The organism is Shewanella litorisediminis (genome assembly GCF_016834455.1).
GTDB lineage: Bacteria > Pseudomonadota > Gammaproteobacteria > Enterobacterales > Shewanellaceae > Shewanella > Shewanella litorisediminis.
Map to the genome: position 1 here is coordinate 255,001 of NZ_CP069213.1, position 57,671 is coordinate 312,671.

At 54.4% G+C, this 57,671-nt stretch carries 38 protein-coding genes and 2 rRNA genes (1 of these 40 running past the window's edge); 20 read left to right on the plus strand and 20 right to left on the minus strand.

Annotation, left to right across the window (positions count from 1 at the left end; all coding sequences use genetic code 11):
- From JQC75_RS01250 to JQC75_RS01260, 3 genes are all read left to right on the plus strand, one after another.
- Positions 1 to 2,814: ribosomal RNA gene (locus tag JQC75_RS01250) — 23S ribosomal RNA — on the plus strand; it begins 80 nt to the left of the window's first position.
- A 145-nt stretch (positions 2,815 to 2,959) separates the two neighbouring features.
- Positions 2,960 to 3,075: ribosomal RNA gene (gene rrf, locus JQC75_RS01255) — 5S ribosomal RNA — on the plus strand.
- A gap of 194 nt (positions 3,076 to 3,269) precedes the next feature.
- Positions 3,270 to 4,544 carry a CinA family nicotinamide mononucleotide deamidase-related protein gene (locus tag JQC75_RS01260; protein ID WP_203325720.1) on the plus strand — a complete coding sequence of 425 codons (1,275 nt, stop codon included), beginning with the start codon at positions 3,270 to 3,272 and terminating at the stop codon, positions 4,542 to 4,544.
- A gap of 61 nt (positions 4,545 to 4,605) precedes the next feature.
- Here the strand turns inward: JQC75_RS01260 and JQC75_RS01265 are convergent, their stop codons facing one another.
- The 3 genes from JQC75_RS01265 to argE all read right to left on the minus strand — a co-directional run bounded on the left by JQC75_RS01265 (position 4,606) and on the right by argE (position 9,095).
- Positions 4,606 to 5,142, minus strand: a complete 537-nt coding sequence (locus tag JQC75_RS01265) for a YceB family lipoprotein (protein WP_203325721.1) — start codon at positions 5,140 to 5,142, stop codon at positions 4,606 to 4,608.
- A complete protein-coding gene (gene ppc / locus JQC75_RS01270; protein WP_203325722.1) occupies positions 5,139 to 7,802 on the minus strand; it encodes a phosphoenolpyruvate carboxylase in 2,664 nt (887 codons plus the stop codon). Before ppc ends, JQC75_RS01265 begins: the two co-directional genes overlap by 4 nt.
- Positions 7,803 to 7,943: 141 nt before the next feature.
- Complete coding sequence (argE, locus tag JQC75_RS01275; RefSeq protein WP_203325723.1) at positions 7,944 to 9,095, minus strand: acetylornithine deacetylase; 1,152 nt, start codon at positions 9,093 to 9,095, stop codon at positions 7,944 to 7,946.
- Between the two features lie 271 nt (positions 9,096 to 9,366).
- On the opposite strand from argE, the gene argC reads away from it, so the two are divergent.
- The 5 genes from argC (at position 9,367) to argH (ending at position 14,786) form a co-directional block, all read left to right on the plus strand.
- Complete coding sequence (gene argC / locus JQC75_RS01280) at positions 9,367 to 10,347, plus strand: N-acetyl-gamma-glutamyl-phosphate reductase (protein WP_203325724.1); 981 nt, start codon at positions 9,367 to 9,369, stop codon at positions 10,345 to 10,347.
- A 15-nt stretch (positions 10,348 to 10,362) separates the two neighbouring features.
- Entirely contained in the window at positions 10,363 to 11,151 is a 789-nt protein-coding gene (gene argB, locus JQC75_RS01285; RefSeq protein ID WP_203325725.1) for an acetylglutamate kinase, read from the plus strand.
- A gap of 3 nt (positions 11,152 to 11,154) precedes the next feature.
- A complete protein-coding gene (locus JQC75_RS01290; protein WP_203325726.1) occupies positions 11,155 to 12,060 on the plus strand; it encodes an ornithine carbamoyltransferase in 906 nt (301 codons plus the stop codon).
- 50 nt (positions 12,061 to 12,110) lie between these two features.
- A complete protein-coding gene (locus tag JQC75_RS01295; protein ID WP_203325727.1) occupies positions 12,111 to 13,334 on the plus strand; it encodes an argininosuccinate synthase in 1,224 nt (407 codons plus the stop codon).
- An 81-nt stretch (positions 13,335 to 13,415) separates the two neighbouring features.
- Positions 13,416 to 14,786, plus strand: a complete 1,371-nt coding sequence (argH, locus tag JQC75_RS01300; RefSeq protein WP_203325728.1) for an argininosuccinate lyase — start codon at positions 13,416 to 13,418, stop codon at positions 14,784 to 14,786.
- Between the two features lie 63 nt (positions 14,787 to 14,849).
- Here argH and JQC75_RS01305 read toward each other — a convergent pair whose 3' ends face one another.
- The 6 genes from JQC75_RS01305 to gmk all read right to left on the minus strand — a co-directional run bounded on the left by JQC75_RS01305 (position 14,850) and on the right by gmk (position 21,280).
- Complete coding sequence (locus JQC75_RS01305; protein ID WP_203325729.1) at positions 14,850 to 16,505, minus strand: AMP-binding protein; 1,656 nt, start codon at positions 16,503 to 16,505, stop codon at positions 14,850 to 14,852.
- Positions 16,506 to 16,973: 468 nt separating this feature from the next.
- Positions 16,974 to 17,699: a tRNA (guanosine(18)-2'-O)-methyltransferase TrmH gene (gene trmH / locus JQC75_RS01310; protein WP_203325730.1), complete on the minus strand. Its 726-nt coding sequence runs from the start codon at positions 17,697 to 17,699 to the stop codon at positions 16,974 to 16,976.
- A gap of 68 nt (positions 17,700 to 17,767) precedes the next feature.
- Positions 17,768 to 18,151 carry a RidA family protein gene (locus tag JQC75_RS01315; protein WP_203325731.1) on the minus strand — a complete coding sequence of 128 codons (384 nt, stop codon included), beginning with the start codon at positions 18,149 to 18,151 and terminating at the stop codon, positions 17,768 to 17,770.
- Between the two features lie 25 nt (positions 18,152 to 18,176).
- Positions 18,177 to 20,276 carry a bifunctional GTP diphosphokinase/guanosine-3',5'-bis pyrophosphate 3'-pyrophosphohydrolase gene (gene spoT / locus JQC75_RS01320; RefSeq protein WP_203325732.1) on the minus strand — a complete coding sequence of 700 codons (2,100 nt, stop codon included), beginning with the start codon at positions 20,274 to 20,276 and terminating at the stop codon, positions 18,177 to 18,179.
- Positions 20,277 to 20,300: 24 nt separating this feature from the next.
- Positions 20,301 to 20,579, minus strand: coding sequence for a DNA-directed RNA polymerase subunit omega (rpoZ, locus tag JQC75_RS01325; RefSeq protein ID WP_011758386.1), 279 nt, complete (start codon positions 20,577 to 20,579; stop codon positions 20,301 to 20,303).
- 77 nt (positions 20,580 to 20,656) lie between these two features.
- Complete coding sequence (gene gmk / locus JQC75_RS01330; RefSeq protein ID WP_203325733.1) at positions 20,657 to 21,280, minus strand: guanylate kinase; 624 nt, start codon at positions 21,278 to 21,280, stop codon at positions 20,657 to 20,659.
- 187 nt (positions 21,281 to 21,467) lie between these two features.
- On the opposite strand from gmk, the gene JQC75_RS01335 reads away from it, so the two are divergent.
- The 5 genes from JQC75_RS01335 (at position 21,468) to JQC75_RS01355 (ending at position 27,365) form a co-directional block, all read left to right on the plus strand.
- On the plus strand, positions 21,468 to 22,949 hold the full coding sequence (locus JQC75_RS01335) for a hypothetical protein (RefSeq protein WP_203325734.1): 1,482 nt from the start codon (positions 21,468 to 21,470) through the stop codon (positions 22,947 to 22,949).
- A gap of 84 nt (positions 22,950 to 23,033) precedes the next feature.
- The gene (locus JQC75_RS01340; protein WP_203325735.1) at positions 23,034 to 23,900 is read left to right on the plus strand and encodes an NTP transferase domain-containing protein; all 867 of its coding nucleotides are present in this window, start codon (positions 23,034 to 23,036) and stop codon (positions 23,898 to 23,900) included.
- Positions 23,893 to 24,957 carry a phosphotransferase enzyme family protein gene (locus JQC75_RS01345; RefSeq protein WP_203325736.1) on the plus strand — a complete coding sequence of 355 codons (1,065 nt, stop codon included), beginning with the start codon at positions 23,893 to 23,895 and terminating at the stop codon, positions 24,955 to 24,957. Before JQC75_RS01340 ends, JQC75_RS01345 begins: the two co-directional genes overlap by 8 nt.
- An 82-nt stretch (positions 24,958 to 25,039) precedes the next feature.
- Positions 25,040 to 25,807, plus strand: coding sequence for a prolipoprotein diacylglyceryl transferase (lgt, locus tag JQC75_RS01350; protein ID WP_203325737.1), 768 nt, complete (start codon positions 25,040 to 25,042; stop codon positions 25,805 to 25,807).
- 127 nt (positions 25,808 to 25,934) lie between these two features.
- Positions 25,935 to 27,365 carry an MFS transporter gene (locus JQC75_RS01355; protein WP_203327088.1) on the plus strand — a complete coding sequence of 477 codons (1,431 nt, stop codon included), beginning with the start codon at positions 25,935 to 25,937 and terminating at the stop codon, positions 27,363 to 27,365.
- Positions 27,366 to 27,504: 139 nt separating this feature from the next.
- Here the strand turns inward: JQC75_RS01355 and JQC75_RS01360 are convergent, their stop codons facing one another.
- The 4 genes from JQC75_RS01360 to JQC75_RS18965 form a co-directional block, all read right to left on the minus strand.
- Positions 27,505 to 29,874 carry a hypothetical protein gene (locus JQC75_RS01360; protein WP_203325738.1) on the minus strand — a complete coding sequence of 790 codons (2,370 nt, stop codon included), beginning with the start codon at positions 29,872 to 29,874 and terminating at the stop codon, positions 27,505 to 27,507.
- Between the two features lie 196 nt (positions 29,875 to 30,070).
- Positions 30,071 to 30,766: a sulfotransferase family protein gene (locus tag JQC75_RS01365; protein WP_203325739.1), complete on the minus strand. Its 696-nt coding sequence runs from the start codon at positions 30,764 to 30,766 to the stop codon at positions 30,071 to 30,073.
- 8 nt (positions 30,767 to 30,774) lie between these two features.
- Positions 30,775 to 31,743 (minus strand): LysR family transcriptional regulator, encoded by a 969-nt coding sequence (locus JQC75_RS01370; protein ID WP_203325740.1) that lies wholly within the window; start codon positions 31,741 to 31,743, stop codon positions 30,775 to 30,777.
- Between the two features lie 124 nt (positions 31,744 to 31,867).
- Positions 31,868 to 31,999 (minus strand): hypothetical protein, encoded by a 132-nt coding sequence (locus JQC75_RS18965; protein WP_275403200.1) that lies wholly within the window; start codon positions 31,997 to 31,999, stop codon positions 31,868 to 31,870.
- On the opposite strand from JQC75_RS18965, the gene JQC75_RS01375 reads away from it, so the two are divergent.
- Positions 31,998 to 32,501 carry a lactoylglutathione lyase family protein gene (locus JQC75_RS01375; RefSeq protein WP_203325741.1) on the plus strand — a complete coding sequence of 168 codons (504 nt, stop codon included), beginning with the start codon at positions 31,998 to 32,000 and terminating at the stop codon, positions 32,499 to 32,501. The two genes, JQC75_RS18965 and JQC75_RS01375, sit on opposite strands and share 2 nt — an antisense overlap.
- 60 nt (positions 32,502 to 32,561) lie before the next feature.
- Here JQC75_RS01375 and JQC75_RS01380 read toward each other — a convergent pair whose 3' ends face one another.
- The 3 genes from JQC75_RS01380 to JQC75_RS01390 all read right to left on the minus strand — a co-directional run bounded on the left by JQC75_RS01380 (position 32,562) and on the right by JQC75_RS01390 (position 34,675).
- Complete coding sequence (locus JQC75_RS01380; RefSeq protein WP_203325742.1) at positions 32,562 to 33,338, minus strand: HNH endonuclease; 777 nt, start codon at positions 33,336 to 33,338, stop codon at positions 32,562 to 32,564.
- A gap of 113 nt (positions 33,339 to 33,451) precedes the next feature.
- Positions 33,452 to 34,063, minus strand: a complete 612-nt coding sequence (locus JQC75_RS01385) for a paraquat-inducible protein A (RefSeq protein ID WP_203325743.1) — start codon at positions 34,061 to 34,063, stop codon at positions 33,452 to 33,454.
- A 243-nt stretch (positions 34,064 to 34,306) separates the two neighbouring features.
- Positions 34,307 to 34,675, minus strand: coding sequence for a response regulator (locus JQC75_RS01390; protein ID WP_203325744.1), 369 nt, complete (start codon positions 34,673 to 34,675; stop codon positions 34,307 to 34,309).
- A 128-nt stretch (positions 34,676 to 34,803) separates the two neighbouring features.
- Between JQC75_RS01390 and JQC75_RS01395 the strand changes: the two genes are divergently transcribed.
- The 6 genes from JQC75_RS01395 (at position 34,804) to JQC75_RS01425 (ending at position 48,908) form a co-directional block, all read left to right on the plus strand.
- The gene (locus JQC75_RS01395) at positions 34,804 to 36,237 is read left to right on the plus strand and encodes an alanine/glycine:cation symporter family protein (protein ID WP_203325745.1); all 1,434 of its coding nucleotides are present in this window, start codon (positions 34,804 to 34,806) and stop codon (positions 36,235 to 36,237) included.
- Positions 36,238 to 36,344: 107 nt separating this feature from the next.
- Positions 36,345 to 37,034, plus strand: a complete 690-nt coding sequence (gene yjjG / locus JQC75_RS01400; RefSeq protein WP_203325746.1) for a pyrimidine 5'-nucleotidase — start codon at positions 36,345 to 36,347, stop codon at positions 37,032 to 37,034.
- A 299-nt stretch (positions 37,035 to 37,333) separates the two neighbouring features.
- Positions 37,334 to 40,264, plus strand: coding sequence for a TonB-dependent receptor (locus JQC75_RS01405; protein WP_203325747.1), 2,931 nt, complete (start codon positions 37,334 to 37,336; stop codon positions 40,262 to 40,264).
- A 52-nt stretch (positions 40,265 to 40,316) separates the two neighbouring features.
- Complete coding sequence (gene pulA / locus JQC75_RS01410) at positions 40,317 to 44,639, plus strand: pullulanase-type alpha-1,6-glucosidase (protein WP_203325748.1); 4,323 nt, start codon at positions 40,317 to 40,319, stop codon at positions 44,637 to 44,639.
- A gap of 399 nt (positions 44,640 to 45,038) precedes the next feature.
- A complete protein-coding gene (locus JQC75_RS19030; protein WP_380797093.1) occupies positions 45,039 to 45,191 on the plus strand; it encodes a helix-turn-helix transcriptional regulator in 153 nt (50 codons plus the stop codon).
- 3,318 nt (positions 45,192 to 48,509) lie between these two features.
- Positions 48,510 to 48,908, plus strand: a complete 399-nt coding sequence (locus tag JQC75_RS01425) for a hypothetical protein (protein WP_203325749.1) — start codon at positions 48,510 to 48,512, stop codon at positions 48,906 to 48,908.
- Positions 48,909 to 49,177: 269 nt separating this feature from the next.
- Here JQC75_RS01425 and JQC75_RS01430 read toward each other — a convergent pair whose 3' ends face one another.
- The 4 genes from JQC75_RS01430 to JQC75_RS01445 form a co-directional block, all read right to left on the minus strand.
- Entirely contained in the window at positions 49,178 to 50,218 is a 1,041-nt protein-coding gene (locus tag JQC75_RS01430; protein ID WP_203324101.1) for an IS481 family transposase, read from the minus strand.
- A 540-nt stretch (positions 50,219 to 50,758) separates the two neighbouring features.
- The gene (locus tag JQC75_RS01435) at positions 50,759 to 51,541 is read right to left on the minus strand and encodes a metallophosphoesterase (RefSeq protein ID WP_203325750.1); all 783 of its coding nucleotides are present in this window, start codon (positions 51,539 to 51,541) and stop codon (positions 50,759 to 50,761) included.
- 116 nt (positions 51,542 to 51,657) lie between these two features.
- A complete protein-coding gene (locus JQC75_RS01440) occupies positions 51,658 to 52,449 on the minus strand; it encodes a nuclease-related domain-containing protein (protein WP_203325751.1) in 792 nt (263 codons plus the stop codon).
- 63 nt (positions 52,450 to 52,512) lie between these two features.
- On the minus strand, positions 52,513 to 52,899 hold the full coding sequence (locus tag JQC75_RS01445; protein ID WP_203325752.1) for a hypothetical protein: 387 nt from the start codon (positions 52,897 to 52,899) through the stop codon (positions 52,513 to 52,515).
- Positions 52,900 to 57,671 lie beyond the last annotated feature (4,772 nt).

A 57,671-nucleotide genomic window follows, 5' to 3' on the forward strand; every position in this document is an offset into this window, starting at 1 on the left:
GTGAGGTAGTAACAACCGTTATAGCCAGCGATGTCCGAATGGGGAAACCCGGCAGCATAAGCTGTCATCACTACATGAATACATAGTGTAGTGAGGCGAACGAGGGGAACTGAAACATCTAAGTACCCTCAGGAAAAGAAATCAACCGAGATTCCCTCAGTAGCGGCGAGCGAACGGGGATTAGCCCTTAAGTCTTCGGGGTGTTAGTGGAATGGTCTGGAAAGTCCAACGGTACAGGGTGATAGTCCCGTACACGACAACTAACCAAAGATGAAATCGAGTAAGGCGGCACACGTGATATGTTGTCTGAATATGGGGGGACCATCCTCCAAGGCTAAATACTCCTGACTGACCGATAGTGAACCAGTACCGTGAGGGAAAGGCGAAAAGAACCCCTGTGAGGGGAGTGAAATAGAACCTGAAACCGTATACGTACAAGCAGTGGGAGCGGTTCTTGAGACCGTGACTGCGTACCTTTTGTATAATGGGTCAGCGACTTACGTTTTGTAGCGAGGTTAAGCGAATAGCGGAGCCGTAGGGAAACCGAGTGTTAACTGCGCGTTTAGTTGCAAGGCGTAGACCCGAAACCCGGTGATCTAGCCATGGGCAGGTTGAAGGTTGAGTAACATCAACTGGAGGACCGAACCGACTAATGTTGAAAAATTAGCGGATGACTTGTGGCTGGGGGTGAAAGGCCAATCAAACCGGGAGATATCTGGTTCTCCTCGAAAGCTATTTAGGTAGCGCCTCGGACGAACACCTTTGGGGGTAGAGCACTGTTAAGGCTAGGGGGTCATCCCGACTTACCAACCCTTTGCAAACTCCGAATACCAAAGAGTGCTATCCGGGAGACAGACGGCGGGTGCTAACGTCCGTCGTCAAAAGGGAAACAACCCAGACCGTCAGCTAAGGTCCCAAAGTAATTGCTAAGTGGGAAACGATGTGGGAAGGCTTAGACAGCTAGGATGTTGGCTTAGAAGCAGCCATCATTTAAAGAAAGCGTAATAGCTCACTAGTCGAGTCGGCCTGCGCGGAAGATGTAACGGGGCTAAGCAATTCACCGAAGCTACGGGTGTGCACGATAACGTGTACGCGGTAGAGGAGCGTTCTGTAAGCCGTTGAAGGTGAAGGGGTAACCCACACTGGAGGTATCAGAAGTGCGAATGCTGACATGAGTAACGATAAAGGGGGTGAAAAACCCCCTCGCCGAAAGACCAAGGGTTCCTGTCCAACGTTAATCGGGGCAGGGTGAGTCGACCCCTAAGGCGAGGCCGAAAGGCGTAGTCGATGGGAAACGGGTTAATATTCCCGTACTTCTGCTAACTGCGATGGAGAGACGGAGAAGGCTAGGCCAGCACGGCGTTGGTTGTCCGTGTTTAAGGTGGTAGGTAGTGTGCTTAGGCAAATCCGGGCACACATATACCGAGAGCTGATGACGAGGTGCTACGGCACTGAAGTGGTTGATGCCATGCTTCCAGGAAAATCTTCTAAGCTTCAGGTTAGCAGGAATCGTACCCCAAACCGACACAGGTGGTCGGGTAGAGAATACCAAGGCGCTTGAGAGAACTCGGCTGAAGGAACTAGGCAAAATGGTACCGTAACTTCGGGAGAAGGTACGCTGCTGTTGGTGACGGGACTTGCTCCCTGAGCTGACGGCAGTCGCAGATACCAGGTGGCTGCAACTGTTTATCAAAAACACAGCACTGTGCAAACTCGCAAGAGGAAGTATACGGTGTGACGCCTGCCCGGTGCCGGAAGGTTAATTGATTGGGTTATCGCAAGAGAAGCTCATGATCGAAGCCCCGGTAAACGGCGGCCGTAACTATAACGGTCCTAAGGTAGCGAAATTCCTTGTCGGGTAAGTTCCGACCTGCACGAATGGCGTAATGATGGCCACGCTGTCTCCAGCCGAGACTCAGTGAAGTTGAAATTGCGGTGAAGATGCCGTATACCCGCGGCTAGACGGAAAGACCCCGTGAACCTTTACTATAGCTTGGCACTGAACATTGACCCTACATGTGTAGGATAGGTGGGAGACTTTGAAGCGGGAACGCCAGTTCTCGTGGAGTCGACCTTGAAATACCACCCTTGTAGTGTTGATGTTCTAACCTCGGTCCGTGAATCCGGACTAGGGACAGTGCCTGGTGGGTAGTTTGACTGGGGCGGTCTCCTCCCAAAGAGTAACGGAGGAGCACGAAGGTTGGCTAAACACGGTCGGACATCGTGTGGTTAGTGTAATGGCACAAGCCAGCTTAACTGCGAGACAGACACGTCGAGCAGGTACGAAAGTAGGTCATAGTGATCCGGTGGTTCTGCATGGAAGGGCCATCGCTCAACGGATAAAAGGTACTCCGGGGATAACAGGCTGATACCGCCCAAGAGTTCATATCGACGGCGGTGTTTGGCACCTCGATGTCGGCTCATCACATCCTGGGGCTGAAGTCGGTCCCAAGGGTATGGCTGTTCGCCATTTAAAGTGGTACGCGAGCTGGGTTCAGAACGTCGTGAGACAGTTCGGTCCCTATCTGCCGTGGGCGTTGGAAGATTGAGGGGGGTTGCTCCTAGTACGAGAGGACCGGAGTGAACGAACCGCTGGTGTTCGGGTTGTCATGCCAATGGCATTGCCCGGTAGCTACGTTCGGAATCGATAACCGCTGAAAGCATCTAAGCGGGAAGCGAGCCCCAAGATGAGTCTTCCCTTGGACCTTGAGTCCACTGAAGAGCCGTCCGAGACCAGGACGTTGATAGGCAGGGTGTGTAAGCGTTGTGAGGCGTTGAGCTAACCTGTACTAATGACTCGTGCGGCTTAACCATACAACCCAGATGGGTTTTGACTGATGGTTGAAGTAGATAGTCTTGAAGAAACCAGACTTGATTGAAGTGATAACTCAAGCTCGATAAGCGCATCAGCTTTCTAAATTGCATGTTCTTGCTGATAAGCGAGGGCATAACGAATTTGCTTGGTGACAATAGCATTGTGGAACCACCTGATCCCATTCCGAACTCAGAAGTGAAACGCAATCGCGCCGATGGTAGTGTGGGGTCTCCCCATGTGAGAGTAGGTCATTGCCAAGCGCCTAATAAGTGAAGAGGCCACCCAAGCGGGTGGCCTTTTTGCGTTTTTGGCTGCTGAATTCTGTAGCGGTTATTCCCGTTTTCACAAAGCTTTACAGCATTCGCTGAATTAATACTTGAGATACACCCCCGGGCTATTGCTATGATTTCCGCGCTTCCCTACCTTATAGCCAACTTATATCGAAGGAGCGGGCATGAAGCTTGAGATGATTTGCACCGGTGAAGAGGTGCTGGCAGGCCAGATAGTGGATACCAATGCCGCATGGTTTGCCAATCTGATGATGGAAAACGGTATAGAAGTTCAGCGCCGGGTCACTGTGGGTGACAGGCTTGAAGATCTGGTATCGGTGTTTCAGGAGCGCAGTCTCCATGCGGATGTGATATTGGTAAATGGCGGCCTGGGCCCGACGTCTGATGATATGTCTGCTGAAGCTATGGCCAAAGCCAAGGGAGAATCTCTGGTAGAGAACGCAGAGTGGGCCGAACGTTTACACGATTGGTTTACCCGTCACGGCCGTGAAATGCCAAAGAGCAATATCAAGCAGGCTTGGTTGCCCGAGTCAGCCGTGATGGTGGATAACCCCGTCGGCACTGCCTGTGGCTTCAGGGTAAAACTCAATCGGGCCTGGCTCTTTTTTACTCCCGGGGTACCGTTTGAATTCAAGCAGATGGTGGAAGAGCAGTTCCTGCCCTTTGTGAAACAAACCTTCGATGCCGGCAGCCAGGTAGCGCTGCGTAAGTTGCTTACCCTTGGCCGCGGTGAGTCCTCATTGGCCGATGAACTCGAGGCCATGGTACTCCCTGAGGGTATTACTCTGGGTTACCGCTCTTTTATGCCTTACATCGAAATCAAGGTGTTTGCCCGAGGTAACCAGGCAATCAAGGCGCTCGATACAGTGACCGATGAAATCGCTGCGCGGCTGGGTAATGTGGTGGTCGCGGAAAACCGTACCTCCCTTGAAGAAGAGATCCACACCAGGCTGCACAACTCAGGTATGAGCCTCAGTGTGGCCGAGTCCTGTACCGGTGGCCTTATCACCAGTCAGTTGGTTGGCTTTCCCGGCAGCTCGTCTTATTTGCATCAGGGACTGGTGACTTACAGCAATGAGTCCAAGGTGAGGGTGCTTGGGGTATCGCCCCAGACATTGGATGACTACGGCGCCGTATCTATCCAAACTGTTGAAGAGATGGCCAGAGGTGCCCGCGCAATTCTGGACAGCGACTATGCGCTGGCCACCAGTGGTATTGCCGGCCCCGATGGCGGCACGGAGGAAAAGCCGGTCGGTACGGTAGCGATTGCCCTTGCCACCAAGGGCGGGGTTTACAGTCAGATGGTGAAATTGCCTCGCCGCTCCCGGGACATGGTGCGTAAGGTCAGTGCTGCGGTTGCCTATGACATGCTGCGCCGTGAGCTTAATGGCGAAGCCGTGATTGTGGACTACAGCTCCATCACTCGTTATCCCAAATAATGATTTCACCAAATAAAAACGCGGCTTAAGGGCCGCGTTTTTATTTGTGCTGACGAATCTCTCAGCGAGTGAACTCCAGCACCAGCTTACCGGGTTTCACTGTGATCCGCTCTGTCATCTCGGCCAGTTTGGCCTGAGCCGCATCTTCTGTATCCAACACATACACAGGCTGGCTCTCGAGGAAGCTTTTCACCACCCGCATCAGCTCCGGTGCCAGGTCTTGCAACAGACGCTTGAGCTCTGCCGGATTGGCGCTCACATCCACCAGTTGCAAGTCTTTCAGGTACACGCCGTGGGCCTGTTTGTCGTACCAGGGCTTGGCCTCAAAGGTTGTGGTGAGGGTTGCCCTAAGCGGAATGAGCGGCGTTTTCACCTCGGCAAGGCTGGTTGCGGTAACCGCCATGGTGTCTGCCTTGTGCCCAAGCTTTACCTCTATTTGGTTTACCGACACCCGGGCGCCCAACGGGCCAGAGTTATCTTTCACCTCAAGGCCAATTTCCTTATTGAGGTAGGATGCCATTTCCCGCTCAGTGATGCTGTACTGGCTAACACAGCCAGACAGCAACAACAGCGTAGACATTGCCAGCAGGCGGATCATCCGGTGTTCCTCATACCCGCTGCGACACCGGCAATGGTAAGCATCAGTGCCAGTTGCACCGAATCAGAGGGCGTTTCCTCCCGACGGGTACGGCCAAGGAGCTCTGCCTGGAGGAAGTTCAGCGGGTCGATGTAGGGGTTTCTCAGTCTTACTGACTCACGGTTCCAGGGGGTGTGGGCCATCAGGCTGTCTTCACTTGTGAGTGCCAGTACTGCATCTATGCCGAGCGCCAAGCGTTCGCGCAGAGTTACTCCCAGATGATGCAAAGATTCAGGCACCAGGCACTGTTCGTAATAACGGGCCAGATTCGGCTCGGCCTTGCTGTAGACCATTTCCAGCATGGAAATACGGGTATTAAAGAAGGGCCAGTCCTGTTCCATTTCCCGCAGCAGGCCAAGTTCACCACGATCGGCGGCGGCTTTCAGTGCCTCACCGGCACCGAGCCAGGCAGGCAACATCAAGCGGTTTTGCGACCAGGCAAAGATCCAGGGGATGGCACGCAGACTCTCAATACCACCATCGACACGACGCTTGGCCGGGCGACTGCCCAATGGCAGCTTACCCAGCTCTACTTCAGGCGTTGCGGCGCGGAAGTAAGGCACAAAGTCAGGCTCCTGACGCACTATGCCACGATACGCTTCTACCGATTCATCGGCGATGCGCTGCATGGCATTGCGCCATTCCTGCCTGGGCTCGGGCGGTGGCAGCAGGGTCGCTTCCAGTACCGCAGAGGTATAGAGCGCCAGTGACTGTACTGCGAGCTTGGGCAGACCGAACTTAAAGCGGATCATTTCGCCTTGCTCGGTGACCCGAATCCGACCGTCGACGCTGCCGGGTGGCTGGGACAGAATGGCCTTGTGGGCAGGGCCACCGCCGCGGCCAATGGTGCCACCACGGCCGTGGAACAGAGTCAGCTTCACGCCGGCTTTGTTGCAGACCTTCACCAATTGCTCCTGAGCACGGTACTGTGCCCAGGCAGCTGCCATCACCCCGGCATCCTTGGCGGAGTCGGAGTAACCAATCATCACTTCCTGCATCCCCTTGGTGTAACCGCGGTACCAGTCGATATCCAGCAGTGCGGTAATACAATCGGCGGCGTTGTTCAGGTCGTCGAGGGTCTCAAACAGGGGGACCACACGGATGGGGTAACTGCAGCCGGACTCTTTAAGCAGCAACAATACCGCCAGTACATCCGATGGCAGGCTCGCCATGGAGATGACATAAGACCCCAGGGCTTGCTGGGGCTGCGTGCCCACCAGGCGACAGGTAGCCAGTACTTCAGCAACCTCATCAGAAGGTTTCCAGTTGCCGGGAATAAGCGGCCTGCGGCCACTGAGTTCCTTCAGCAGGAAGGCTTGCTTTTCGGCCTCGCTCCAATGGGCGTAATCCCCCAGGCCCAGATAACGGGTCAGCTCGGCAATGGCAGCTTCGTGGCGGCCGGCGTCCTGGCGAATATCCAGCCTCAGCATATGGATACCGAAGCAGGCCAGACGACGCAGCATGTCCAGCAGACGGCCATTGGCGATGAGGCGCATACCTGAGTCGCACAGGCTTTGGTACAGCAGCTTGAGTGGTTTTTCCAGATCCTGCTGTTCCCAGATAATCTCATCACGGGCAACTTCGGGGTGGTGGCCTTCAAGGCGGGCGTTGAGGAAGTCGATGGTATTGCGCAGTTTGCTGCGCAGGCTTCGCAGTACATCCCGGTATGGTTCGCAGGAGTTGTTGCTGTAGGCCATGAGTTCGGCGTTGGCTTCTTCCATCGACAGCTCGCCGACCAGCTCCACCACGTCTTTCAGATACAGGCGCGCGGCGGTGTGGCGATTGCGGTCCAATACTTCGGCAGTGACCTTGGCGGTCACGAAGGGGTTGCCATCACGGTCGCCGCCCATCCAGCTGGAAAAGCGCACCGGCGCCATGTCTGTGGGGATTTGGGTGCCGGTAGCTTCTTCCACCTGATCGTTCAACTGGCGCAAAAAGTCGGGAACCGCATGCCACAGGGAGGTTTCTATGGTAGACAGCCCCCAGCGGGCTTCGTCAACCGGGGTGGGGCGCTCACGGCGGATTTCATTGGTGTGCCAGATTTGCGCAATCAGTTGCCGCAACCTGAGGGTTTGGCTCTTGTGCTCGCGTTCGGTGAGCTGCGGGTTTTCCAAATTCTGCAAACAATCGACGATGGCAGAATACTTTTGAATAAGCGTACGGCGGCTGATTTCAGTAGGGTGGGCCGTCAGCACCAGATCTATATCCAGCGCCTTGAGGGTGGTGAGCATTTGCTTTTTATCCACCTGGCTGCCGAGCATTCTGCCAAGAAGCTGCTCCACCGGGTCTGGTACACACACCAGCTCGTCACAGTTACGGCTGATGGTGTGGAATTGCTCGGCTATGTTGGCCAGGTTCAGAAACTGGTTAAAGGCTTTGGCAAAGGGAACCAGTTCTTCGTCGGGCAATTGACCGAGCAGGGCCAGCATTTTTGCCCTTGCCTCGTCATCACCGCTGCGGCTGTCCTTGGCGAGCAGGCGGATCTGCTCGACCTTATCCAGAAAGGCTTCGCCAAGGTGCTCCTTCATGGTGTCGCCCAGGATTTGTCCCATCATGCCCACGTTCGCCCTGAGCTGGGCGTACATGTCTGTTACTTTCTCGGTACCCTTTACGTCTGTCATGGTATCTCCACTTGCGGGATTACTATTCACGGGTTGTCAGCCAAAGCCGTTCAAGCACAATAAACAGCCCTGCGTTCGGGGTCAACCGACCAAGGTCAATTGGTCAGTCCAATTGTGGTATTTTCGATGTCGGTTTGCGTTTTATTGAATACAGGCTTTATGGATCAACTGTTTCAACAATTCCACCGTGGGTTTGAGCTGATCCATTGCCATATATTCATCGGGCTGATGGGCCTGGTTGATGCTTCCCGGCCCCAGTACCAAGGTTTGGCATCCCAGTTTATTGATATAAGGCGCTTCGGTGGCGTAGTTCACCACTTCGGCCTCTTGACCGGAAAGGCTCTCGACCAACCGGGTCCAGGCGCTGTCCTTTACTCCGGCAAAGGCTTCGCTGCCGGGATAGAGGGTGCGGATGTCGACTGCCCCGGGATAGTCGCGATTGATTTCCTGCAGATAGTTGATAAGCATCAGCTCTAAATCCTCCAGTGCCAGGCCCGGCAGTGGGCGAATGTCCAGATGCAAATCACAGCAGCCACAGATGCGGTTGGCGGCATCGCCTCCGTGGATATGGCCAAAGTTCATGGTGGGATAAGGCACGCTGAAGGCGTCTTCGCGGTAATTGTCGGCGAGGTGTTGTTTGAGCTTCAGCAGTTGCCCTATTACTTTGTGCATGATTTCGATGGCATTGAGGCCACGGCCAGGATCTGAGGAGTGGCCGCTGCGGCCCGTAATGCGTATCCCCTGTGCCAGATGCCCCTTGTGCATATACACAGGCTTGAGGCTCGTGGGCTCGCCTATGATGGCGTATTCCGGGCGAATGCCCGTCTCGGCTGCAAATGCCTTGGCGCCTTCCATGGTGGTTTCTTCATCGGCGCTGGCAAAGATGTAAAGCGGCTTTTGCAGTTTATTCAGGGGCAAATCCTTCACCGCTTCCAGGATCAGCGCAAAAAAACCTTTCATATCGCAGCTGCCAAGGCCGTACCAGCGGTTGTCTTTCTCGGTCAGGATAAAGGGATCCTGGCTCCAGCGGCCTTCATCGAAGGGAACCGTGTCAGTATGTCCTGCCAATAGCAGGCCACCTTCACCGCTGCCGATTTTGGCCAGCAAATTCCGTTTGTCGCGGGTGCCTGCTACCTTTGTTACTTGACAGTCAAATCCCAGATCCGAAAACCAGTCGTTCAGCAGGGTGATAACTGAATGGTTACTCATATCCAGTTGTGGTTCGGTTGCACTGATGGATGGTGCATAAATGAGCGAGGAGAAACGACTCTTGAGATCTGGAATGACTTTCACCACAAATTTCCTTGAAATAGATATTCATACATATTGCATAATTAAAGAGTTGTGTTAGTCTGGCAAACAGCCGGGACCAGCACCATAGCCAAGGCCTCGAGATGAATGAGTATATGGTTGAATTAAACATTAACTTCAAGACAGTGTTTGCACATCCTCACTTCCTGCGACGATAGCTGACTGCACAGGGCGTCATGCCGGGCTGCTAACCCTATTTCAGGTAATTCAATCCAACTATCTATTTGAACAAATTTTAATGAGTCAGGAAATCATGAAAAAGATCGCCATTATTGGTGCCAGCGGCTATACAGGCGCGCAGCTCACAGCCCTTATTGATGCTGAGCCGCACCTGCAAGTCCAGGGCCTCTATGTGTCTGAAGGCAGTGCCGACAAAGGCAAGCCTCTGTCCTCTCTTTATCCGGTGTACAGCCATCTGAAATATTGCCTGTCACCCCTGACCGCTGAAGCCAAAGACGCCATAGTTGCCGAGGCAGACGCGGTTGCCCTTGCCACCGAACACTCAGTGTCATTGGAACTTGCCGCCTATTTCTATGAAAAAGGCCTGGCCGTGTTTGATTTAAGCGGTGCCTACCGCTTTGCCGATACGGCGCAGTATCCCAAGTGGTATGGGTTTGAGCACAGTCATCCCGAGGTACTGGCCAAGGCTGTTTACGGCCTCGCCGAGTGGAATGCCGATGCCGTGGCAGCGACCCGCATGATTGCTGTGCCGGGATGTTATCCAACGGCCTCTCTCACGGCTCTGAAACCCCTCAAAGCCATGCTGACCGAAGCGCGCCCCGTGATTAACGCCGTCAGCGGTGTGACAGGTGCCGGCCGCAAGGCGCAGCTGCACACCAGCTTTTGCGAAGTAAGCCTGACGCCCTATGGCGTGCTGGGCCACAGACATCAACCGGAAATTGCCACCCAGTTGGGTCAGGAAGTGATTTTCACACCGCATCTGGGCAATTTTAAGCGCGGCATTCTGGCCACCATCACGGTGCAATTAAAGCCGGGTATCAGCCGTGAAGACGTTGCCAAGGCCTACAGCGTGTATGACCAGAGCCCCATAGTGACGGTGAAAGAAGGCCAGTTCCCCAAGGTGGACGATGTGGTTTTCACCCCCAATTGTCACCTGGGTTGGAAGTTTGATGAAGACAGCGGCTATCTGGTGGTTGCCAGTGCCATCGACAATTTGATGAAGGGCGCTGCCAGTCAGGCACTTCAATGCATAAAAATTCATTTTGGCGTTTAAGGCGGGAGCATCGGAATGTCAGTAACTAACAAAGTATTGGTTCTCAAAGTGGGCGGCGCCCTGCTGCAGTGCGAAATGGGCATGGCCAGACTGATGGACACGGCCAGACAGCTGCTGGAAAAAGGCGAGCAGGTTGTGCTGGTGCACGGCGGCGGTTGCCTGGTTGACGAGCAGCTTAAAGCCAATGGCATGGAGACCGTCAAGCTTGAAGGTCTGCGGGTCACTCCTGCCGAGCAGATGCCCATTATCGCCGGTGCGCTGGCGGGTACCTCCAACAAGTTGCTCCAGGGCGCTGCGGCCAAAGCCGGTGTGGTGAGCATGGGTATGAGCCTGTGTGATGCCAACATGGTGACTGCGGTCATTAAAGATGAGCGCCTGGGCATGGTCGGTGAAGTCAGTCCCAAAGATGCCAAGGCACTGGAATTTATTCTTGCCCAGGGCTGGCTGCCGATTATCAGCTCCATCGCCATGAGCGATGAAGGTGAGCTGCTCAACGTCAATGCCGATCAGGCGGCCTCAGTGCTGGCCAAGCTCCTTGGCGGCAAGTTGGTGCTCCTGTCCGACGTCTCGGGTGTGCTCGACGGTAAAGGTAAGTTAATTCCCAGTTTGAACAGCCAGGAGATAGACGAGCTGGTCAAGCTGGGTGTGATCGAAAAAGGCATGAAAGTCAAAGTAGAAGCTGCACTGGAAGTTGCCCAGTGGCTGGGACAACCGGTACAGGTTGCCTCGTGGCGTGACAGCGGCCAAATGGCTGCGTTAATCAAGGGTGAGGCCGTGGGCACACAGATACAACCTCAGGAGTAATATATGAAGCATTTGATATCGATAAAAGAACTGACGCAAAAGCAGATGTTGGATCTGCTGACTCTGGCAAAGGAGATCAAGGCCGACCCGGCCAAATACTCCCGCGCACTGGCGGGCAAGAGTGTGGTAATGCTGTTTGAAAAGCCTTCTCTGCGCACCCGCGTCAGCTTCGATATCGGTATCAATAAGCTCGGCGGTCACTGCCTGTATCTGGATCAGCAAAATGGTGCATTGGGCAAGCGCGAGTCGGTAAAAGACTTTGCCTCCAACCTGTCTTGCTGGGCCGATGCCATAGTGGCCCGTACCTTCGCCCACGAAACCGTCGAAGGTCTTGCCAAATATGGTCGGGTGCCGGTGATCAATGCCCTGTCGGACCTTTACCACCCCTGTCAGGGATTGGCGGACTTTCTGAGCCTGGCCGAAAAGTTTGACGACCTGTCCAAGGTACGTTTGGCCTACGTGGGTGATGGCAATAACGTCAGCCACTCTCTGATGTACGGCGCCGCCTTGCTCGGCGCTACCATGACGGTGATCTGCCCACCAGGGCACTTCCCCGATGGCTTTGAGGTGCAGCAGGCGCAGCAAATTGCCGCGGCCCACGGTGGCAAACTGGTGTTAACCTCTGATATCAATGCTATAGAAGGCCACGATGCCGTCTACACTGATACCTGGATCTCCATGGGCGACAACACGGCGCTGACCGATATCAAGGCGAAATTTGCGCCTTATCAGGTTAACAAGGCGCTGATGGACAAGGCCGGAGCCAGCTACTTTATGCATTGTCTGCCTGCGCACCGCGGCCTGGAAGTGACCGATGAGGTGATGGACGGTGAAGGTTCCCTCATCCTGGATCAGGCCGAGAACCGCATGCACGCACAAAACGCAGTGTTGGTCACACTGCTCGGATAAATTCAATCTATTGAGTCAACGGCGCCCCACGCGCCTCTTGGGAAACAGTTATGGCAATCGAAAACAGCAAAACCGGCGTCAAGAAAGTAGTACTGGCCTATTCAGGCGGTCTGGACACCTCGGCCATCATTCCGTGGCTGAAGGAAAACTATGATAACTGCGAAATCGTCGCCTTCTGCGCCGACGTGGGCCAGGGTGAAGAAGAGCTGGTGGGCCTGACCGAAAAGGCCCTTGCCTCAGGCGCGAGTGAGTGTCACATCGTTGACCTGAAAGAAGAATTTGTTAAAGACTACATCTACCCCACCATAGCGACTGGTGCCATTTACGAAGGCACTTACCTGCTGGGTACCTCCATGGCCCGTCCTATAATCGCCAAGGCGCAGGTGGAAGTGGCCCGCAAAGTGGGCGCCGATGCCCTGTGCCACGGTTGTACCGGCAAGGGTAATGACCAGGTGCGATTCGAAGGCTGTTTCGCCGCGCTGGCTCCCGACCTGAAAGTGATTGCTCCATGGCGTGAGTGGGACATGGAAAGCCGTGAAGATCTGCTGGCTTATCTTGCCGAGCGCAACATCAAGACCTCGGCTTCTGCCACCAAGATTTACAGCCGTGATGCCAACGCCTGGCACATCTCCCACGAAGGTGGCGAGCTGGAAGACCCGTGGAACGAGCCTTCCAAGCATGTATGGACCATGACAGTGGATCCGCTGGATGCGCCCGACGAGCCCGAGTACGTGACCCTCAAGGTTGAAAATGCCCGTGTGACCGAGGTGAATGGCGAGGCCCTGAGCCCGTACCAGGCGCTGATGAAGCTCAATGCCATTGCCGCGCCCCATGGTGTTGGCCGTATCGACATTACCGAAAACCGGCTGGTGGGTATGAAGTCCCGCGGCTGCTACGAAACCCCCGGCGGTACCGTGATGTTTGCCGCCCTGCGTGCGGTGGAAGAGCTGGTGCTGGACAAGAGCAGCCGCGAATGGCGTGAACAGGTTGCTGCCCGTATGGCACACCTGGTGTACGACGGCCGCTGGTTCACTCCACTGTGTGACTCTCTGCTGGCCGCTTCCGAGTCGCTGGCGACCATGGTCAACGGTGAGGTGGTGGTTAAGCTCTACAAGGGGCAGGCAGTGCCGGTGAAGAAGCGTTCACCCAACAGCCTCTACTCAGAAGCCTTTGCCACCTTCGGTCAGGACAGCGTGTACGATCAGAAACACGCCGAAGGCTTTATCCGCCTCTACTCGCTGGCAAGCCGTATCCGCGCTTACAACACCAAGTAAGCCGCCTTGTCAGTCAGGGGGCCAGTTTTGGCCCCCATTCATTTTTAGTTCCGGGCGCGCCCGGGCAGAAGGAGAATTGCTATGGCCTTGTGGGGCGGCAGATTTCAGGGGCAAGCCAGTGCCCTGTTCCAACTCTTTAACGATTCACTGCCGGTAGACTACCGACTGTTCGTCCAGGACGTGGAAGGCTCCATCGCCTGGGCCGATGCCATTGCCAGTGTGGGCATTTTGAATGCCGACGAATGCAGCCGCCTAAAGGCTGCCCTTTCCGAGCTGCTTGAAGAAGTGGGCGAGGATGAGTCGGCCATCATCGGCAGCGGCGCCGAAGACATTCACAGCTTTGTGGAAACCAAACTGATTGAAAAGGTCGGCGACCTCGGTAAAAAACTGCATACCGGCCGTTCCCGTAACGACCAGGTGGCCACCGACCTCAAGCTGTGGTGCAAGGCATCTGGCGGCCTGCTGGAAACCAAGCTTACCGCCGTGGTTCAGGCCCTGCTGGCGCTGGCAAGCCGTGAGCTGGATGCCGTGATGCCCGGCTACACCCACCTGCAGCGGGCACAGCCAGTGACCTTTGGTCACTGGTGTCTGGCCTATGTGGAAATGTTGGAGCGGGACTTGTCCCGTCTTGCCGATGCTTTGAAGCGCCTTAACACTTGCCCACTGGGCTCGGGCGCGCTGGCGGGCACTGCCTATGCTATCGACCGCCATGCACTGGCCGCCGCGCTGGGCTTTGGTGGACCAACCCTTAACAGTCTGGATTCGGTCTCCGACCGTGACCATGTGGTGGAGCTCTGCGCCGCGGCGTCACTGTCCATGATGCACCTGTCGCGGCTGGCGGAAGACCTGATTTTCTTCAACACGGGTGAAGCGGCTTTTGTGGAGCTGGCCGATAACGTCACCTCGGGTTCATCCCTGATGCCACAGAAGAAAAACCCCGATGCGCTGGAGCTTATCCGTGGTAAAACCGGCCGCGTCTACGGCAATCTGATGGGCATTCTCACCACCATGAAGGCGCTGCCTCTGGCCTACAACAAGGACATGCAGGAAGACAAAGAAGGCCTGTTCGATACCTTGGACAGCTGGGGCATTTGTCTCGATATGGCGTCGCTGGTGCTGGAAGGGGTGAAGGTAAACCGTGACAACGCCAAACAGGCGGCCCAGGCGGGTTATGCCAACGCCACTGAGCTTGCCGACTATCTGGTAGCCAAGGGCATGCCGTTCCGTGAGGCGCACCATGTGGTGGGCGAAGTGGTGCTGCATGCCATCAGTAAGGGACAGGCGCTGGAAGCCTTGCCTCTGGCCGAGCTGCAATCCTTTGCTGCCGTGATTGGCGATGATGTGTATCCGCACCTCAGCCTGGATGAATGCCTGGCAAAGCGCGATGTGCTGGGTGGCACCGCCATCAAGCAGGTCACTGCGGCGCTGGCGGCCAAACAGCAGCAGTATTGAGTGCAGCGTTGCCGGCAATAAAAAAGCTCGCCATTTGGCGAGCTTTTTTATTGTGGTAAGGGATTAAATTTCGTCTTCCCAGATAACCTTGGCACCGCGTACGCCGTCGACCTTCGCCGAGAAGCGGCTTTCCAGTACATGACGTTTGATTTTAAGCGTTGGGGTGAGCACGTCGTTTTCGATGGTCCAGGGCTCAGTCACCACGACCACGGCATCCACGGTTTCGTGGGACTCCAGATTCGGGTTTACCGCATCCAGAGTGGCCTTGATGGAGACCCGCACTTCTTCACGCGCCTGCAGGGTGGCACCGTCTGACAGCTGCACCAGCGCTATGGGGTGCGGCAGACCGGAGCCAATGACGCAAATCAGCTCCACATGGGGATCCTGAGCCAGCTTGCGCTCGATGGGCACAGGCGCCACGTATTTGCCCTTGGCAGTTTTGAAGTTGTCCTTTACCCGACCCGTGATACTGACGCAACCATCCTCATCGATGGCGCACAGGTCGCCGGTGTAGAAGAAGCCATCTTCATCGAAGGCGGCCGCCGTGGCTTCGGGCTGCTGATAGTAGCCACTCATCAGCCCGGGACTCTTGACCATGAGTTCACCGCTTTCACTGCGACGCACCAGGCAGCCTTCCACCGGTTTACCCACGGTGCCTATTTTGCTGGCGTCGAAGGGGTAGTTGATGATGGAGTACGCACAGTTTTCGGTCATGCCCCAGGCTTCACAGATGTTAAGGCCAATGCTGTGGTACCACTGAATAAGTGAAGGTGGAATAGGCGCAGAACCTGAACCCAGCAGACGGCACTTATCCAGCCCAAGCCCCTTGTGAATTTTGCGTTTTACCAGATAGCTGATGAGGGGCAACTTGAGCAGGAAGTTGAGCTTATCGAAGCCCACCTTGTCGATAATGTTTTTCTGGAACAGGGTCCACAGACGTGGCACCGAAAAGAATACGGTTGGGCGCATGCGCTGCACGTCGGCGACAAAGGTATCCAGGCTCTCCACAAAAGCCACAGCGCTGCCGGAATAGAAGGATGAGCCTTCGATGGCAACCCGTTCGGTGATATGGGCGAGCGGCAGGTAAGACAACAATCTATCTTCACCGTCGGTCTTGAGATCCCGCACCACGGCGTTACAAGTCCAGCAATAGCTGCCAAAGGTTTGAATGGCGCCTTTGGGACTGCCGGTGGAGCCCGAGGTGTAAATCAGGGTCATGGTATCTTCCATGGCAGGCAGCGGCGCGTCAGTCAGCGGTTGCCCCATGGTAAGCAGCTGTTCCCAGCCGTATTGGGTCGGCATGGTGTCGTAGGGGAACGACATGCGCAAAATACTGCCGCCAACACCGGCTTCCTGCTCGGCCCAGTGATCCAGCTTACCGATGAAAATAGCCTTGGAGCCACTGTGCTCAAGCACGTAGCGGATGGTATCGGCATTGGCCGTGGGGTAGATAGGTACGCTGATATAACCGCCATGCATTAACGCCAGATCGGTTATAAACCACTCGGCGCAGTTCTTGGACAGTACGGCGACCTTGTCTCCGGGCACCAGACCAAGATGCCTGAGCGAGCCGGCAATTTGCTCCATCTGGCGTTTCACATCCCGCCAGCTGAAATCACGGTATTGGCCGTTCACCGGCTGGCGCAAGTAAACCTTGTCACCCTGGGTCTGCACCCAGTGTTCGAGCATCTCTACAGGAGTCTTGATAGTGGCTTGCATCGCTACTTCCATCTTGTTTGTTATCTTTATCGGCGTTAAATCGGTGTTAAACGCACGTTTAACTTCCAGTATGTCTATTTTTCCCCAGCCTCGCAAATGGTTTCATGCAGCCCGGAAATGGGGGAGTGATGTGTGGTTTCACTCCGAATAGACAAACTTGCAGACCTTTAAAATCATCCAGTTAGCATGATGCTAGTATCGGCTTAGCCAAATTGAAAGCGATAGTTCCCGGATTCGTCTCTCCTTAAAACGGAAGCTTGGTATGCCGGAAGTTAATCATTATCAACTGGCCAAAGAATGATGATGTCCCCGGTGTTGTCACGTTTAAGGCAATATCAAGGTGCTCAAATGCGCCAAAGAGCTTTGACGATGGCACCCCTGTTATGTGCTGCAACCGTAACATGCCGAGGCGGAACAACATGCTTGTTACCCCGGATTATAGACGCTTCAGCCTGATGCAAAGCTGAATTACATGCGGCGCTGGCGGCCGCGTTCGGGGCGCGGGGACTCGGGATCGGCTTCGCGCATCTTTTGCCACCATTCGGGCGGCGCGATGATTTGGCCAGTTTCATCAATGGCGGGGTAGGCCAGTCCCTTGCGGCGGCAGGCCTTGGCATAGATGGGATGGCCTTGCTCGAAGAGCAGCTTCTGGCAGTAGGCATCATCCAGTTTGCGGCAGCCGTACATGCCTGCCGCCCGGCGCTGGCGCTCGGCTTCAAACAGTACCAGGGCGCCGGCCACTGAGACATTCAGCGACTGCACCATGCCCACCATGGGAATAATCATTTCGGCATCGGCAAGGCGCACCGCCTCATCACTGACACCGTTTTTCTCGTGCCCGAGGACGATGGCGGTGGGCCTGGTGTAATCAATTTCGCGAAAGTCTTTGGCGTTGGCGGAGAAATTGGTCACTACTACCTGCATGCCGTCGGCCTTGAGGGCGGTGATGGCATCGGTCACGGTGGCATGGCGCAGGGTTTTAACCCACTGCTGGCTGCCCGAGGCGGTATTGCCGGACACCCGCATGGCGCTTTCGGGCCACACCGCATGCAGCTGGTGGACACCCACGGCATCGGCACTGCGCAGCACCGCAGCGATGTTGTTGGTCTTGTGGACCTGGTCGAGTAAGACGGTCAGATCCGGTTGACGGTTGTCCAGCATCTCATTGATGCGGGCAAAGCGTTCCGGGCTCATGGAATCATTCCTGTGTAAATCGTGAAAAAACAAAAGGGCGCCGAGGCGCCCTGCAGATGGGGAAGCGATTAGAGCTCCATCACCCCATCCATTTCTACCTGCGAGCCCCGTGGCAGCTCTTTCACGCCGATGGCGGCGCGGGCAGGGTAGGGCTCGCTGAAGTAACGGCCCATGATCTCATTGACTTTGGCGAAGTTCGACAGGTCAGTGAGGAAGATATTCAGCTTGGCGATGTCGGCAAAACTGCCACCGGCGGCTTCGCATACGGCCTTGAGGTTTTCAAACACCTGCACGGTCTGGGCTTCAAAGTCGTCGCCAACCAGAGTCATGGTGGCGGGATCCAGTGGGATCTGGCCAGACAGATACACGGTAGAGCCGACCTTCACGGCCTGGGAATAGGTACCGATAGCCGCTGGAGCCTTGTCGGTGGCGATAATGGTTTTTTCAGCCATAGGGTTCTCTCTTATAGGGAAATGACTAACGATTTCGGGAGGTTCTCAGCACCTCGGGCAGAACCCGGATGCGGCGCATCACGTTGGCAAGGTGGATACGATCCCGCACTGAAATCCGCAGGTTAATCAAATACACCCGACCATCACGCTCTTCGGTACTGAGGTTGTGAATGTTGGAACCTTCGCTGGCGATAATGGAGGTGATCTTGGCCAGCGCGCCCTGATGGTTAACGATTTCTACCCTCAGGTTGGCCTGGTATTCCACGCCGTCAACCTTGTCCCAATGCACGGGGATGTACTTGTCAGGTTCGCCCTGATAGCCGCGAATGTTGGCGCAGTTTTCCATGTGTACCACCAGACCCTTACCGGGGCTTACGTGGGCAATCACCGCATCGCCGGGGATGGGGTGGCAGCACTTGGCGAATGACACCAGCATGCCCTCGGCGCCGCGGATAGGCATCAAATGGGTTTCGCTTTGCTTTTCAGGCACGGCGCCACCGGTCAGACGCTGGGCTATTACTATGCTCATGGCATTGCCCAAACCTATGTCGGCCAGCAGACTGTTCAAATCCTTGTGCTTGGTTTCCTGAATAACTTTGTCGAGCAGTTCCGGCGCCACGCTGTCGAGTTTGTTTTCACCCAATGCGTGGTTCAGCAAGCGGCGGCCCAGCGCAATGGCTTCATCCTGCTTGAGGTTTTTCAGCACCTGGCGAATTTTGGCGCGCGCCTTACCGGTAACCACAAAGTTGAGCCAGGCGGCATTGGGCTTGGCGCCTTTCGCCGTAATAATTTCAACGGTTTGACCCGAAATCAGTGGTTGGCTGAGGGGGTAAGCCTGGCGGTTGACCCGGGCGCCCACACAGGTGTTACCCACGTCAGTGTGAACTTCGTAGGCAAAGTCCACCGCGGTGGCACCCACCGGCAGCTCGAGAATGCGGCCTTCGGGGGTAAACACATAAATTTCGTCGGGGAAGAGTTCGGTTTTAACGTTTTCCACAAACTCGAACGAGGAACTGGCGCTTTGCTGAAGTTCCAGCAGACTTTGCATCCACTTACGGGCCCTGACCTGAGTCGTGGTGCTGCCGCTTTCGTTGCCGTTTTTGTAAACCCAGTGAGCCGCAACCCCTTTATCGGCCATTTGGTCCATGTCGTCGGTACGGATTTGAATTTCCACCGGTACACCGTGGGGACCAAACAGGGAGGTGTGCAGCGACTGATAGCCGTTGGCCTTGGGAATGGCAATATAGTCTTTAAAGCGACCGGGGCGCGGCTTATACAGGCCGTGCATGGCACCCAGTACCCGATAGCAGGTGTCGATGGTGTCCACTATGACCCTGAAGGCATAGATATCCATCACTTCCTGAAACTGTAACTCTTTACCGCGCATCTTGTTGTAGATGGAGTAGAGGTTTTTTTCCCGGCCTTTGACCTTGGCATGAATGCCTGCATCTTCCAGTCGTGCCTGGATGCCGGTTTTAATGTTTTGGATAAGCTCTTTACGATTGCCTCGGGCAGCCTTGACCACTTCTTTGAGCACCCGGTAGCGCATGGGGTAATACGCCTGGAAGCCCAAATCCTCCAGCTCTGTCTTGATATTGTGAATACCGAGACGGTTGGCAATGGGGGCGTAAATTTCCAGGGTTTCACGGGCGATGCGGCGACGTTTGTCCGGACGCAGTGCACCCAGGGTGCGCATGTTATGGGTGCGGTCGGCCAGCTTGATGAGGATAACCCGGATATCCTGGGTCATGGCCATCATCATCTTGCGGAAGTTTTCCGCCTGGGCTTCTTTTTTATCGCGGAATTTGAGCTTATCGAGTTTTGACACCCCTTCAACCAAATCGGCCACCGCATTGCCAAACAGCTCAGCGAGATCTTCCTTGGTGACGTGGGTATCTTCGATGGTGTCGTGCAGCAGCGCTGCCATCAGCGTCTCGTGGTCGAGACGCATGTCGGACAGAATCTTGGCTACAGCCACCGGATGGGTGATGTAAGGTTCGCCGCTGGTGCGCATCTGCCCTTCATGGGCATCGCGGGCGACCTGATAAGCCTGTTTGAGTAATGCCACTTGGCCGCTGTCGAGGTAAGCGGAAGCCGATTCCTTTAAACCTTCAAACAGATACAAGTGGCATACCTCCGGGGGCTTGGATTAGAGAGAACGGCCTTCTGCAATCGCGGCAACGGCAGCGATTTCAGCTGCTTCGCGCTCACGCACGCTCTGACGCTCATCGGCGTCCAGAGTACCGGCGTTCACCAGGCCTTTTTCGATTTCGCGCAGGGCGATAACCGTTGGCTTGTCGTTCTGCTCTTCCACCATGGGGTCTTTGCCCTGAACGGCGATTTGACGGGCACGACGCGCCGCAACCAGGATCATGTCAAAACGGTTGCCGATTTGCTTAACGGCGTCTTCTACAGTTACGCGAGCCATGTAGTGGAACTCCCAAATTTAGCCGGTAAATGCACCGGTCCAGTAAAAAAATGACGCAAAAGTGTACACTAAGGCAGTCAGTCTGCCAACAGACCCTTAAGCATATCACCGTGGGTGCGGGCTTGACCAGCGCAGGTTAAGCGCCCGGCGCGGATGATAGCCTGCAAATCGGCCAGGGCCTCATCAAAGTTATCGTTAACGATAACATACTCATATTCAGAGTAATGGGACATTTCAGACACGGCCTGTGCCATACGTGAGGCTATCACTTCATCGCTGTCCTGGCCGCGGCCAATGAGGCGGCGTTCCAGCTCTTCACGGCTGGGGGGCAGAATAAAAATCCCCATGGCTTCGGGCATGAGTTTTTTCACCTGTTGGGCACCCTGCCAGTCGATATCCAAAAATACATCGATGCCGCGCTCCAGGGTTTCCTGTACGGTAAGGCGTGAGGTGCCATAAAAGTTGCCAAACACTTCGGCCCACTCGAAAAAGGCGTCCTGCTCGATAAGCGCTTTAAATTCATCCACGCTGACAAAGTGATAATGCACGCCGTTTTCTTCGCCCGGCCGCGGTTTGCGGGTGGTGTGGGACACAGACACCTGCTTGTCGGCCGGCTTATCTTTCAGCAGGGCTGAAATCAGCGAAGACTTACCGGCACCGCTGGGGGCCGATACGATAAAAAGATTTCCACGAGTGCTCATCTGTTGGCTTTTCCGCTCAGGCTGGTCGCCGGGCCCGGATGTTGGCCCGTCAAAATACAAGAATAAGCCGACTATTATATTCCCGCTGCTGCCTTCTGCGCCAGCCACACGGGACAGACGCTGACATTTCACTGAAAATTGGCTAGTCTGCCCAAGATTATATTGTCATGTTTTCTGAGGTGATGCTTTGCAGCCAGGCAGTTTGTTTACCACCGTGGGTTGTGACAATGGTCGCCGCACCGGCGCCATTGGCTTGGTGACCTACACCCTTCCCGGGATTCTGGTGTTGCTGTTTGGCAGCGGCCATTGGTTGTGGCTGCCCGGAATGCTGCTTGCAGCGCTGTTTGGCCTGTCGCTGGTGCGTCGTTGCCGCGACGCCCACAGGCCCCGTGGCTATCTGGTCGCCGCTCTGGTCCCTTTGCCATTCTGGCTGTTGGTGCTGAGCATGGCTGGCAATGCCGCACTGGGGCTGATTTGCTTTGCTTTGGGCCTTGGTATCACCCTCCTGGTCAGCGTATTGCCATCACGGCCTGCGAAAGACTACGTCGATGGCTATTGGTCGGCGGATATGCCGGTACCTGAGCCTCTGGCTCCGAGGCGTGAACCGACCCTCGGCGCTGAAGGGCTTGATGACGCCTTTGATTCAGCTTGGGATGACCCCGACGAAGACGAAGCAGAGGAAACCAGCGTATGGCGCGCTGCCAGCCGTGCTGACCATGACACCGACATATCTGACGGCAAAGCACAAAACCCGCGGCCCGATAGCCGCTACCGGCAAGCAGGGTTTCACGATGACAGAGAAACTGAACAGGCCAAGACCGATGCACTGGCAGTGTTTGGCATGTCGGCAACCCGCGATCACCATCTGGCCCTCGATGCGAGCTCCGGCATAAAGACCGCCCGCCCACGGACGCTTGAAGAGCCGGTGCAAACAATCGAAGCGCGGCACTCCCACGACATCGACCACCATCATCAGGACGCGCCCATCTGGCAGCAATTTACCCAGCGCAGGGCCGCCGCTGATGTGCGGGATGACGACATGGTTGACGATGAGTCGTTTGCGGGCAATGAAGCCTATGGCGCAGAGCCCGCACCCCGGCCGCTCAGAAGTTGGAGCGATGCCTTCAATGGGGATGGCTCGCTCGAGGTGCTGATGGAGGCCATTTACCTGCACCTTAAAAACTGGTGGCGATTTTATCTGTCCGGCGCGGCAGCCCTCTTGTTGATGGCGGCGGTTGTTGCCATTGGCACGCGCCTGAGCGGCACTACAGAGGCGCCGCTTGAGGCGGCTGATAACACCGAAGTGCTGGCAGCACAAACCACCCGGCTGGAGTCCGGCCTGGTGCTGACCCTCGATAAAGAAGCGCTGATTCTGAGCTGGCGAGCGAACAGTGGCAGTAGCGGCATCATTTGGTCACTCGCCACGGCAGAAGGTGAGCGTCACTGCGCCAGCCTGCTGTTTAACAACGGCAATAGATACCGCCCAATGCAGGTGGCCGACGAGCAGGGGATGCGCCGCGCCCGTTTCTCGCCGCTGGACACCCAGTCCATAGTGCGGGATCTGGCACTTCGGGGGAACGTGCAGCTCTGTGGCCAGGGTTTCAGCCTCAAAGGCAGCCAGGCGGCCATCGAGGGACATCAGGCGTTCGCCGGGTTTCTCACCCCCTGATATTCTGCTGGCGCCTGTAAAAGGCCATGCAGTACACTCTCGGGCTTATTGTGGTGTTTGCGGTTTCCGGGGATTCAAGGCGTTATGGCTGAACTGACATTGGTGATTCTTGCCGCCGGGCTTGGCAGTCGTTTTGGCGGCGACAAGCAGCTGGCCCGGCTTGGCCCCAGGGGCGAAACCATGTTGGAGTTGTCCATTCAAAGCGCCATTAAGGCAGGCTTTACCCGTGCCGTGCTGGTGATTCGTCCTGAACTGGAATCACAGCTCGCGGCGCAGCTGGCCTCTCAGGTTCCCGCCGATTTTGACTTACGTTTTTGCATTCAAGCCCTGGATGACCTGCCTCTGCCTGCCGACAAGCTTGCCGCCTTGGTCGAGGCGCGCACCAAGCCCTGGGGCACGGCCCACGCCCTTTACTGTGCCCGGCACCAACTTAAGGGCCCTTTTGCGGTGATCACCGCCGATGACTTTTATGGCGATCATGCCTTTGCCTGTATGGCCGAGGGCCTCAAGCGTGGCGGCTGGTTAATGGTTGCTTATCCCCTTGCTGCCACCCTATCGGAGCACGGCGGGGTAAATCGCGGCATTTGCCAGGTCAAAGATGGCTATCTTGCCCGGGTTGAAGAATACAAAGAGATTATTGCGTCTCAGGGGGGCCTCGAAGGTCGCTTTCAAGGCCAACTGTGGCCATTGGCGCCCGATGTACCGGTTTCCATGACCCTGTGGGGATTTGATGACAGCGTTGTCAGCTGGTTGCGGGACGCGTTAATATCCTTTCTTTTGGCATCGCCATTGCCGGGGGAGGAGTGTTATCTTCCCGATGTTGTGCAAGCCGGTATCGACCAGGGACAACAGGTTCGGGTCGAAACCGCCCAGGGGGAATGGCTCGGGGTAACGTACGCAGATGATGTGCCCCGGGTAAGATCAAGATTGATGGAGTTATTGAGTGATTGAAGTTATCCGGCAGCGGGTTCTGCCTCACTATGGATTGGAAGGCAATGCTGCGAAGGTTTCACCTCTGGGCAATGGACACATCAATGACACCTTTCTGGTGACCTGGGACGAGGGCAGCATGGTGCTGCAGCGTCTCAATACCAGTGTGTTCCCCACTCCCTGGACCCTGGTGGAAAATGCCGAACTCATCAGTCGCCATTTGGGCGAAAAAGAAGGCAAAGACTACGAACTGAAAGTGGTCAGTCCCAAAACCACCGCCGGGGGCGAGCTGGGCATTGATTTGGGCGAGGCTGGTTTCTGGCGCGCCATTCGTTATCTCAAGCACTCCAGCAGCATAGATGTGGTTGGCAGCGAGGCTCAGGCCGAGCAGGCCGCCCGTGCCTTTGGGCATTTCGCCCGTGCCCTGTGCGACTTCGACGCCACCCAGATTGGCGATGTTATTCCCAAGTTTCATTTCCTGCCGGGCCGTTTGGCGGCATTGGAGCAGGCGGTTGCCGACGACAGGGCCGGTCGCCTCGCCAGTTGCCGTGAGTGGGTCGATTTTGTCCTCGGCCAGCGCGGCCTGCTTAACGAACTGGCGGCGCTCGAGCCCAAGTTGCCGCTGCGGGTTTGCCATAACGATACCAAAATCAATAACATGCTTTTTGATAAGCGTGACGACTCCGCCATGGCCATCATCGATTTGGATACCTGTATGAAGGGCCATCTGATGTATGACTTTGGCGACATGGTGCGTACCTTTACCTCCCCCGAGGCGGAAGACAGCAAGGCGCTGGACAAGGTGCGGGTACGGCCGGAAATTTTTGCGGCCATTTGTCGTGGTTACCTGGCTGAGCTGGGTGATGTGCTGGAATCGGCAGAGCGCGAAAGCCTGTGGCTGGGGGCCCGTATCATGTGCCTGATGATTGGCGTACGCTTTTTAACGGACTACCTGAATGGGGACCTCTATTTCCACGTACACCGTGAAGGCCACAATCTGGACAGGGCCGCCAATCAGTTTACCCTGTATCAGAGCTTGCTGACCCAGGCCGACCGCCTCAAAGCCTGCATTATTTGAATGACAGCACCGCCCGTTTGGTAACTCAGGGGGCGGTGTTTTCCTGTCTCAATACCCGATTTATTACGAGAGAGCCAAGCCTATGACCTGGAATATCGACCCCATACTGTTTCAATTTGGCGGCATCAGCCTGCACTGGTATGGGCTGCTGTTTGCCTGTGGTATCTGGGGCGGCGCTGCCCTGCTCAAGCATATGCTGAAGGAGTCCGGGCAAAATGTGGGTCTGGTGGATGATCTCTTTTTCCCGGTGTTTATCGGCATTATCGTGGGCGCACGCTTGCTGCATTGTCTCGCCTATGAGCCCGACTTCTATCTCGCCCATCCCATGGAAATCCTCTACATCTGGAAGGGCGGCCTCGCCAGCCACGGCGGTGGCCTGGGCGCCATTTTGGGCGTGCTCTGGGTCGCCAAACGCAAAAATCTTAACCTAATGTATTTGCTGGACTATCTTGCCCTTCCCACCCTGGTATTTGCCGTGTGTGTGCGCCTTGCCAACCTGATGAACTCAGAAATTTACGGCAAGGTGACCGATGGCCCCTGGGGGGTGATTTTTGCCCGGGTAGACATGCTGCCAAGGCATCCGGCGCAGCTGTATGAGGCCCTCGGCTACCTGCTGCTGGCGGTGCTGCTGTGGCAAGTGCGCCGCGCCTTACTGGCACTGGAAGGACGCTTGTTCGGCGCCTTCCTGATAGGCGTGTTTGTTATCCGCATGCTGGTGGAATGGGTCAAGCCCGAGCAGGCAAGCTACATCCCCTCGCTGCCCTTAACCGTTGGGCAATTGCTCAGCGTGCCCTTTATTCTGGTGGGCATCTGGCTGTGGCTGCGTGCCCGCACTGGAAAGCGGAGCTGAGCCAGAGCAACTGAACCAGGGCGGCAGGCGTTAACGCCGCTTTTTCCTGATTGGCCAATTGCTCTTGCAGGCGCAGTTGGCCATAATTCCCGCAACCTTATCGCCCAATCGAGCCTGCGCCGAGCCCATGTCTTTGCCTATTTCTGCTGAAGAAGCCTCCCAAACTGCCGGACGACGCACAGAGCGCTGCCGATGGCTGAGAGACACCTTAAAGCGCTCACAGCAGGAAGCGGTTGCCTCGTCGGCCATGACGGCCACATCCGATAATTTCTTCAATGCCTTTGCCATTTTTATGGGGGCGACCCTTGGGCAAATGGCCTGGGTCAGTGGCTTGCCGCAGCTCTTTGGTGCCTTGTCTCAACTGTTGTCTGTGTGGCTGGCCAGCCACTTTGCCCGCAAGGGATTCATTACGTTTTGTGCGGCCTTGCAGGCGCTGGTGGTGCTGTCCATGGGCGCACTGGCGGCGTTTCGGCCAGAGCATGGCGTCTGGCTCTTTATCGCGCTGGCGGCGCTCTATCACGGGTTTATTAATCTTATTCAGCCCCATTGGCGGGCCTGGATGGGGGCCGTGGTGCCACCAAGGCGCAGGGGCGCATTTTTTGCCGCCCGCACCCGGCTGACCATGGGGGCATCGCTCACGGTGTTTTTCCTGGGTGGCGGTATCCTCAGTTTGTGTGACAGTGCCGGCATGGCCTGGCTCGGCTTCAGCCTGCTGTTTTCCATTGCGGCCATGGGGCGCTGGGTGTCGGCCTGGCTGCTTTGGCAGATGCACGACCCCGAACCCAGGGCGGTGCGCACCCCGGGGGTATTTGTTCGCACCCTCAAGAATTTTCGCGAAGCCTGGAAAGACGCGACCTTTCGCCAGTACAGCCTGTTCGTGGCCGGTATGCAGGCCATGGTGGCCATTTCGGCGCCCTTCTTTGCGGTGTACATGTTGGAAGGGCTTCACTTCAGCTATCTGGAGTTTGTGCTCGCCAGCGTCGCCTCCGTCATGACCCAGTTTGTTACCCTGAGATTCTGGGGGCGTTTCAGCGATCTCTATGGCAACCGTTTGGTGATGCTGATTACCTCAAGCCTTATCCCCAGCCTGCCGCTGTTGTGGCTGTTCTCAGATAACTATGTGTACATTTTGGCGATTCAGGCTTTTTCCGGCTTTGCCTGGAGCGGCTTTACCTTAAGCACGGCCAACTACCTCTATGATATCCGCCCGTTTCGCTCCGACTTTGCCACCTACGCCGCGGTGCAGTCGGCGCTGAGCGCGGCCCTGGTGTTTGTGGGCGCCATGGTGGGCGGCTTTATTGCCAGCCATGCGGCGGATTTCCTGAGTTTTACCGGTTGGGAGCTGGCCAGCCCCATCTTCGTGGTGTTTCTGGTGTCTACCTTGCTGCGCACCCTGGTAACACTCTGGTTTATCCCGCGTGCGGTAGAACCCAGGGTCAGGCCAAGACCGGATCTGCTCCGGCTGGTGTTTCGCATCCGGGGCTTTAACGCCATCAGCGGCGTGGCGCTGGATTTTCTGACCGTAGTGCGTAAGCGCCGCGATGGGTCTTCCGACTAATGGCGTGGTCGAGTAGCGCTTGTTGGCGGGTTCATGGCTGTTTCGGCGGTGTGCATTCAAAAGCAGGCGGGTTGGTAAACAGGGGTATTGGGGTAGCAAAAAGCCCGGTGTTACCGGGCTTTGATATCATCTTATTGTGCTAGTTGGCTTGCGCCATTCGCTGCCACTTGTCGCTCCAGACTTCACCGGCGCTGCCATCCATCTGTGACCACTCGGCTTCTTCGCTGTAGCCTTTAATGGAATAGTAGTCGCCATCTTTGCCGACAATACTCAGGTAGGCACGCATCGCTACGCCGCCATTGCCGTCGTCCACTTCTACCACCACTTCACCCATGTCATTAATATTCCAGGTGAATGCCGTGGTCTCGGCCGGTTCTTCGTGATAGTCGGTAAAGTTGCCGCCCTCGCTGTTGAAGCGTATGACGGTTTCAAGGGTGCCATCAGAGTCATATTCCTTAAACTCGAACCCAACCAACATATCGCTGGTAAATGCCATGGCCGCCATACCATTGCGACATTCGCTCACCAGCGTGCGGTACTGGGTCAGAGACTTGAGTGTGCCGGTGACAGGCGAGTTTGAACTGTCGTCCCATTCTGAGTCGCCGGTGTCACACACAAAGCCGGTGTGCGGCCCATCTCCGCCGCCGGAGCCGGGCATCAGGCTCAGATCCAGCTTGGTGAGAATGTCGTTTTTCGCGGCCAGATTGAAAATCACTTCATCATCGTCGCCGGTGCCTGCGGGAATAAACTCGCCCCGGCGCACGGCGCCCTGATGGACTGCCAGCAGCAATTCGCCGTCATCCTCATGTTCGCCAAAGTGTCTCACATCGTCAGGCAGCGTCATCAGTATCAACGTCTGTCCCGATTGCGTGACCTGACGCCACTCGCCGGTGGCATAAAGCATCACCGAGCGCTGGGCTTCGCCTGTGCTGCTTTGGCCCCAATACACCGTGTGATACTTTGCCATGCCGCCTTGAATCAGCTCGGCAAGAATTTGCATGTCGCCATGCCAGGCGATGTAAGGACCTACCAGATTAGCGAGGGTACCGTCTGAGGCGGTGGCCGAGATAAGGGCACTCAAACTGGTGGCAGGGCCTTCACTGCCGCCGGCCATCCGCGACCACACACTGTTGCAATAACCCCCCACCATATCGCCTTCGTTGCAGCCGTCCCAATAGTACAGCCGGTACTGATCGCTGGCGGTTTTGACTTCAATGGCAAAGGCTTTTGCACCCTCACTGAAACTGGCATCGACAGGCATCACCTTATGCCAGGGCCAGGTGTTGTCCTGCTTGGCCAGCAGCACCTTAATACTCAGGCCGCTGAGGGCATACTCCTTGGCACTTATGGTCTCAGCAAGTTGGGGAAAGTCTGGGTGGCTCAGGGTGATGGTGCCGTCATCATTGAGCGCCGTGATCACAGACTCCTCAGTGGTGGCCTGCCAACCCGTATCGGTCAGAATGAAGTCATCGGTGCCGAACTCGCTGTTGTTGTGGGCGACAAATTCGCCGTTTACCAACTCGTAATGCACATCGATGGTCTTTTGGTTAGTGGCATCGTATTTCACGTGGCCGTATTCCAGCCACAATCCGTCGGCGTCGTAGTCGCCATCAAACCAGAAAATGCCGTCACCACTGACTTCGGTGACCAGATTGGCTGCCGCTGCGCTGGCTTCGGCGTGGAGCACCTCAATTTGCTCTTCAAGATTGTCATCGGACACTGACGCTTCGCTCTCCACCTCTTCCGACCCGGCAATGGCGTCGGGGTCGAAATCAGCCCCGGCGTCTTTGGCTGCCTCAACCTGAGCCACTATGGTCTCAAGTGCGTTCACCACAGTGTCCACAATCAACGCGATAAGATCGTCCGCCGAAATACCCGCCGCATCGGCGGCCGCCTGTATTTGAGCCAGATTGTTGGCTATCACTCTGGCGGTGACTTGCGCGACCTGATGCAGTTGCAGGTACTCGGCTTTTTGTTCGTTGGAGAGGCTGTCGTCATTCTGCGCTGCCACATAATCCTGTGTCAGGGATATGGTGGTACCAAGCAATGCCTTGATGGCAGCCTCTGCATCTTCTTCACTGCTGCCCTGTTCCATTTCGCCCTGCACCATGGTGGTCAGTGGGCTGATAAACTCATATCCGGCAGGGGCGCTGAGGGTGTAGCCCCTGGTGATGGCCTCGCCCGTGTCTTCATCAACCGTACCAGCGGTGACTTCCACAACCAGCGGATAAGTATCCAGTTGCTGTTGGGTTGCATCTGTGATGGAAAAACTGCCGCCGGCGCCTGTGGTTGCGCTCGGTTCACCATCATCACATACCTTGTTTTCGTTTAAATCCACGCATACCCTGGCGCCGACCAGATAACCATCGGCAACCTTACCCTCCAGGGTGATAGTAGCGGGTGGGGGAGGCGGCGTGGGTGGCTTAGGGGCATCATTGTTGTCGCTGCCGCCGCACGCGGTCAGTACCGAGCCAAGGGTGGCGGCAATGAGTAATTTGTTGAGTTCCATATGTTCGCTCCGCTGATGTTCGCTGTCTTTCCGTTTTTCAAAGCGTGTGCCCTGTGGCACTCATCCGGCTGCGCTGGCCTGCCCGGGGAGCTTGTCTCCCTCGGTGTGATTGAGCTGATTAGAGCATGATAAAGTGTAGAACCTACGCCGAAGGTAGTAGGTAAAATCAGTGACGACGGGGCAACAATAGTGCAAATCAACCTTTACGGCTGACGGCATAGTCGAAAAAGGCGCGCCGCTCTGGGCCCGACAATTCTGCGGGTATCTTGTTTGGGTGTTTGAACTCATCAAAACCGGCCACCCGGCCTGCCTGATTCAGGTGTGGGAAGGGGGCGTCCTCGGCGACGTCGGCAAGACCTAAAAAACGGTGCAGCGCCGCGAGTGCGCTAGCATCGGCGGGGTTTAACCACAGCAAATCGTCACGTCCGGCAAAATAGGCCTCCACCTGCTGCCTGTGCCTTGTAAAACACTGCTCAAGGTGCGGGGCAGAGAGTATATCCACTTGCCCTGCCTGCGCTTTAGCGAGCTCAAATACCTCATTAAAACTGCGTCTGAGCTGCGGATGAAAACCGCCTTTGGCCCTTGGGTCGAGCTTTGGCAGCATCCGCTCCAGCAGCCGTTGCATCGAGGGAACCCAGCTGTCGATTGTGCGCTCAAGGTAAACAAACTTACTGTTGGGGTAGAGTTTGTCCAGCTTTTGGTAGTCACTGAACACGGGCGCATCGGCGATGGCATCGGCAGCCTCAAAGCTTGCCTTGGTAAAGGCCATGTGCGCTACCTTGAGATGTGCCTGCCCGGCCTTTGGCATGGCTTCCAGCAGGGCCACGCACACACTGGTGGTGCCGGTGCGGGGCAAGCCGATAATAAAAATCTTGTTGATGGACTGGTTCATGGGGTCTTTTATGAGTGGCTGTCGGTGTGCTTCTGCAGCCCAGCCGGGTCGGGGTTCCCGGTCAGCACAGATCCAATAAGGGCCCTGATGGTATCAAATCGGGCGGGCAGTTGCCGCTGGCGCTTGTGAATAAGATACAGGGGCTCGAATACCCGCTCATTGCCAACACAGACCCTGAGTTTGGCCCTGTCACTGAATTGCTCTGCCACCGACAGCGGCAGCACAGTAAAGCCAAGCCCCAGGGACACAGGCAGCAGGATTTGCCCCAACTGATTGATATAACTGCTCACCGGAAAGTCCTCGGCAAAGGCATCCTGGTAGCCTTCATGTTTGCTGTGGGCAAAAAACAGCGACAGGTAATGGGCGGCATCCGGGTGGCTTATCAGCCCCAGGGCTTTGAGCTCGTCTATTGAGGGCAGGGCGGCCTCATCTGTACTGGCATCCGCACTGGTTAGGGTGCCGGCGTTTGCGGGTAATACCAAACACAGCGCCTGAGTGCCTATTTCTGCTTCATTAAACAGGCCCCTCGGCGGCGGCGCCGTGATAATGCCAAGGTCTTTGTCCCCCTGCTGCACCTCGTTGATGATGCGGGCATTGGGCGCGGCCTCCATATGCACCTTAAGCCCCGGATGTTCGGCCTGCAGCGCCAGCAACCGGGGGTAGAGCAGCTGCGCCAGGGCGCCGGAGCAGGCCAGGCGGCAGATGCCGCTGTAGGGATTGTCTTCATCCAAACTGCCAAGCAGCGCCGCCTCAGCCCTGGCTTGGGAAAGCGCATACTGATACAGCCGCGAACCTGCCTCGGTCAGCTCTATACCGCTGCGGCTGCGAAGCAGCAGCTGGTGGCCACAGGCCTGCTCCAGCTTATTCAGGTGCTGGCTTACCCCGGGCTGGGTCATAAAGAGTTTATTGGCCGTTTGGGTAAAGTGGCCTGTGTCCACCAGGGTAACAAAGGTCCTGAGCCACAGTGGGTTTAGCATGGCGGGTTCTCTCAATTCGTCTGCTTTGGGCAAATCGCCAACCCTTATCGGTCCATTTCATAGCTCAGTTGGCTGGTGATTTTAATAACAAATAATTATTGAAATAAGAATATATGATAATTTTTCATTGAGCCATCCCGGGCGTAACCTTTGTCGCATCGGGCAATACCGCAGCGCTTACCAGCAACACACAACCGGGGCTGCAACCATTGTCCTGCTTTTTCGAATACATGATTTCAACGACGAGGTTAGCCATGAACACATATCCACGCAGCTTTTCCCACATAGGTATTTCTGTGCCCGACCTTGAGGCCGCGGTGAAGTTTTACACCGAGGTACTCGGCTGGTATCTCATCATGCCTCCCACCGAGATTGTGGAAGACGACTCGGCCATCGGTGAAATGTGTACCGATGTTTTCGGTGCCGGTTGGGAGCGTTTTCGCATCGCCCACCTGTCCACCGGCGATCGCATCGGCGTTGAGCTGTTCGAGTTCAAAAACCAAGAGAACCCGGAAGACAACTTCGAATACTGGAAAACCGGTATCTTCCACTTCTGTGTGCAAGACCCGGATGTTGAAGGCCTGGCCGAGAAAATCGTTGCCGCCGGTGGTAAAAAGCGCATGAAAGCCCCACGCTACTATTACCCGGGTGAAAAGCCTTACCGCATGATTTATATGGAAGATCCCTTCGGCAATATCCTTGAGATCTACAGCCACAGTTATGAGCTGCACTATTCGAGTGGTGCTTATAACAACTAACAGCATTGATATGATGCGAGACAACAACGTCTGCTTAGCAGGCGTTGTTGTCTATTGGATTTAGGGCTGAAAAATGTGGTTTCTGTGGTGGGATAGAAATTGCTGAGAAGGCATAAATTTCTTCGGAATAAATATTTGCCTATTTTCGTAGCGCTCAAAATTATCGGTTAAAGCACGGTTGTTCTGTTGAAGTAGTTTTGACGATAGCGTCACTTCGAGCTGATCGTTCAGCGTGATTAGGCCCTTGTCGAAAGCTTTGTCGTGCAACGCGGATAAGCAAAGCCCATTGCTGGGATTTAGGCGATTTGCTGTATCTAAACGCCACGGAACTATGTGGCTTGCTACTAATAAATCAGCAATATCAATGCCGGTAATACAGCACTTAAAATCATATGCGCTGAGCACAGCAAGCCTGAATTGACTTTGTCCTATACGAGTTTTAGTTAAGGTTACGTTCTCGGCGCTCGAATAATCAGTTGTCCCTTCAATGAAGTGGCTTATGTCTGGCGGCAATTGTCCTTGCGACCGATAGAGCTTCAAAACCGCATCGGCTGCCGCCACATAGAAGTTTTCCCTGTCATTCGACATCTCAAGCCACATTTGTTTATCCGCTTTGGACGCTCCTTTGAGGCCTGAACGTCCAGACTCAGTGATGCTTGGATCGCAGCTAGCAATGTTCGCCATTTTCATCGAGAGCGACGAGGCGGTTCGCCCCATCAATTTTGCGGTGGATGCTATCTCTTTATTCCCATGGCGGATCTGGCCAAACGGCATTTTGTTGTAAAGATGGAACGCCACGAGTAAATGATCGCGTGTCCAGGGTTGTCGTAACGTCATAGGCACCTTCCTTGTGCCTTGAGTGTAAAAACGTTAGTTGTTAATAGGCAAGCACTTGATATGGCGATTGAACCTCAATTCGCATTTAGAGCTTCGAATGTCGCGTTTCTAATTTATTGAGAGACCTTTTGCTTTCTACCCATCATCACATTGGAGGCGATGGCGAACAGGCAGTAGCCGGTAAAGTACCAGAAGCCGGGCTCGAATTGGGCGTGCATGATGATGAGCTCGCCCATTTGCCCTTTGGCGTTACCGGCGAGGTAGCTGACGATAATGGCCACCACAAACACGTCGGCCATGCTCCACTTGCCGATGGCATCGATAAAGCCTTTGAGCCCCCGGGCGAGGGTGCCTGAAACAAACAGCAGCACGGCCTGGGATACGAGTTTCAGGGTAGGGATCACCACCGAAAAGGTGCCTATGAGTATGCCAACCAGCAGGTTGCCGCTGTCAAACAGGTCGCTGATGGTGCCTAAGATGCTGCGGCTTTTCTGGTAAATCTCGACCTGACCCTCCAGCTGATTAAAGCCCAAAAAGGCCGATACCGAGCCCAGGATGCCGCGCACTTCGCCATCGTCGGTCATGAGTTCTATGGTGGTTTGGGCAAACTGGGATTTGTCGGCCTGGCCGTCGAGGCTCAACATGGGCAGGCTCAGGCCGGGGATTAGCAGCGCCAGGGCGATGAGGATAAGCAGCAATTGCGGCCATTTACTTTGGGTTGTCATTCGATCTCCGGAACACAAAAATCGGCTGCCAGGGCAGCATTGGATATGCATGTATCAGTGATTTGGGCAGTGTTTTAGCCTGTCCGGGCTGAAGGAAAGCTGAACGCCTGCTATTTAGTTGCCGCTGCCGGTGAGCGCTTGGCACATTCCTGTCAAAAACCGTATGGAACAAAAGCAAAGCCGCGCGTTGGGCGACTGTTTGGTGCAGTGCTTGTTGCTTATGTTGGCTGCCCTGTTTGCGCCTTAGTGGCTTAAGTATTTGTCCAGTAAACCGTAAATGGCGTTTGGCATGATGGGTTTGGGCAGATAGTCGGTGGCTCCCAGCTTGAAAGCGAATTCCTGATCCGAGGCTTCTGTCAGTGAGCTTATCACAATGACAGGAATGTCAGCGGTTGCCGCATCAGACTTGAGTTGGCGGATTACCTGATAACCGTTGATGTTGGGCATGGTGATATCCAGCAGCACAATATTGGGGCGCATTACCGACAAGAGTTCGAGTGCGGTGCTGCCTGAATTGGCAGCGGTCACCTCATAGTGTTCCGCCAGCAGCGAGAGGAGCACGCCAATACACACAGGGTCGTCGTCAATGACCAGAATTTTTGCTTTTTCCATTTGCTCCTCTCCCTTTGACGTTATTGCCTGATTTATTGCCTGGTTTGCCGGCGTTAAAAGGCCGGACTTTCAACCTTGAATCGTGCCTGATAAGTTAGCACCATCATGCGTAACATAATAGCAACACTATGAACGAACAAACGCCGTTTGATTTTGCTTCCTTAGCCGCCCAGTTTGCCGCCTTTGCCTGGGGGCCGCACATGCTGTTCCTGCTGGTGGGTGGCGGGTTGTTTTTTCTGATTTATTCGGGTCTTGCGCCTTTTCGCTACCTTAAACATGCCATCGATATAGTACGTGGCAAGTATCCCGAGGCCGATGCCGCAGGCAATATCAGCCATGCCGGGGCCCTGTCGAGCGCCATGGCCGGCACCGTGGGCATGGGCAACATCGGCGGGGTGGCGCTGGCGATAGTGGCAGGCGGCCCGGGGGCCATTTTCTGGATGTGGGTGAGTGCGCTGGTGGGTATGGCCACCAAGTTTTTTACCTGCACCCTGGCAATTATGTATCGCGGCACAGATGAAACCGGCCGGGTGCGCGGCGGCCCCATGTACATCATCACCCATGGGCTTGGCGCCAAATGGAAGCCGCTGGCGGTGTTCTTTTGTCTGGTGGGGCTGGTGGGTAACTTCCCGCTGTTCAACACCAATCAGCTGGTACAAATCCTCAAGGAATATCTGTTTCTCTCCCCCGGCGACACGGGCGTTGCCGTGGGCAGTGGCGAGCATTTTGCCCTGGAGCTGGGAATGGGCCTCGCCATCATGACCCTGGTGGCATTGGTGATTTTGGGGGGGATCAAGCGCATTGCCGCCGTGGCGATTCGGGTGGTGCCGGCGATGATCCTGCTTTACGTGGGCTGCGCCCTCTATGTGATTTTCAGCCATCTCGGCGAAGTGCCCATGCACCTGTGGCGCATTGTGGAAGATGCCTTTTCGGTGCAGTCGGTGGCGGGCGGGATTTTGGGCACCATGCTCACCGGCGTTAAGCGGGCGGCCTTTTCCAACGAGGCCGGTATTGGCACCGAGGTGATGGTGCACGGCAATGCCAAAACCTCAGAGCCGGTGAAAGAAGGGCTGGTGGCCATGCTCGGCCCCGCCATCGATACCCTGTTGGTGTGCACGGCAACGGCGCTGATTATTCTGATTTCCGGCGTGTGGGAGCAGGGCGGCGCCAACGGCATCAGCCTCTCCAGCGCCGCCTTTGCCGAAACCATCCCCGGCGTTGGCCCTTATCTGCTGCTGATTTGCGTGTGCTTTTTTGCCATTACCACCATCTTCACCCAGGCCTTTTACGGCAGTCAGTGCTTCGCCTTCCTCTTTGGTGCAAGGCGCGAGCGCTGGTATTTGTATTTGTATTTGCTGGCGATTTTGTTTGCAGCCACCAATAGCCTTACCGACATAGTCAATATCATCGATGGCGCTTACGGCCTGATGGCCATTCCCACCATGACGGCGGCGCTGCTGCTTGCCCCACGGGTGCGGGCAGCCGCCAAAGATTACTTCCGCCGCCTGCGATCGCAGGGGGATGCAATAGTCGGCAGTGACGACCCGGTGGAGCGACGTTAAAGGCCGCGGGGGCAGAACCAGGGCGAAAAGTCCCGGGCGGGGTTTGGGCGCGGGGGTATTTGGGCGTACAATCGGCGTCCCTGATGCCGTCATTAACAGGAAATGAGATGTCCAACTGCCAGCCGCTCGGTTTTGATTGGGTACTGTTTGATGCCGATGAAACCCTGTTTCATTTCGATGCCTTTGCCGGACTCAAGCGCCTGTTCCAGCGCTTCGGCGTTGACTTTGATGCGGCCCATTATCAGGAGTATCAACAGGTTAACAAGCCTTTGTGGGTTGAATACCAGGAGGGGCGCATCAGTGCCAAAACCCTGCAGGAGCAGCGATTTGCCCAGTGGGGTGAGCGCCTGGGCGTGGCCCCGGCCGCGCTGAACTCGGGTTTTTTATCGGCCATGGCCGACATTTGTGCCCCCTTGCCCGAGGTGCCTGAGCTGCTCGAAAGCCTTAAGGGGCGTTACCGCCTTGGCATCATCACCAACGGCTTTACCGAGCTGCAGCGCATTCGCCTCGAGCGCACCGGCTTTGCCGACCATTTTGAGGTGCTCGTGATTTCCGAAGAGGTGGGCCTTGCCAAACCCGACCGGGCCATTTTCGACCATGCCCTGGATGCCATGGGCAATCCGGCCCGCGAGCGGGTGCTGATGGTGGGCGATACCCTGTCGAGCGACATTCTGGGGGGCCTCAACGCCGGGCTGCACACCTGCTGGTACAACCCAGATGCAAAAGTCATTGAGCAGGGTATCCAGCCCCATCTGGAGATCCGTTGCCACAGCGAGCTGGCCCGTTTGCTGGCCTGACGCCGCTCTCTCAAGAGCTTCCTCCAACTCCGGGCCTCTCTCCCGAGCTCCTTCACCCTCCCAGGCCGCGCGCGCTTTTTCATCGCTCGCGGCTTTGTTTTTCCTGTGTTTTTTCGCTTTTCCCTGGTGTTGCCGATTGTTGCAAATGTTGCGTACTTGTTGTGAATACGTATGCATAAGATTGAGCTGATAATTTGACCAAGCTTAGTATGGGTCCACAGGATCCAATACTCCTTGGTGTCTGCGGTACAGGCGGGTGTTGGCCTCAACAAGTGTCGTAAGACCAGGGAGAAAAACGCATGTTCAAGCTCAAACCCAGTGTCCTGACTCTGGCGTTGGCGGCTGCCGGTTTGCCTTTGGCCATGCTGCATTCAGCGGCATTTGCCGCCGAGCCGCAGCAGAGCGAGCCAACGCAAACCGCTGAAGCCACAGAGAAAGAGACAGACAATCAGGCCAAACTCAATCCGGACGATGTGGAACGCATCGAAGTCACGGGTTACCGCCGCAGTCTTATCGACTCACTCAATGCCAAGCGCTTTGGCGATACCGTTTCCGAGCAGCTGTCTGCCGATGACCTGGGCGCCTTGCCCGATGTGTCCATGGCCGACGCCCTCACGCGCCTGCCGGGGATCTCGGCGGTGCGCACCGGTGGCCAGGCAGCAGAAATCAATATCCGCGGGATGTCCGGCGGTTTTGTGTTTTCCACCCTCAATGGCCGTGAGCAGGTGTCCACCAGTGGCTCACGCAGCATCGAATTCGACCAATACCCTTCTGAGCTCATCAACTCGGCAGCCGTGTACAAGTCGCCAAAAGCATCGCTGATTGAAGGCGGTCTGGCCGGTACTGTGGAGCTGGCCACCGCCAGCCCTCTGGCTGCTGACAAGGAGCAGAATGTCACTGTGAATGCCCGTGGCATGTACAACGACAGGGCCAGCGAAGTGTATGGTGCCGAGGAGTTTGGCCACAGACTGAGTTTTTCCTATCAGGGCAAGTTCCTCGATGAAACCCTGGGCGTGGCACTGGGTTATGCCCGGCTCGAGCAGCCCAGCGTAGCCACCCAGTTTATTGGTCTGGCCTACAGCGACAACAAGGATGTGGACGGCCTGGCCGATGACACCAATGGCCCTGAGGCCAATCCCGCCAACGAGTACATCAGCGAAGGCTTCGAGATGCAGCATCTTGGCGGCGTTGAGGTGCGCAACGGCTATATGGGCGCCATCGAGTGGGCGCCGGTCAGTAACTTCAAACTCAAAGCCGATGCCTTCCTGTCGCGCTTTGACAGCGAAGCCTTTGCCCGTGGTTTCCGGGTGAAACTCGGTGGCCCCACCACCGCCGTGGCCAATCCCGTGCTGGATGGCAACTCAGTGATAGGCGGCACCTTTAACCGCACGTCCCAAAGTTACACCCGGGTGGAACTGGTGAACGATGACAACCAGGACTTCGACCAGGTCAACAGCTTTGGGGTGAACGCCGACTGGCAGATAACCGACCGCCTGAATGTGGCGGCGGACGTGTCTTATTCCTCCGCCAAGAGCGATTTCCGTAACGGCCTTTTGTGGTCAAACGTGGCCGTGGATGCCAATGCCGACAAGCCGTTGTTCGATGAAAACGTCTCCATCAGCTACCTGCTCAATGGGCTGGACCTGCCGGATCTCGGCTTCAATCAGGCCGATGCCTTCTCGGACATCAATAGGGTGATGGTGAGTAAATACGGCATCTATCCCTATGAAAACGAAGATGAAGTAAAAGCCTATCGTCTGGACTTCAAGTACGATCTAGACAGTGACTGGCTGGCGTCGGTGGAGTTTGGCGTGCGTTGGTCCGACCGAACCTACAGCAACGACCGCTCGGTGTTTGAGTATGGCAACGACGGCGGCTTCTCCAGCACCGAGCCGCCACTGCGACTGACCCAGGATATGGTGACAGTGGTGGATTGGAGCGGCGACTTCAGCTACTTCCCCTCTTATCTGGCCATCGACCTCGACAAGGCGCTCAACGCCTGGTTCCCAGAGGGTATCCCTCAGCCGGTGCAAACCTGGGGTAATGCCGATGGGGTGCTCGACCCCATGGGTTACACCACCAACTATTCCTGGTCTGTACTGCAAAGCGGCGAAGTGTATGAAAAGGTGCTGGCCAGCTACCTGATGTTCAACATAGACACCGAAATCGGTGGCTTGCCGCTGACCGGTAACATAGGTCTGCGCGTGGTGGATACGGATCAGTCGGCCACCATGCTGCAAAACGTGGGCGGCGATCCGGCCCAGGGTGCCCAGTACATTGTCGATGAAAACGGCATAGTCAACGACCTCTATGCCCCAACAGTCGTGGGAGTGACCTATACCGACTATCTGCCATCCATGAACCTGAGCCTCAAGCTCACCGACGACAGCCAGCTGCGTTTTGCGGCGGCCAAGGTCATGTCGCGGCCACCCATCAACCGCCTGGCGGGGGATGTCAGTGCCTCGGTTAACGATGATGGCGAGATTAACGGCTCCAGTACCAATAACCCCTTCCTGATGCCCTTCTACGCCACCCAGTATGATCTGTCTTACGAGTACTACTTCGAAGAGGGCGCGTTGGTGGCGGCGCTGTTTTACAAGGACATCGACTCCTTTATCGACACTGTGGCTATCGCCGACTTTGACTTCCGCGGCCACGGCTTCAACGTGCCCGATTACATAGTGGATCCCGACAGCGGTGAGCAGAAAGCCACCACCAACGGCACCTACACCACGGCGGTCAACAACACCGAAGGCGGCTATATCCGCGGTCTGGAACTGGCCTACACCCAGGTGTTTGCGTCACTGCCCAGCCCCTTCGATGGCCTGGGGATGAACACCAGCTACTCCTACACCGACAGTGAGGTGCAGAAACTCACCAGTCTGGGGGGCGACAGTGTGCCTCAGACTCTGGAAGGACTGTCGAAGCACGTTGCCAACCTGACCCTGTTCTATGGCTACGAGGGTTTTGAAACCCGTATCAGCGCCCGTTATCGCTCGTCCTTCGTGTCTGAGCAGGTGGCCATTAACAGTCAGGTAGTGAATTACGATGCCGAAACCGTGATTGACTATCAGGCCTCCTATCAGATTAACGACAATCTCGGGGTGCTGTTCCAGGTCAACAACCTCACCGACGAGCCCACCAAGAGCTACTTCGGCACCGAGGCCAAAACAGGCACCCTGCAGTATTTCGGCCGCCAATTCTTCCTGGGGGTGACCTATGCCATGTAACCCCAGGGCGGTGCGACAAGGACATCAACTCACTTTTACCGAGGGACGACTCATGCTGAGTATCTCTAAACTTGCCCGACTGTCTGCGCTGGTGCTTGGTGCCAGCCTGCTGTGGGGCTGTGGCAGCGATTCATCCGAGCCCGGCGAGGTGCTGCTGACATGTAATGTGCCCATGGTGCCCGACGCCAGCGGCACCCAGTGCGTGGCGCCGCCACCTATCCAGTGCCCGCCACCCACAGTGCCCGATGCCAAAAACGAGCAGTGTGTGGTGGGCGCCGATCCCACCTTGCCTGACCCTGTGTATTTCCCCAAGGCCAACGAGGCGGTGATCTATTACAACCGTCCCAAGGATGCCGATAACAGCCCCAACGATCCTGTTTATAACGGCTATCGGTTGCACACCTGGAACAACGACACCTGTGACGCCTATGCGCCGCCATTCGACAGCAGCGACTGGGCCAATGGCCATGAGTTTGATGGTATAGACCCCAACTACGGCGCCTACTGGATCCTTAACCTCAAGGAAGGCTACGGCGAGTGCGGTAACTTCATCATCCACGTGGGCACCGAGGGCAGCGGCAAGGCTCTGGGTGACGGCGACTTCAAGATGCCCCTCAAACAGGATGACGAAAAGTTCGTGCGGATGAACTTTACCCTCCATGGCACGCCTTCAGTATTTGAGTACCCCATCCTCAATCTGGGCCCACAGCCTGCGGTGTTCAGCAACATGAGTGCCCACTGGCTCGACCGTCAGACGCTCTTATGGGATCAAACCGAAGAAGGCGTGGCCGAGGTTCGGCTGCACTATTCGGCCAAGGCAGACCTGACCATAGATGACAGCGGCATCAGCGGCGGTAGCCATGTACTGACTGCCACCGAACTGACCGAGGCTCAGCAGGCGAGGGCGCCGGAGCTGGCGTCCTGGCAGGCCTATCATTTGGATGTCAGCGCCGAAGAGGCCAAATCTTTGGCCAAGGCGCAGCTGGCGATGGCCGCCTTTGATGCCGACGGCAAGCCACTTTACGCCACCTTTGTACAACAAGCGCGGGCGTTGGATGACCTCTACACCTCCGGCGATGCCGATGCCAATGAGGCAAACCTTGGGGTCAGCTACGATGGCGATGCGGTTACCGCGAGACTCTGGGCGCCCACGGCTCAGGCCGTGACTCTCAAGGTGTATGACGATGCGAAAAACTTAAGTCGCAGCGAGGCCATGACCGAAGACCCGGCCACCGGCATCTGGTCGTTCACCAGTACCGGACTTGACCGCCGCTATTACCGCTATGAACTGACCCTGTATCATCCGGTCAGCAAAAAGCTGGAGACCGTGGAGAGTACCGACCCATACTCGGTGAACGTGTCTGCCAACGGCCGTTTCAGCCAGTTTGTTAACCTCAGTGACATCGACACCATGCCCGAGGGCTGGGATGGCCACACGGTGCCCGAGGTGGCGGATCCCGAAGACATAGTGGTGTACGAGGGCCATGTCCGCGATTTCAGTATCCGTGACGAGAGCACCAGCGCCGCCAACCGCGGCAAGTACCTGGCCTTCACCGAAGAGGGTTCGGCCCCTGTGGAGCATCTGCGTTCACTGGCACAAAAGGGCCTGACCCACTTCCATGTGCTGCCTGTGACCGACATGGCCACGGTGAACGAGCTGGAAGATGAGCGGGTAGAGCTGACCGACACTCTGGGCACACTGTGCAGCAAGATAAACGACAGTGCCGATGCCTGTAAGACCAAGGACAAGGGCGCCACTATCCAGAGCCTGCTGGAAGACAGCCTGCCCGGCTCTGCCGATGCCCAGGCACTGGTGAATGCCATGCGTGGTCTGGATGGCTTCAACTGGGGCTACGACCCACAGCACTTCCTGGCCCCCGAGGGCAGCTATGCCTCAAGCCCCGATGGTGTGGCCAGAGTGAAAGAACTGAGAGCCATGAACATGGCGCTGCACGGCATCGGTCTTCGCACCGTGCTCGATGTGGTGTACAACCACACCAGCTCCTCCGGGCTGTATGACAACTCAGTGCTCGACAAGGTGGTGCCCGGCTATTACCACCGCTACGACCCTGTGACCGGTGCCATGCAGCGCTCTACCTGCTGTGAAAACACCGCCACTGAAAACGCCATGATGGCCAAGCTGATGAACGACACCCTGGTGTCGCTGGCGCTGGACTTCGGTTTTGACGGCTTCCGTTTCGACATCATGGGCCATATTCCCAAGTCGGCCATGCTGGCGGCGCGGGACGCGGTGCGTGCTGTAGACCCCGACACCTACTTCTACGGTGAGGGTTGGAACTTCGGCGAGGTGGCCGACAACCGCCTGTTCGAGCAGGCCACCCAGGCCAATCTGGCCGGCACCGAGGTGGGCAGCTTCAACGACAGAATTCGTGAGGCCATCCGTGGTGGCAGCCTGTTCCAGAGCGAGCTCAAGGACGAAGTGCTGCGGGATCAGGACACCCTGAGGCTGTCCATGGCCGGTAACCTCAAGGACTATGTGCTCAAGGACTTCAACGGCAATTCGGCCAAGGGCAGCAGCTTCAGCTGGAACTCACAGCCCACGGCCTATGCCACCGATCCGGCCGACATCATCAACTATGTGTCCAAGCACGACAACGAGACCCTGTGGGACAAGCTGCAATACAGCCTCCCCGTGGGCATGAGCCTGGAAGACAGGGTTAGGACCCAGAACATTGCTGCCACTGTGCCGCTCTTGAGTCAGGGGATTCCCTTCCTTCAGCTGGGTGGCGACATGCTGCGCTCCAAGTCCATGGACCGTAACAGCTATGACTCCGGCGACTGGTTCAACTATGTGGACTTTACCCAGTCCGGCAACAACTGGAACGTGGGTCTGCCGCTGGCACAGGACAACCAGGGCAACTGGAATACCATCGCCGGTATTTCAGCAAACCCCAATACCGCGGCCTCGGCCAGCGAGATAGGCTTTGCCGCCGAGGTGTTTGGCGAGTTTCTGCAAATCCGTCACCAGAGCAAGCTGTTCCGTCTGACCACCGCCGAGGACATCATTGCCCGGGTGGGCTTCCACAATGTGGGCAAGCGCCAAACCCAGGGTGTGATTGTGATGAGCCTGGATGACGGCGCCGGTCTTAACGATCTCGACCCTGCGGTTGATGCCATAGTGGTGATGGTCAATGGCACGGCAAGCAGCCAGTCCCATACCGTACCCACGGCCTCGGGCTTCAGCCTGCATCCGCTGTTGGCATCTTCCATCGATGCCAGGGTGCGCGGCGCCAGCTTCAGCGCAGGCGATAACGAGGGCACCTTTACCGTGCCTGCCTACACCACGGCGGTGTTTGTTAAGGCCCAGGGCTCGGCGCAGGGCGAAGGTCTGTCGGCCAATGCCACTGTGGGTGCCCCCGATGTGGTGCCCTATGGCAGCACCACTGTGTATGTCCGTGGCAGCCTGAACGGCTGGGGCACAGGTAATCCACTGCAATATGTTGGCAACGGCGAATACCGGGTGGCTATCACCCTGGCGCCCGGCGACTATGAGTTCAAGCTGGCGTCGGAAGACTGGAACACGGTGGACTTTGGCGGTGTGTCTGCGGACGTTGCCGATGTGGAAGAGGGCGTGGCCGAGCAATTGGCGGCCAAGGGTGCCAACCTTAAGTTCAGTGCAGCTCTGGCGGCGACCTATGTGTTCTCCCTCGATGCCAGTGACAAGGATAACCCGCAGCTGACCGTGTACAACGAGGAGCCGTTCCCCGGCACCCAGGTGTACCTGCGCGGTGACATGAACGGCTGGAGCACCGACAACGCCATGACCTATCTGGGTGGCGGCGTTTACCGGGTCGATGTACAGCTCACCGCCGGCAGCAAGGGCTTTAAGCTTGCCTCCAGCGACTGGAGCACAGTGGACTTCGGTAGCGGTGAGGCCGATGGCAGCGTGACCCTGGGCGTGGAGAAATTCCTGGCCGTGAAGGGTGGTAACCTCAGCATGAACTTTGATGAGGACACCAGCTACAGCTTTATCTTCGACCTGTCGAACCGCAGCGAGCCTTTGCTGACCGTGTACAAGACCGACATTTTTGCCGGTACCCAGGTGTACCTGCGCGGCGGCATGAATGGCTGGGGCACAGACAACCCCCTGATGCATCAGGGCGGGGGAGTCTACAGCACCGAGGTCAGCCTCGGCGCCGGTACGGTTGAGTTTAAGGTGGCGAGCTCAGATTGGAGCACTGTGGATTTCGGTGCCCTGTCAGGCGATGTTGCCGATGTGGCGCTGGATCTGGCCGAGCCGCTGGCGGCCAAGGGCGCCAACCTCAAGCTCAATGTGCTTGATGCCGGTACTTACCGCTTCACGGTGGAAGGCCCTGACCCCAAGGCCCCCACTTTGACTGTGACCAAGCTCTGAAGTCGCTTGCTACCAACAGCAAAAGAGCGCCATTAGGCGCTCTTTGTATTGTAGAAGCGAAAAGCGGCGTTATTCTACGTTCTGGATCTGAACATCGAGTATATAAATAATTCTTTAAATATCAGTGATATAAAAATTTTTTAAAAATATTTTTATAATCAGGTCACCAGAAAGTCACCACTAAAGCAATCTAGGCGAGGTCTCGGAAGTGATTGGTTGATTTCCGGAAGCTAAAAATTTATCTGCAGCGTCTTGGTGTTTTGATGCTCTTCAAGCCCCAATCGACGAGAATGACCTTGGCAAAGCTTATTCAAATTTTTGGGAATTTTTGTGGATAGGTCAGCATAAGACTCCTTTGGCAAGTTCAGGAGTAGTCTCATGATTCCACGCCTAATCAAAATGGCTGATGTAGTTGCAATAGTTGGTCTTAGTGAATCAACCATAAGACGGAAAATGGATGATGGTACATTTCCAAGGTCTGTTGTCATCAGCGATGGAAGGAAGGCGTTTCGGTCTCAGGACATTGAAGCGTGGCTGAAATCTCTCGTGTAACCCTAAAGCTTATTCGAAATTTTGTTGCAGATATCCACTGAGTCAAAATGCCCCTGTCATATCTCATTATACAGGGGCGTTTTTCATGATTTTCAAAATCAAAGACATAGTCGAACTACTTACTGTGAGTCGTTCAACATTGAATCGTATGATTAAAAAAGGTCAGTTTCCTGAACCGAACGCAAAAAACTCCAGAAACAAGTTCTGGACCGAAAAGCAGTTGAAAGAGTGGGAGTCATCTTTGGAATCTAACTATCGCTGATAGTGGCCATTGAGCCAGTTCTGCCTCAACAATTCAGAATTGAAGAGAGTGTCTTCTGCTGCCCAATAGCACGTCTGAATCTGATACCCAAAGCCAGTACGAAATGCCGAAGCTGATGTCTGGCTATGCATGCGTAGCTGAATCCCTGGAGCTGAATTTGATGCCCAAAGTCAGTACGAAATGCCGAAGGTGGTTTCTGGCTATGCATGCAGAGCTGGTGCCCTGTTCGAATTTGATGCCCAAAGCCAGTACAAAGCGCCGAAGCTGATCTCTGGCTATGCATGCGTAGCTGAATCCCTGGGTCTGAATTTGATGCCCAAAGCCAGTACAAAGCGCCGAAGCTGATCTCTGGCTATGCATGCGTAGCTGAATCCCTGGGTCTGAATTTGATGCCCAAAGCCAGTACGAAATGCCGAAGGTGATCTCTGGCTATGCATGCGTAGCTGAATCCCTGGGTCTGAATTTGATGCCCAAAGCCAGTACAAAACGCCGAAGGTGGTTTCTGGCTATGCATGCGTAGCTGAATCCCAGGGGCTGAATTTGATGCCCAAAGCCAGTACGAAATGCCGAAGGTGGTTTCTGGCTATGCATGCATAGTTGAAGAGTGTTGCCGTAATTTGATGCCCAAAGTCAGTATGAAATGCCGAAGGTTCTCCGGAGGAGGGCCGGAATTTGATACCCAAAGCCAGTACAAAGCGCCGAAGCTGATCTCTGGCTATGCATGCGTAGCTGAATCCCTGGGTCTGAATTTGATGCCCAAAGTCAGTATGAAATGCCGAAGCTGATGTCTGGCTATGCATGCATAGCTGGTGCCCTGTCCGAATTTGATGCCCAAAGCCAGTACAAAACGCCGAAGGTGATCTCTGGCTATGCATGCGTAGCTGAATCCCTGGGTCTGATTTTGATGCCCAAAGTCAGTACGAAATGCCGAAGCTGATGTCTGGCTATGCATGCAGAGCTGGTGCCCTGTCCGAATTTGATGCCCAAAGCCAGTACAAAACGCCGAAGCTGATGTCTGGCTATGCATGCGTAGCTGAATCCCTGGGTCTGATTTTGATGCCCAAAGTCAGTACGAAATGCCGAAGGTGGTTTCTGGCTATGCATGCGTAGCTGAATCCCTGGGTCTGATTTTGATGCCCAAAGTCAGTACGAAATGCCGAAGCTGATGTCTGGCTATGCATGCGTAGCTGAATCCCTGGATCTGAATTTGATGCCCAAAGTCAGTACGAAATGCCGAAGGTGGTTTCTGGCTATGCATGCATAGTTGAAGAGTGTTGCCGGAATTTGATGCCCAAAGTCAGTATGAAATGCCGAAGCTGATGTCTGGCTATGCATGCAGAGCTGGTGCCCTGTTCGAATTTGATGCCCAAAGCCAGTACAAAGCGCCGAAGCTGATCTCTGGCTATGCATGCGTAGCTGAATCCCTGGGTCTGAATTTGATGCCCAAAGCCAGTACGAAATGCCGAAGGTGATCTCTGGCTATGCATGCGTAGCTGAATCCCTGGGTCTGAATTTGATGCCCAAAGCCAGTACAAAACGCCGAAGGTGGTTTCTGGCTATGCATGCGTAGCTGAATCCCAGGGGCTGAACTTGATGCCCAAAGCCAGTACGAAATGCCGAATGTGGTTTCTGGCTATGCATGCATAGTTGAAGAGTGTTGCCGGAATTTGATGCCCAAAGTCAGTATGAAATGCCGAAGCTGATGTCTGGCTATGCATGCAGAGCTGGTGCCCTGTCCGAATTTGATGCCCAAAGCCAGTACAAAACGCCGAAGGTGATCTCTGGCTATGCATGCGTAGCTGAATCCCTGGGTCTGATTTTGATGCCCAAAGTCAGTATGAAATGCCGAAGGTTCTCCGGAGGAGGGCCGGAATTTGATACCCAAAGCCAGTACGAAATGCCGAAGGTGATCGGAAGTGGATGTTAATTTGATGCCCAAGGTCAGTACAAAACGCCGAAGGTGATCTCTGGCTATGCATGCGTAGTTGAATCCCTGGGTCTGAATTTGATGCCCAAAGTCAGTACGAAATGCCGAAGGTGGTCTCTGGCTATGCATGCATAGTTGAATCCCTGGGTCTGATTTTGATGCCCAAAGTCAGTACGAAATGCCGAAGGTGGTTTCTGGCTATGCATGCATAGTTGAAGAGTGTTGCCGGAATTTGATGCCCAAAGTCAGTACGAAATGCCGAAGGTGGTCTCTGGCTATGCATGCATAGTTGAATCCCCTGCTCGAATTTGATGCCCAAAGTCAGTACGAAATGCCGAAGCTGATGTCTGGCTATGCATGCAGAGCTGAATCCCTGGGTCTGAATTTGATGCCCAAAGCCAGTACAAAACGCCGAAGGTGGTTTCTGGCTATGCATGCGTAGCTGAATCCCAGGGGCTGAATTTGATGCCCAAAGCCAGTACGAAATGCCGAAGGTGGTTTCTGGCTATGCATGCATAGTTGAAGAGTGTTGCCGTAATTTGATGCCCAAAGTCAGTATGAAATGCCGAAGGTTCTCCGGAGGAGGGCCGGAATTTGATACCCAAAGCCAGTACAAAGCGCCGAAGGTGGTTTCTGGCTATGCATGCATAGTTGAAGAGTGTTGCCGAAATTTGATGTCCAAAGTCAGTACGAAATGCCGAAGGTGATCTGGAAGTGGATGTTAATTTGATGCCCAAGGTCAGTACGAAATGCCGAGGGTAGCTGAGGAGTGTTGCCGGAATTTGATACCCAAAGCCAGTACGGAATGCCGAAGCTGATGTCTGGCTATGCATGCATTAAGACTTCAATCAGGTCGGAAACCTGTTAACTCAGCAGCCAACAGTTTGAATCGGTTAAAGCTAAACTGCATCACCTTCTATTATCTATTTATATTTCATTGGATTGCGTGTTATTGACTTTAGCAAACCACCAAAGGTGTTTATCGAGGAAACTGAAGCCCACCTGGCTGCGGCGGTACTCGAATTAAGGCACTAAAACCTGAGCGAGCCAATTGGCTCGCTCATTCTTTAGCAATTTCCCCACCCGTGAACCTACCTATCTTCGAGGACACAAACATAAGGAGACCATAATGTCTGTCGCAGATACTCAGTTCGTTCGCATCTACAAACGCAAGTCCAAATCCCCGTGGGATGACCACAACACCATGCTGTTGCTGGCGGATGTGGTAGACAGTGATGAAGACTCAATCGAGCTCGGATTTTCACGTTACATCTACCTGCACCGCAATATCCTTGGCCAGATTTTGGGGATCAGTACCAGCAAGTCTATTCAGGCAGAACACCCTGAGTTTGAAGGCCAATACCTGTCAGGAACCGACATGTACGCCATCCTGCTGTGTTATCTGGATGAAATAGTACGCTTCTGTGATTTGTATCGGGATGAGTTCAGGCAGGCGTTTGGGTTGACGCCAGAGGCGTTCTTTCAGGCCGCCGAGGACTTATGGATAAGAGAACTGTCGGAGGATTAACCCTCCAAACTCAAAGCGCCCCAGTGGGGCGCTTTTCTATTAGGCAAGAGGAGGGTTACTTCTGAAGTTTTTTTGGCAGGTAGAGCACAAACACTTGCCAGAGTAGGAGGATAAAAATCGCTATTGCTATCAGCGCCACGGCAACACTCATAGTACATCCCCTTAAAATGGTTGAACTTAGACTTTATCTCATTAAATTCAATACTAATGATATGTAATAGCTCAGACCTGATCTGACAGTTACCCGATTTTGGGGTGCCGTTGTCAGATTAGATTTGGGCTAAATTCTTTTCAGCCCAAACCCGTTTTCCATCAATTAATGTCGCCATCGGTGTGCGACCGCAGCACATTTTGCCCTGATGGGTGCGCTCATTGTTGTACAGCGCCAGCCATTCGTCCAAGTCTTTTTGCAGCTCCTCCAGTGTGCTATACAGCTTTTTGCGGAACGTGACCTGATAGAACTCATTCAGAATGGTCTTGTGGAAACGCTCGCAGATACCGTTTGTCTGTGGATGTCTGGCTTTGGTTTTCGTGTGGTCGATATCATTGATGGCCAGATACAGCTGATAATCGTGCTGCTCAACCTTACCGCAGTACTCGGTGCCCCGGTCAGTGAGAATACGCAGCATCGGCAGCGCCTGAGCTTCGAAAAACGGCAATACTCTGTCGTTCAACAGGTCGGCAGAGGTGATTGGGGTTTTGGTGGTGTAGAGCTTGGCAAAGGCGACCTTACTGTAGGTATCGACGAAGGTCTGCTGGTATATCCGCCCCACACCTTTGAGGTTGCCGACGTAAAAGGTGTCCTGTGAGCCCAGATAGCCAGGATGATGGGTTTCAATTTCACCGCAGGCCTCATCGTCCTGGGCTTTCTTTTCCAGGGCTGCCACCTGCGCTTCTGTCAGAATGATGCCATCGCGCTCCATCTTTGCTTCCAATGCGACCAGGCGCTTCTTGAGGTTTTCCAGCCCGTGCCTGAGCCAAATTGAACGTACGCCGCTGCCGGAAACAAAGACGCCCTGCTTGCGCAGTTCGTTGCTGGTTCGGGTTTGACCATAGGCGGGAAACTCAATGGCGTAATCAATGACAGCTTGCTCTATATGGTCATCAACACGATTTTTCAGATTGGGCGTGCGTCTGGAGCGGTTGATAAGCGCATCAATGCCGCCATCCTCAACCAGTTCACGATAGCGATAGAAGGTGTCACGGGACACGCCCATAACCTTGCAGGCTTTGGAAACGTTGCCGAGCTCCTCAGCGAGATTCAGCAAACCTGCTTTGTGTTTAATGATGGGGTTGTTAGTATGCAGCATGAGAGTTACCTCTTTTGTTTTGATTGAAGATTCGACACCTTTATCAAAACGGGTAACTCTCACCTTTTCAAGATGATGTGTCAGATCAAGTCGCGACTAATACAAATGATACAAGCCATCTTTGCAAGGGCTGACCAATCTCCGAGTGTAAAGGCACTTATCGCATGCTGAAGCGGCACACCCGAGTGCGACAACGGCACTCGTCGGCAAGCACAGCCTTTGTATTGGTTCTACCCTGTTGAATTGAACAAAGGACTATTGGATGTCAGTTAAAACCGCTGTGGACTATGCTTTTGTCGTCGCTTTCCTGATGACCTTTTACATCCTCAAAGAGCTTGGATGGCCACTTCTGGGTTCCGCAATGATGTCAGTGCAATTGCTGTCATTCGCAGGATATCGTCATTACCACGTCCCAAAGTCAGGCGAGTCTTTCAGCATGGCGCTGAAATACATCTTTCTGCTATGGGTCATATTTCCCATAGAATGGGCACTGTGCAGCTTGTGGTCTAAGCCATTCAAAGAGTCTTGAGGAGTTACTGTTCAAGCCTTTGTATTGGTCGAACGCACACCACGCTTCGCCAGCGTTAGGCTAAAGCAGGGGTCAAAGTTCTCATTGACCTCGCCCTTATAGCCCTTCGGATTAGCCAGAACCTGGCATGCACCCAGATAGTAATTCGAGCTTGTATGTAAATGCCCATGCAGCCAGTAGTCTGGTTTATGCTCATCAATAAAAACACTCAAATCGGAAGCATAGGCCGCTGTCACTATGTTGTCCTGGTAGTAAGATGGAACCGACAGCATGCTCGGCGCATGGTGAGTTACCACCACATTTACGGCATTCTTGGAGCTGGCCAAGCTTTCGGCAAGCCAGCTCAGAGACTGACTATGAATACTGGCCACATCAATAGATCTCAGCTTTGAGTAAGAGGGTTCTTTGCGGATTTTCTTGTAATCCCTCATCACTTGTTGGCACTCGTAACCAGCCACCCGAGGATCACCAAAAAGCTTAAAGTCAGTCCACAGCGTGGCGCCATGAAACCACACACCATCAATCTCAACACTCTCGTTTTCGAGGATATGAATATTCTTGCCAGCAGCATGCTGCTTCACCTTACCTAACAGGCTTGGGTAGCGATGGTTATAGTACTCATGGTTGCCCATGACATAAATCACCGGACAGCCAAACTTCTGCCGCACTATCCAGTCAATGCCTCTCACGCCTACGTCTACATCTCCGGCCAGCACAACCACGTCCGCGCCATCGGCTGGAGCATGAAACACTTCAAATTCGATGTGTAAGTCGCTGTAAAGTCGTATATTCATGGTTATTTTTAAGACAGCGGTTCCAATGATTCATAACCGAATCAAATCACAATTGATGGTCTGAGCGCCACTGTCACTTGTGAGGTTGTATTACGTCACTACTGGTTAGTCTGCTATCAACTCAGTTCTTCAATGGATCTGCATTTAGGGTACGCAGAACATCCCCAGAACTGTTTACCTTTGTTGTCGCCACGCTTGGTTTCCCGAATGACCATTTCTGAACCACAGCGGACACAAAGTTTTACCAGGCTTTTGGAGGCTATAAGCGATTTGATATGCTGCCTGTGCTTGAGGTCGGTCAGTATTCCCCGCTTTAACTTGACCTCGTGTATCTGCTCAATGATTTCGCGGTATTCCGTGTCCGAGAAGACAACCTTGTCGAAGGTTTTGATGTACCGTAAGCAGCCTCTGGCATAGGTTACGTTATGTGGCATCTCGGTTTTAAATGTACTGTCACCTGTAAAAACAATCACAGAATGCAGCTTTTCTAGCCCTATGCCCAACAGAGATTCCAGTGTTTTTATATGCTTGTAGTTTTGATGCAGCGGATTTTGAAACTTGGAAGAGTGTCGATAGATTTTTTGAGTCCATTGCCTCTGATTCTCAGAGCCAAAAATCCAGCCCTTCATGTTCTTGGTTTCAATCACAAACACACCGAACCTGGATACGAGAATATGGTCGACTTGAGTTGTGCCATCCTCAGTTGGTAAGGTCACATCCTTTACCAACGTGTAGTCTGAGTCCACTTCTCGAGATGGCTGGCACAACTTCACAAGTTGCCTGTTTACCAAAAACTCACCGAAGACGCCTTTAAACCAGCGACTTTTAAAAATCAGAGCTACAACAAGCAACGGAACGATGTACCAGACCTCTGCAAAAGCGCCTGAAAATAGTGCAATAAAGTCCACAGTACCTCCTTGTCGTTGACGCAAGACATCGAGAGCTAGGGTGCTACGTTAGGTATATTTTCGTCAAATAGTAACAGAACCTAAGCTTACACCCTGTTCCACAAAGACATTTTGGCGAACTATTCCGACTTTTCCTCTAGCAGCCCCCTGAGAAGCAGTAGCTCGCATATGGGATTCATATGTTGAAACAGGAAGTTGATACAACTTAAAGTGTCCGTCATCTTGTTGAAATGCACCAATTACGTAATCAAGCCGCTCAAGCATTTTGTATGTTACACCAACGCTATCCGTTTCATGTTTGGCGCATTTAATTACAACCCATCTGTCTCTGTATGTGCATTCATTACTATTTTGGGAGGTGATTGTTGTACCAAGCTGAACAGCAATAATACGAGCAGTCTGCCTACCCCAGTCATTTGCCGCTGCGCCTGATGATTGGTTCTGTACCATATAAAATCTCCTTTCATTAGTGCCAAATACCGTAGCTACTCAGTTTAAGTAGCGTAGTGAATCGCCACTACTTCACTACCAATAGAGCCGAAAAACCCAGTCTGGCTGGGGCTTAGGGCCATTAGAGGAGCATAAAACCTTCATAGCTGCTGGACGCATCGTCCCTGAACAAAAAAGACCGATAGACCCTCAGGAGGATCGTTAAACCTTTATAGTTTGAACACTCTCAATAGCGCCTGAAACCCAGTCTGGCTGGGGCTTAGGGCCATTAGAGGAGCATAAAACCTTCATAGCTGCTGGACGCATCGTCCCTGAACAAAAAAGACCGATAGACCCTCAGGAGGATCGTTAAACCTTCATAGTTTGAACACTCTCAATAGCGCCTGAAACCCAGTCTGGCTGGGGCTTGAGGCCATTAGAGGAGCGTAAAACCTTCATGGCTGCAGGACGCATCGTCCTTGAACAAAAAAGACCGATTGCCCGTCAAGCGGATCGTTAAACCTTCACTATAAGGATCGTTAAACCTTCATTATCAGGAGCGTAAAACCTTCATGGCTGCAGGACGCATCGTCCCTGAACAAAAAAGACCGATAGACCCTCAGGAGGATCGTTAAACCTTTATAGTTTGAACACTCTCAATAGCGCCTGAAACCCAGTCTGGCTGGGGCTTGAGGCCATTAGAGGATCGTAAAACCTTCATTGCGGCAGGACGCATCGTCCTTGAACAAAAAAGACCGATTGCCCGTCAGGCGGATCGTTAAACCTTCACTATAAGGAGCGTAAAACCTTCATGGCTGCAGGACGCATCGTCCCTGAACAAAAAAGACCGATAGCCCCTCAGGAGGATCGTTAAACCTTTATAGTTTGAACACTCTCAATAGCGCCTGAAACCCAGTCTGGCTGGGGCTTGAGGCCATTAGAGGATCGTAAAACCTTCATTGCGGCAGGAGGCATCGTCCTTGAACAAAAAAGACCGATAGACCCTCAGGAGGATCGTTAAACCTTTATAGTTTGAACACTCTCAATAGCGCCTGAAACCCAGTCTGGCTGGGGCTTTAGGCCATTAGAGGATCGTAAAACCTTCATTGCGGCAGGACGCATCGTCCTTGAACAAAAAGACCGATTGCCCCTCAGGCGGATCGTTAAACCTTCATTATCAGGAGCGTAAAACCTTCATGGCTGCAGGACGCATCGTCCCTGAACCAAAAAGACCGATTGCCCCTCAGGAGGATCGTTAAACCTTCATAGTTTGAACACTCTCAATAGCGCCTCAAACCCAGTCTGGCTGGGGCTTAGGGCCATTAGAGGAGCGTAAAACCTTCATCGCTGCAGGACGCATCGTCCTTGAACAAAAAAGACCGATTGCCCGTCAGGCGGATCGTTAAACCTTCACTATAAGGAGCGTAAAACCTTCATGGCTGCAGGACGCATCGTCCCTGAACAAAAAAGACCGATAGCCCCTCAGGAGGATCGTTAAACCTTTATAGTTTGAACACTCTCAATAGCGCCTGAAACCCAGTCTGGCTGGGGCTTGAGGCCATTAGAGGAGCGTAAAACCTTCATCGCTGCAGGACGCATCGTCCTTGAACAAAAAAGACCGATTGCCCGTCAGGCGGATCGTTAAACCTTCACTATAAGGAGCGTAAAACCTTCATGGCTGCAGGACGCATCGTCCCTGAACAAAAAAGACCGATAGCCCCTCAGGAGGATCGTTAAACCTTTATAGTTTGAACACTCTCAATAGCGCCTGAAACCCAGTCTGGCTGGGGCTTGAGGCCATTAGAGGAGCGTAAAACCTTCATGGCTGCAGGACGCATCGTCCTTGAACAAAAAAGACCGATTGCCCGTCAGGCGGATCGTTAAACCTTCACTATCAGGAGCGTAAAACCTTCATAGCTGCAGGACGCATCGTCCTGAACAAAAAGGACCGATTGCCCCTCAGGAGGATCGTTAAACCTTCACTATAAGGAGCGTAAAACCTTCACCATCCTGCCACCAATAGGCGCGTAAAACCCCACAACCCCTCGAGTAAGAATCGTGGCAAGTCACTGATAAAAATCTAATTTAAATCGAATCGTACAGTAGAGGATCGTTAAACCTTCATTATCAGGAGCGTAAAACCTTCATTATCAGGAGCGTAAAACCTTCATTATCAGGAGCGTAAAACCTTCATGGCAGCAGGACGCATCGTCCCTGAACCAAAAAGACCGATTGCCCCTCAGGAGGATCGTTAAACCTTCATAGTTTGAACACTCTCAATAGCGCCTGAAACCCAGTCTGGCTGGGGCTTGAGGCCATTAGAGGAGCGTAAAACCTTCATTGCGGCAGGACGCATCGTCCTTGAACAAAAAAGACCGATTGCCCGTCAAGCGGATCGTTAAACCTTCACTATAAGGATCGTTAAACCTTCATTATCAGGAGCGTAAAACCTTCATGGCTGCAGGACGCATCGTCCCTGAACAAAAAAGACCGATAGACCCTCAGGAGGATCGTTAAACCTTTATAGTTTGAACACTCTCAATAGCGCCTCAAACCCAGTCTGGCTGGGGCTTAGGGCCGTTAGAGGAGCGTAAAACCTTCATTGCGGCAGGACGCATCGTCCTTGAACAAAAAAGACCGATTGCCCGTCAGGCGGATCGTTAAACCTTCACTATAAGGAGCGTAAAACCTTCACCATCCTGCCACCAATAGGCGCGTAAAACCCCACAACCCCTCGAGTAAGAATTGTGGCAAGTCACTGATAAAAATCTAATTTAAATCGAATCGTACAGTAGAGGATCGTTAAACCTTCATTATCAGGAGCGTAAAACCTTCATGTCAGCAGGACGCATCGTCCTTGAACAAAAAAGACCGATTGCCCGTCAGGCGGATCGTTAAACCTTCACTATAGGGAGCGTAAAACCTTCACTATAAGGAGCGTAAAACCTTCATGGCTGCAGGGAGCATCGTCCCTGAACAAAAAAGACCGATTGCCCCTCAGGAGGATCGTTAAACCTTCATAGTTTGAACACTCTCAATAGCGCCTCAAACCCAGTCTGGCTGGGGCTTAGGGCCATTAGAGGAGCGTAAAACCTTCATTGCGGCAGGACGCATCGTCCTTGAACAAAAAAGACCGATTGCCCCTAAGGAGGATCGTTAAACCTTCATAGTTTGAACACTCTCAATAGCGCCTCAAACCCAGTCTGGCTGGGGCTTAGGGCCATTAGAGGAGCGTAAAACCTTCATTGCGGCAGGACGCATCGTCCTTGAACAAAAAAGACCGATTGCCCCTAAGGAGGATCGTTAAACCTTCATAGTTTGAACACTCTCAATAGCGCCTCAAACCCAGTCTGGCTGGGGCTTAGGGCCGTTAGAGGAGCGTAAAACCTTCATTGCGGCAGGACGCATCGTCCCTGAACCAAAAAGACCGATTGCCCCTAAGGAGGATCGTTAAACCTTCATAGTTTGAAGACTCTCAATAGCGACTCAACCCCAGTCTAGTTGATAGCTTGAGCCCCTATGAGAGCACAGTACAGAGCCTTGAACGCAGCAAGCGGAGTGTCGGGTTGGAAAAATCATTGCTATCCTGCGTGCTCTCAACAAACTGCATGAGCTGGACAATTTCATTCCAGCACCACCCATGCGAGCCGCGTCCTTGCTGACCACCAAAAATCAGCTCAGAAAGCGCGTTCGCAAAAACAAGAGCCAGAGCCAGGAAAACACGCAGCCATTTGCGTGGCGCAGAAAGAATAATAAAAACCGAGGAATAAACTGCTCGACGAATAGGCCACATACCTGAGAACGCGGGCGTTTGCCTTTGGTACACAAACCGTTGGGCAAAATAACCACGACCTATTCATGCTCGATCCACCATATCAAACCTCCGGCATTGAACAGTGAAATCACCAAGCCTCCCAGCAACATGCCTTAGTCGTTTAGCGAAGCAAGTTGGAAACCGTCGAAGTGTATGCCAACTGGCAGCCAATTGAAGCGCCTTTGCTAATTGGGCCGCTTGCTTACAGCGATTCAAGCCGAGGTGGCGTGTTTAGTTTCGCGTACGGCAAAGCTTTTAAACCTCAGCCTATCACTTGCAAATCAATCCAATCTTGGCGCTTCACTCTGGCGAACTCGACAACGATGAAGACGATAAAAACGTCCGTGCATTTCTCGAACCATCGCCTGATAGATGGGGGCGTATGCTAATGCTACGACGTGCAGCCATGGAAGCTCGCAAGAGCATTCGAGCAGCAAGTCGGTTTCACAGATAAAGCATACGCCTACTTTCGAGCCCACATATACAGGTTTTATGTATTGAGCTAGGGTCAAGCCGCTCTTCTGAGAGTCATGCTAGTCACTACTTTTTCCCTGATGATGACCTTTTACATCGTCAAGTAGCTTGGATGGCCAATTCTGGGCTCAGCCATGATGTCCATACAATTGCTGTCAATCGCTGGCTACCGTCGATAACACATACCCAGGTCAGGTTAGTCATTCAGCATGGCACTAAGGTACATCTATCTGCTGTGGAATCTCTTCACTGTGACGTGGCGCTGAGTTGCTGCATGCGAGTGTGGCTTGTTAAAACCTAAGCTGTGTGAATTTTAAAGGTCCGGTAGGGCATATGCGTGCAACTCAAACTAAAGCTGCGCATCGAATACTGGAGCTAACAAATCTTGATTCTACAAAGTTCTGAGCGATTGACTTTAATTGAGAACCTTCATAAGCTAGTTTGGCGGTGAGTGACCACCCAACCAGCCACTCTTGGTGAAACAAACTCGTCATTCGACAAACTA

Excerpts from the sequence above, each read along its gene's own strand:
- JQC75_RS01430 (WP_203324101.1), bottom strand. The coding sequence starts at position 50,218 with ATGCTGCATACTAACAACCCCATCATTAAACACAAAGCAGGTTTGCTG.
- pulA (WP_203325748.1), top strand. The coding sequence starts at position 40,317 with ATGCTGAGTATCTCTAAACTTGCCCGACTGTCTGCGCTGGTGCTTGGT.
- JQC75_RS01445 (WP_203325752.1), bottom strand. The coding sequence starts at position 52,899 with ATGGTACAGAACCAATCATCAGGCGCAGCGGCAAATGACTGGGGTAGG.
- JQC75_RS01375 (WP_203325741.1), top strand. The coding sequence starts at position 31,998 with ATGAACACATATCCACGCAGCTTTTCCCACATAGGTATTTCTGTGCCC.
- JQC75_RS01360 (WP_203325738.1), bottom strand. The coding sequence starts at position 29,874 with ATGGAACTCAACAAATTACTCATTGCCGCCACCCTTGGCTCGGTACTG.
- argH (WP_203325728.1), top strand. The coding sequence starts at position 13,416 with ATGGCCTTGTGGGGCGGCAGATTTCAGGGGCAAGCCAGTGCCCTGTTC.
- JQC75_RS01295 (WP_203325727.1), top strand. The coding sequence starts at position 12,111 with ATGGCAATCGAAAACAGCAAAACCGGCGTCAAGAAAGTAGTACTGGCC.
- lgt (WP_203325737.1), top strand. The coding sequence starts at position 25,040 with ATGACCTGGAATATCGACCCCATACTGTTTCAATTTGGCGGCATCAGC.
- JQC75_RS01405 (WP_203325747.1), top strand. The coding sequence starts at position 37,334 with ATGTTCAAGCTCAAACCCAGTGTCCTGACTCTGGCGTTGGCGGCTGCC.
- JQC75_RS01315 (WP_203325731.1), bottom strand. The coding sequence starts at position 18,151 with ATGGCTGAAAAAACCATTATCGCCACCGACAAGGCTCCAGCGGCTATC.
- JQC75_RS01370 (WP_203325740.1), bottom strand. The coding sequence starts at position 31,743 with ATGCTAAACCCACTGTGGCTCAGGACCTTTGTTACCCTGGTGGACACA.
- JQC75_RS01260 (WP_203325720.1), top strand. The coding sequence starts at position 3,270 with ATGAAGCTTGAGATGATTTGCACCGGTGAAGAGGTGCTGGCAGGCCAG.
- JQC75_RS01355 (WP_203327088.1), top strand. The coding sequence starts at position 25,935 with ATGTCTTTGCCTATTTCTGCTGAAGAAGCCTCCCAAACTGCCGGACGA.
- argC (WP_203325724.1), top strand. The coding sequence starts at position 9,367 with ATGAAAAAGATCGCCATTATTGGTGCCAGCGGCTATACAGGCGCGCAG.
- JQC75_RS19030 (WP_380797093.1), top strand. The coding sequence starts at position 45,039 with ATGGCTGATGTAGTTGCAATAGTTGGTCTTAGTGAATCAACCATAAGA.
- JQC75_RS01305 (WP_203325729.1), bottom strand. The coding sequence starts at position 16,505 with ATGCAAGCCACTATCAAGACTCCTGTAGAGATGCTCGAACACTGGGTG.
- JQC75_RS01265 (WP_203325721.1), bottom strand. The coding sequence starts at position 5,142 with ATGATCCGCCTGCTGGCAATGTCTACGCTGTTGTTGCTGTCTGGCTGT.
- JQC75_RS01390 (WP_203325744.1), bottom strand. The coding sequence starts at position 34,675 with ATGGAAAAAGCAAAAATTCTGGTCATTGACGACGACCCTGTGTGTATT.
- JQC75_RS01365 (WP_203325739.1), bottom strand. The coding sequence starts at position 30,766 with ATGAACCAGTCCATCAACAAGATTTTTATTATCGGCTTGCCCCGCACC.
- JQC75_RS01290 (WP_203325726.1), top strand. The coding sequence starts at position 11,155 with ATGAAGCATTTGATATCGATAAAAGAACTGACGCAAAAGCAGATGTTG.
- JQC75_RS01425 (WP_203325749.1), top strand. The coding sequence starts at position 48,510 with ATGTCTGTCGCAGATACTCAGTTCGTTCGCATCTACAAACGCAAGTCC.
- JQC75_RS01340 (WP_203325735.1), top strand. The coding sequence starts at position 23,034 with ATGGCTGAACTGACATTGGTGATTCTTGCCGCCGGGCTTGGCAGTCGT.
- ppc (WP_203325722.1), bottom strand. The coding sequence starts at position 7,802 with ATGACAGACGTAAAGGGTACCGAGAAAGTAACAGACATGTACGCCCAG.
- rpoZ (WP_011758386.1), bottom strand. The coding sequence starts at position 20,579 with ATGGCTCGCGTAACTGTAGAAGACGCCGTTAAGCAAATCGGCAACCGT.
- JQC75_RS18965 (WP_275403200.1), bottom strand. The coding sequence starts at position 31,999 with ATGGCTAACCTCGTCGTTGAAATCATGTATTCGAAAAAGCAGGACAAT.
- gmk (WP_203325733.1), bottom strand. The coding sequence starts at position 21,280 with ATGAGCACTCGTGGAAATCTTTTTATCGTATCGGCCCCCAGCGGTGCC.
- argB (WP_203325725.1), top strand. The coding sequence starts at position 10,363 with ATGTCAGTAACTAACAAAGTATTGGTTCTCAAAGTGGGCGGCGCCCTG.
- JQC75_RS01385 (WP_203325743.1), bottom strand. The coding sequence starts at position 34,063 with ATGACAACCCAAAGTAAATGGCCGCAATTGCTGCTTATCCTCATCGCC.
- JQC75_RS01380 (WP_203325742.1), bottom strand. The coding sequence starts at position 33,338 with ATGACGTTACGACAACCCTGGACACGCGATCATTTACTCGTGGCGTTC.
- trmH (WP_203325730.1), bottom strand. The coding sequence starts at position 17,699 with ATGAGCCCGGAACGCTTTGCCCGCATCAATGAGATGCTGGACAACCGT.
- yjjG (WP_203325746.1), top strand. The coding sequence starts at position 36,345 with ATGTCCAACTGCCAGCCGCTCGGTTTTGATTGGGTACTGTTTGATGCC.
- JQC75_RS01435 (WP_203325750.1), bottom strand. The coding sequence starts at position 51,541 with ATGAATATACGACTTTACAGCGACTTACACATCGAATTTGAAGTGTTT.
- JQC75_RS01395 (WP_203325745.1), top strand. The coding sequence starts at position 34,804 with ATGAACGAACAAACGCCGTTTGATTTTGCTTCCTTAGCCGCCCAGTTT.